Here is a 54,772-nt window from a genome sequence, read left to right as displayed (position 1 = left end):
CGCCGATATCGTGCGTGTGGTTGACTTCGACCTTCTGTTCAGTCGGTGCCTTCGCCATAGACATTTCACCGAGCCAGACAGCAGCCGCGCGACGTTCTTTGATCGGCTGTGTGTCATCGTGCATCAAATCCCACATGAATTGCGCAACGTCCTGAGACTTGCCGGCAATCCATTCCTTGGTTTCCTTCGGAGTAGCCACGCGACCACCGGTCTTTTCGCGTCCCTTCTGGAAACCTACCTTCTTCAGGTGCTCTTTCCATTCATCCGATTGCCAGCGCTCTTGCTCTTTCGGGTTTACCGCGCGCTTGCGCCGTCCGCCCTTCTTTTTCGGCGGTGCTGGTAATGGACCAATGTCAGTTTCAATCTCACTCATAGACAGCGCGACCCCCGATAACCGTCAAAAAGGCTTCCGCGTCTTCGTCCTCGACAAAATCGATAGTGAAGTGATCCGGCTGGATATCCATCCTGAATTGCTCACTGATAAGCGCGCGAACTGGACGAATGAACTTGCGGATTACCCACGCGTCAAAGTCGTTCGCATCGCGGGCGCTTTGCATCTCCGATTTGTAACCATTGGGGAATTCGAATTTGATTTTCATGCTTGCATTTCTCTGCGAATTGGTGTTCTGCATATTTAGGTTCAAATCGAATTTGAAAGGGCATGGAATGGCAAGCGGATTGGAATTGCTTAACCTCTATAACGAGCCGCCAAAGAACACGGCTGTAGAGTCATTTATCGCCGATGCGACCAAGGTTAAGACTGCGATCAGGGACGGAAAGGTATCCGGGAAAGGGCGATCACCCGTTAAGCTCGTGGGCGACACATACGAGGTTAAGCTACTCGGTCAGATGCTGTATGTCCCCAAGGTCAAAGTGAATGGTCTGCTGGACGACCTGATTAAGGCGGCAAAAGACGAAGACGACAAAAAATTCCGGGCGAAGATCGAAGAGCATTACAAACCGGATGGCGTACCGTCTCCCGAAGGTCAGGCAGCGAGCTAACGGCTAGAGCCAAGTATTCGGACAAAGGGGCTGTTCTTCGGAGCAGCCTTTTTCGTTTGGGGTCCGAATTTTCTATTTTCTATAAAAAATTTGCGGGCGACCATATAAGAAATTTAAGCGCGCAGCGGGGGTAGGGCGGGTGTGCTGCTGCTGGTTTCTGATCACCCCTTTTCTTCGCCCGGATCAGCGCCAGATTATGTATATGAGCAAGTTCGAAAAAGGTGACCATCTGCGGTTAACAGCCAAGATCGTCAAGGTTTGGGAAAGCGGACTTTTGACGCTGCATCTTCGCGGCTACGAACACCCGGTCTCGATACACGAAAAGTATCTGGACGATGTCGAGATAGTTCGACGCCCGAAGGAACCGAAGGCACGGAACAGACGTAAGCCGCTGTATGATAAACCGACGTGATCGGCAGGGCAGGGCGATATTCTATCTTAAAATGCCCTCGTGAAACGTCTGTGAAACAAGGGCTTCCGAGACCCGATTTTGCGTTAAATGTCCCGGTTGGTATCTCGATAGGTCGCGCTGAATATAAAATCGCGATTAGATTGATATTTTGCGCAGAAACCCTTGATTTGCAGGGTGTTGCGCGGTTTCCGGCTTTCGTTCAGGCGCGTTCGATCACCCGCTTGACGCTGGTAGCCGTCCACTGTCCGCCACGCGGCGATTGCTTGCCCGCATCGTTCAGTGCGTCGGCAATAGCCTGTAGTGTTTCGCCCGCATCCCGTAGCTTCTGGACCAGCGGCAGCACCGATGCAGCGAACCTATCCGCCTTAGCCTTGGCTGCTTTGTTTCGTTCGTTGGTCTTATCGCGCAAGCCACCGAGCTTCACGCCACGAGCTTTTGCCGACTGCAATGCTGCCTTGGTCCGGGCGCTGATGAAGTCGCGTTCTTGCTCTGCCAAGGCGGCATAGATGTGTAGTTGAAACTTGTCGGCATGCGGCATCGATGCAACGCGAAGGTTCACGCGCTTATCGTCCATAATGGCAGCGATGAACGACACCTTTCTTGAAAGTCGGTCCAGCTTCGCCACCAGCAGTTCAGCGCCGGTCTTACGGGCAAGGGCAAGCGCCTTGGTCAATTCCGGGCGGTTATCGTCGGCACCTGAAAGAACGTCCTGAAAGGTCGCTATGACCTCGTATGGCACTACCGAATATTGCTCTAGGTAGATGTCGATATCCCGCTGTTGGGCTTCCAAGCCAAGACCGGACTTACCTTGGTCGTCCGTGCTCACCCTTGTGTAAACGATGTATTGCTTCATCAAAATTGTGCTCCTGTTAAAACACTATTTATCATCCACAACATTTGAATGTCAAATAATGACGTCCGTTGTGCGTGATAAATGAGAACGAACAAGGCGGTCCGCTTCAGGTAGTCGGTCTTTCCGGATCGGCTGCTTTTTTGTGGGCGCTGGAATTGGAGCCAAACAGTGGACCATACGGCAAAAACGAGGAATTCGGTAGCGCTCGGTGATCCGGTAATAGTGATTGGACGCACCAGTTTTCTTGCTGGAAGGTGCGTCTATAACCAAGCCCAAAGGCCCTGCATTTTCATTTCCCGGTCTCTCTGTGGATCACTGTGTACAGCGGGTAAAGGCGACGGGCGGACGGGCGGGACACCGCCAATGATGCACAGCTACACTAGACGTGGGAGCCGATTAGCTACTTGCTTTATGCACGTTCAACAACAGCAGGAGTGCAGATTGTCCAAGCGCAATTCCCCGGAGAATGAACAACTGAAATTGAATTCCCTTGGCGCGTTCGGCGGGTCGGCAGTTGGTCGCTATGCGATAACCTGTCTCGTCGTCATTACCGTGCTGTGGCGGGTCTCTTCCGTGCTGATGTGGGCTTTACTGATTTGGAGCGGTATTGTTCAATATTGAACGGGTTTTGGGCGGATTCCGGGGCGGCTCACGCGGCGCGGGCGGAATACGTGGTCAACGGTAGAAGTATTTGTATATACAAGTTCAGAATTTGTTCATATGTAATACTGTTACATATCAAATCGAGAACGTTGCCGATGGCTATGGATTGGCTGTCTTGCCTTCGGCAAGTGCCCTTCGGGCATGTAACAGGTGTCTTGGATGACGTGTTGGGCAAGGGCTTCGCGCGAGTCTGTTATTGATAGTCTAAGAGAAGGATTACTTGACTCTTTATTGAGTCGATTTTTATATGCAACGTTTTTCTAAAGACAGACCATCTATAGAGAATCGCTGCGCTTGAAATTCGACTCAAATATACCTCTCTTAGACCGATAGTAACAGACTCCCGCCTCGTTATCCCGAATTAGCTGAACTGAACAGACCTGTTAAACTGAGCGACGAAGGAGCGAAGACGAAGCCAGTCGAAATTTAAAATCAAACGAAGTTATTTCTTCTACAGAATTTCAATTTGTGCTTGAATGTACTATAGGAACGTTATATAATTCAAAACACGGTTCAGGAGACATATTGTGTCGGGCAATCCCACCTGAGCCGAAAATAAATCAAGACATCGTCAGTTTTTTAATAACGCACGTTTCCGTGTGTCTCCGAAGGTGTCGAGATTACTATATACTACAGTTGATGCAAAGTCCGGGCAAATGACTCTGTTATCAACGGGTCATTGTTGAACGGCTTTGCATCGAGTTTCCTGATAAAATAGTACGTGAAAGAATTATTGAAAGGTCTCTGTGTTCCTGCCCGGACAGCACAGAGACCTTTTCATTTTGTACTTTAATTTTTAACGGAAACTCGATTAATGAAGCAGAAAATTTTTCTTATGGATGCCGGTGTAGCGAGAGGCAAGACACATCAGATTGTTGAGCACCTTGCCACGACAGACACCAAAGCGATTATCGGCACCCAACAGCACAAACTCTCCCTCGAAATCAAAGAACGGCTTATCGCCAATGGCGCGAGCGAAGACGAAATCTTGGTCATCTCGACCAAGACAGACAAGAAATGCCGGTCAAAGTTCCGCACGGCTGTCGCTTCCGGGAAGTACCGTATCATCTTCGCCGATCATTCGGTTGTGCTTGGTAGATATCCCGGCACCGAACAATACGACCTCTTTATTGACGAGGTTCCGACCATCGAAAAGACCGTTCGGTTTAAGAAGATGCCCAAGCGGATACAGGAAGTGATGAACATCCTGTTTGATCACCAGATCACGGCGGAAAGCAGCTACTACGAGCTTCGTTTGACACCACAAGTCGCCTTGGAAATCGAAGCGATCTTGAAGGAGTACCGCAACGAAGACGAAGACTCGGTCATTTCCTACAACAAGAAGTTTATCAATCTTTGCTACGCAATCACCAACAGTCAGGATGTTCGTGTTGAAGTCCGAGCATCGGAAATCCTTAAATGGAAGGCTGGTGAGACCCCGTACGTCACCTTCTATCAGTCGTTTAAGCCGTCGATCATTTCGGTTTACCGATCTGCCACCATCGCGGCTGCTAACATCCACAATGCTGATTTCTTTCATCAGTGGCAGGACGTGGCTGATTTTGAGGACCATCCGCTTTGCGAGAACCTTCGCAAGGATGTTTCCGAACTGAAGTCCCATCTGATCAAGATTTGGTTCCTGTCGGAAGAGCATGGCACTTGGTACAGGCTGAACCAACTCGGTTATCAATATTTCCTCGATTGTGTGGCTGATGCGGTTGCCGCCCATCCGGAACTCGGTAATGCGCCTTACATCTTCTGTACCCGCAAGGCGGACGAAAACGGCGATCCCTATCATTGGAAATATGAAGGCAAAGGTCTTCCCGGTATCCGCCTTCCTTCCAATGTGAAGGGTATCGACGGGTTTAAGCACATCAACATTGCTCTACACCTTGCCCCGGTAAACCCGCCCCCGGCTGTCTTCAATCACAAGCGTGACCGATATGGGCAGACAAGCGAAGACGTGAAGGAGTCGATCCCTTACGAAGGACATTATCAGTTTATGGCGCGCACCAGCATCCGCGACTATGCGAGTGATGCAGAGGTACATTTAATTGTCTTGGATCGTGCCGCCGCGAATGCGCTTCAGCGGAAGTTTAAATGCGCCAACCCTAAGCCGCTTGATATCGGCATTCCTGAGTTGTGGGGAGCCCAAGTCGAAGCCGCGACGTCCACCGAACGGTCAAAGAACAGCCGCGCGCGCGCGAAAGCCATTCGAGACGACCACGCGCTTACCGAGCAGTATGACGGTTTCAAAATCATTCATTGGGAGAAGAAGGAATCCAAGTTCCTTCGGCAAAACCCAATGGACTGGTGGAAGCTCACTTCGAAGTGCGAGGAAGACGCGAACAATCTGGTCCTGCCAGCGAACGCACCCCGCCCGCAATTCAGGGAAGGCGATCTAAGCGACCTCAATAACCACAAGCTCAAGGGAAACATCAAATCCACAAAGCTTGCGATCCTCGATATTGACGAAGCGAGGTTGCCGCCGAAGCCGCTATCTGATTTCCTTTACGATTGTGGTTGGTCCCATTTCATTTATGCGTCACGTTCCAACACGGCGGACCTGTACAGCTTTCGCGTTGTCATTGGACTTTCCGAAGCAGTCAATGCCGAAAATTACAGGCGCATTATCGAGTTGGTGGTTGCTGACATTGCCACCTATTTTGAACTGGATAAGCGCCCGAAAGACTATCCCATCGACCGAAGCAAATTGTCTATCAATTCCCGGTTCTTTAGCCCTACCGTTCCTGATAGCGGGCATGGCTTTTTCATCAAACGCCACATTATGGCTGGTGGTATGGCTTTCGAAGCCAAGTTTCTTGACGTGAAATGGTTCCTTAGCCGCAATCAGGTCTTCGACCCTGAAGCAGCCGCAACATTTGAGAATGCCCCGGCACCAAAAGCTACTGCCGAGCGACTGGACCCCGAAACGATTCTTGCCAAATGGGAAACGAAGCCCGGAGAAGGCAAGGGGAATGAGCATCTGTTTCGATGTGCCATCGAACTGAAGAAGAACGGCTGGACTGAATATGAGACCAACGCATTCCTATCCACGGCATGCGAGCGCAATCGTTTTGGCGAAGGCACCGACCGTGACGCTAAAACGACTGTAAGAAACGTATACGCATGGAAGGGGAACCGCTCCCCTTCGGCGGTTTAATCAGCAACCCAACTTTCATTTGAGCACGAAAGGACATGAACAACGTTATACCACTCGATCACTACCGCACCCCAACCGAAGAGCCGATTGACCTTCTCGATAGCAAGCTGGATTTGTCGGCGGAATTCCTTGCCCTGATGTTCGCAATTTTGGACGAATTCCCGGAAGATTGGGACCGCCGCGATATACTCCTGCACATCAGGAGCGCACGCGAGATCAGAGAAAAATTTGACGACAAAGAAAGGCGCACACGCGACCAGAACAACACGAGGAATTGCGACTTGCCTATGTTTGATAACCGATCCGAATTAGAATCCGCACTGATTGACGCACACATTGACTATGAACAGTGCGCCCGCGCTCTTGAGCGTGCTCGCGCCACGATGTTGGGTGATGCCGGGACACCCGAACAAAAGGCATCCCGCAAGGCATTTGAAGCAGCGCTACGGGCTGTCAATGATGCTGAACTGGCAAGAAACCGTGCCGAAACCGCTATTAGCGAGAACGCACGGGAATTGGCGCTACGGTACGTCTAAATTCGGCGGCACTTCACTGATGCCGCCCATCAATTCCAATTCCACTAAATACAAACATAAGGAATACGAAAGCCGGTCGGATGGCTGAATTCCTTAGCCATTGATCGGAGTCGTATTCCTTTACGTTAAATGTCTCTTTGATCAGGGGTTCAGATGCCATTCCGACCGGCGCATCTGAACCCTTTTTCATTTTCAAACAACAGGAGATATTTCGCATGACCAATATTATAGAAATGGACCGAATCCGCTTCCATAGAGCCGCAAACAACATCGATAGAAAGCGACCCGATAGCGATGACCTTTATGAGGCTCTAAAGATGGGAAGTGAAGCGCTAATGCGGCGCTCTGACAATGCAGAACTGAAATCTATTCTGGCGGAATATGTGCGAATGGGTGCGCTTGTGCGTGCGCAAAAGCAAGAGATAGACAGCATGGAAGAGCACGATCCGGAGTGGTCCGCCAAGTCCGATGAGTTCGAAACGACGTGCCAGCTTCGGCATGAAAAGTTCTTAGTACTGTTGCCCCTGCTTGATGAGCTTGTTGAAGCAAAGCGCGCAGCCAATCCCGCTTAATCCCCGCCGCCAAAATTGATTTTCAAAAACAGGAGATATTTCATATGACAAGAATTCCCGATCTTATCCCGGAAGACGCCGTTACCGTTGCCGCTACCCCGGCATACACCGCTTGGAAGAGCGCAGACAGCACCGAAGCTTGGATGATGATGCTCATGAACCTTCCGGGCAAATTTGTTACGGAAAGAATTCTGATCGATGTGGTTCGGCGCATTTACGAAGACGGCGGTTATGCAGAGAAGGTCACCATTCCAGATGGTCGCGCACTTGGTGTTGAGTATGGAAAACGGCTTAATGTCTACGAACCTACTGACTTCGTGGTGACGGACTACGGCACATTAGAGATTGTTGACCTGAAGCGGAACGAAATTGACGCGCTCGCGGAACCTTTCATTGCCAATCTGAAAGAAGGCATTGAATCACTTGGCAAGCTCTTCGAAGAATCCGGCTTTGACAATGACGCTGGTGAATTCCTGCTTGAACGCGCTCGTCAATGGCTCGCATGGGAAAAAGCCCGCACCGCCACTCCCGCTTAATCCCCGCCAAGCACACCAATTTTCTAAATATTTCCGTTCCGGTGCTGAGAGGGTGGACATCATCCAATGCGGCACAATACCGATGCAGCGCCGGAACACCTTCGTTTTCAAAGACAGGAGATTTAAAGCCAAAATGACAAACGAAACCCCCGCCGAACTCCATTTCCTTGCCGGGAAAACGCTTCAGGTCGTAGATGCAAGCGAAGTGCTTGCCGATCTTCAGCCGGGGAAGCGCATTACCCTTGTGCGTGGTGATAAGCTTGCTGAAGCTCTTACCGAGAAGACAGAAGCCGAAACCCCCGCCAAGCCCGCTACCGTCACCGAAGCAGAGTTGTTCAATGAAGCTCTGTCGTCTCTTCGCGGTGTCGTGCGTGGCGAATATCGTGCCGATCCTGCTTGGCTTGAAGCAATCACATTCCAGCTTCAGAATGCCGAGTATCTTGCTCATGTAACAAAGCGCGCTGAATAATCCACGCCAGACATAACCACCAACGAAAAACCCGCCGTGATTGGCGGGTTTCGTTTATTTGGCTGTCGCATTCCGCAAGTCCTCTATCGAGCGCTGAAACTCGTCATTGATCCGTTGTTGCAGTCCGTCAATATCCCCGAAGTCAATCCCATCGATCCGATAGACATCCGAGACGAATTCGGACTCGGTCGCGGCAAACCGTTCGTTCAGGAACTTGTTCGCCTTTGCGAGCGCTTCGGCATCGCGTTGCATCGTCTCGATAGTCTTGGACTGCTCGTCAACGGCAAGCTTGTACGTGGCGTTCTGTTGCTCAAGAACGGCGATTTCAGCAAGGGTGATGCGGCGGTATATCGCGAAGCCGGACGATGTCGCTACGAGCAACAGGATTAAGCAGATTATGAGATACAGGGAGAATTGGTTGAGCATCGGCTATTTATGCAAAACCCCGCCGTTGATCGCAGCGGGGTTCGGAGAAGGTTGCCGTCATGGTGGTTTTATCCACCAGCCTTCCATTTATCATGCGTTGTCCGGATCATCCGAGTATCGCGCCGCCCCATTCGTGACCCGCCAAAAAGAGCAATGCCGCCCAAACGAGCGCTTGCCAGTAGGTGAATTGAACCATGTGGTTTTCGATCTTCATTTTCCTCTCCTGTCTGTTCTCTATTGAGTGATCACCAAATCAGGCACCTCAATTCCGAATGCCTCTTTGATGTCGTCGGCAATTGCTTTTCTGTGAAGCGCCCTTGTGCGTGCCGCCTGAATATACCCGTCTCGCATTAGGTCGTTGATGATCAGGTCATAGAGCCTGAAAAATCGTTCGCGCTTCTTCGTGTTCCTGATCAAGCCTTCGTAGGTGAATTCCAGTTCCTGCAATTTTCATATCCGTCGTAGGATATGACGTGGTCATAATAAAATAGTGCATTGCTGCTTTCGCTTTCGTCATATTGTTGATGTTAAAAGGTTCGGGTTTCTCGTGCTCGTTATGCGTCTGCCGGTAGTGCGTCCTCCAATGCTTTTTTCATGTTTTTGAGCCAAACGGGACCGCCATAATGTGCCCCCATTCCTTCCGTCGCGTGCCCCATAATGGCATTCTGGAATTGGTCTTTTGCTTCGCTATTGCGTAGAAGCGTCACGAGACGATGCCTGTAACCCGCGAATGATTTGTCGGGAACAACCGGCTTAATTAAGGCGTAAGCTGCTCTGTAAACTCTTCCGGGTCCGTTCGGGTCGCGGTAGTCAGCAAATCCGGAAGGGTACTGTTTCATAGCATCCAGAGCAACGCCAATAAGGGGCAAGTCGCGTTCGCGTTCATCGGTTTTTAGGGATGCACGAAATTCATTCGGGCGAAGCTTGATGTGCGGAATCTCCGCATCAAGAACGATATCGGACGGTGCCAAGAAGCAAAGTTCGGTGACGCCAGCGCCGGTATTTTCGGCGACAAGCATCATTGCCTTGAATTGCTGATTGCCCTTGAAGGTGTCCAGTTTTACCCGAATTGCCCGCGCTTCGTCATTGGTGAAGTGCAGTCGTGCAGCGTCGTCCTTGAAGCCGGTGATCCTCTTGACCTTATCGAAGGGGTCTTTGAAATCGCCTTCGTAATCCGTTTCCATAACTTCGCGGATCATTTGGCGCAAATTCATCAGATATTTGTTTCCAGCATCGCTCTTGAATTCGCCGTTCTCGACGCAAGCGACAAGCTTTGCGCGGTACTCGACAATGTCCTTTTTTGTCAGCTTTGTTATGTCGCGGTCACCCATTTTTGCGATGAAGAATTCAGCCGTGCGTTCAAATTTCCGCCAGATGACTTGCGCCTGAACCTCGTTTTTGCCCGCCACTTTATCGGGCTGGATTTCCTTGTATCGAGCGTAGAGCTTTGATGCGGATAGGGCGGGAACATCAATCGCACCACCAAAGGCGGCGCGCTCAATAGCGTTCGGCTGAATCAGGTCACGAGCGGTTAGGAGCTTCGAAAGCATGGCAACGCTGTCTTCGACCGATGCCGCCTGAAATTGTTCAGCAGGGCGATATTCGAAGCCGAGATATCCAGCCGCTTCCTTCGTCCGCTCAAAGGTGAGTTCGCCCGTATCGGTCGCCTGACACATCGCCGTGTATTGCTCGATCAGCGGACCGAGCTTTATCAAGGCTGTCTTCCGATCCGTGACGGGTACACCGAGCGACTTCCGGATTTGAGCCTTACCGCCAAAGCGTGCCTTCTGGTCCTTCGGGACAGTGAAGAGGAAATAGAACCACCCGTTCCGTTCCTGTAGATATGTGCCGTATTGTCTTGCCATAGCGAAATATTGCCGCCCGGAGCGGTCCTTAATTCAAAACTGTTTATTATGGAATGTTGCTCATTAGAGCGAGTCCACCTACAGTGTCAAGAAGTATTCTTGCTTTCGGCAATATCTCGGAAAGTTGTTTTCAAAACATATTTTGCTGTTGCTTGGTCGGAACTGCACATTAGCAAGTCCGGAAATTCACACTGAAGTGCACAGAAATTCACACTTTCGCGCCTAAGCGTTGAAAACATTGAGTTTTTCCCTCTTTTTTCGGACCCGCAATGGGTCTATACGGTCGTGTTCGATGGGCCCGAGATCTGGGGCGAGGGGGCCGATCCTTCGCTCACCGTCTCGGTCGATGCCTGGGAGAGTTATCTTGAGCGCGTGTAAGACGTCCTCTCCGCTCGTCGCCTCTGCCGGGCTGCCGAAAACCGTCGACGGCGAACCGGTCTTCGCCGAGCCCTGGCAGGCGACAGCCTTCGCGATAACCGTGCGTCTCCACGAGCGGGGCCTGTTTTCGTGGGATTCCTGGGCCGAAGCCCTGTCCGCCGAGCTTCACAAGCCGGGACGCATGGCGGATGGCAGCGACTACTACGATTGCTGGGTGGCCGCACTTGGCGGCCTGCTGACGAAGCTTTCCGTCGCCTCCGGCCCGGAACTCGACGCACTCACCCGAAGCTGGCAGCGCGCCGCGGAGGCGACGCCGCATGGAAGGCCGATCGTCCTGGGGAACGATCCGCTGCGGCGGGCTGATGCGGCTTGGCACGATCGAGTCCACTCACGCCCGATCGGCGACGAAGCGGGCGAGCACGGGGCCGATCAGTGTGATGATCAACAGGCGCGCCGTTTGCAGTGCCATTACGAAAGGGAGATCGACATCGCTGGAGGCGGCGATGACGGCGATCGAATCGAGGCCGCCGGGGCTGGTGGCAAGATAGGCGGTCAGGGGATCGATGCCGACCGCCTTGATGAGCAGCAAGGCGAGCAATCCCGAAAAGGCCATGAGCACGAGGATGGAGACGACCGTCGGCAGGAAGGCGCGGCGCGCATGAGCCACGATCGAGCGGGTGAAACCGAGGCCGATATTCCAGCCGAGAAGAGCGAATGACAGCGCCAGCAGCCATTGCGGCAGTTCGATCGTCAAAGTGCCGCTGACATTCAGCGCTGAACCGATGGCGAAGGGGACGAGAAAGGCGCCGGCGGGCACGCGCAGCACCTTGCCGAGAAGCCCGCCGGCGACGCCGACCGCGAGTGTCGCAAGGAAGGGAAGGGCGGCGATCGGCTCGAACCAGGCGGTCGGCTGTCCGGCTTCTGCGCCGCTGACCCAGAAATGGGCGACCAGGGCCGCGGCGCTCGCCACGAAGACGACGCGCAGATATTGCATGAAGGCGACCAGTCGCACGTCCGCCCCATAGGCGTCGGCCATCAGCAACATGGTCGAGGCGGCACCGGCCGAGGATCCCCAGATCGCCGTCGTGCCCGGCAGGATGCGCATCCGCGTGATCGTCCAGCCCGAGAGCGTGCTGACGCTGATCACCGAAAGGATGACGGCGAGGAAAAGGGGCCAGTTGCCGGAAAGGGTTGCGAACAGGTCCGGCCGCATCGAGCCGGCGATCATCATCGCCAGGATGAACTGGACGCAGAAGAAGAACTGGCGCGGCAGGCGGATCGTGCCGCCGTTCATGCCGACGATGGCGCCCGCCGCCATCGGCCCCATCAGCAGGCCGGCCGGAATGCCGATCGCCTCCAAGACGGCGGCGAAGACCAGGGAGAGAGCAACGAGCACGAACCATTGAACCGCCTGGTGCAGATGCCCCATCCCGGCATTCTTTGGCGGCATCGGCGTGGCAGGCTGTTCCGGCTTCACGGTCATACTCCGGCGGGGGATCGCATGGGGCGCGTGTTGCGCATTCTGCGGTCGCCGCTTGGTTAGCAGCATTGATCGTGCCCGCTCAAGGTGGACTGCAAGATTCCACCACAGCGATCGCCGAAGAGGATGGCCCGCGGACTGCAGCGCATGAGGCCGATCGGCTGCCCTTGGCGGCAGAATATTCCGTGTGAGCGCCTATTTTCGGAATGACAGCGCCGCAGGGCGCTGTAGCACGGCCGCCTCCGGTCTTGCCGGCCGCCTGATGTCCAAATCCGGGCTTGCGCCGAGCCCCCGAATCCTGACACTGCAAGGCATGCAGTTCGCTCCGCAACAGGACGAGGCCCTGAAGGCCGTTTCGCGCTGGCTGAAGGAAGGCCGCTCACAGCTTTTCCGGCTGTTCGGCTATGCCGGCACCGGCAAGACGACTCTTGCGCGGCATTTCGCCGAGCATGTCGATGGCGACGTATTGTTTGCCGCCTTCACCGGCAAGGCCGCGCAGGTGTTGCGCTCGAAGGGCGCAAGCAATGCCAAAACCATCCACTCGCTGATCTACCGGCCGCGCGGGGAGGAGGAGGTGGCGGATGAGGAAACCGGCAAGACCTCGATCGCGCCGATGTTCGCCATCAACCGCCAGAGCCCCGTCGCAAAAGCGGCGCTGATCATCGTCGACGAATGCTCGATGGTGGACGAGGCGCTCGGCAAGGATCTGATGAGCTTCGGCACGCCCATCCTCGTGCTCGGCGATCCGGGGCAATTGCCGCCGGTGTCGGGCGGCGGGTTCTTCACCAATCAGGAGCCGGATTACCTGCTCACGGAGATCCACCGGCAGGCACGCGACAACCCGATCATCCAGCTCGCCATGCAAGTGCGCGAAGGCAGGGAGATCACGCATGGCGACTACGGCACGGCGCGGGTGATCTCCAAGGCGGAGGTGACGCAGCCCCTCGTATTGGAGGCCGACCAGGTGCTTGTCGGCACCAACCGCACGCGGCGGCGCTATAATCAGCGCCTGCGCGAGTTGAAGGGCTTTACCAGCGACTATCCGCAATCGGGCGACAAGCTCGTCTGCCTCAGGAACGATCCGGCCAAGGGCCTGCTCAACGGCTCGCTCTGGCAGGTGATGAGTTCGTCGAAGGAAACCGTGAAGCCGGGGATCAACCTGATGATCCGCCCCGAAGACGACGACATGGATCGCGGCGCCGCCAAGATCAAGCTCCTGAAGGCGGCTTTCGAGGATGTCGAGGGCGAGATTCCCTGGTCCACGCGCAAGCGCTACGACGAGTTCGACTATGGCTATGCGCTGACGGTGCACAAGGCGCAGGGCTCACAGTGGGACAATGTCGTCCTCTTCGACGAGAGCTTTGCCTTCCGCGACACGCGCGAGCGCTGGCTCTATACCGGCATCACCCGCGCGTCAGAACGGTTGACGATCGTCCGGTGATGCTTGGTTAAGGGGCCGCACGTCTTATTGGACGCTCCGAAAACCGATATTCGGGCCGATGCGCTACCCCTTCTGAAAGGCGAGATGCGCCCCCAAGCCAATAAGCGTAGCGCCGCCGGCGCGCTGAACAAGACGCTGCGCCCGCGATGAGCGCTTCAGGCTTGACACGACGGTACCGGCGAGCGCCACGCAGACGATGTCGGCCGATGAGAAGATCAGGTTGACGATCGTCCCCAGGGCGACAAACTGCACCCATACGGGAATAGTCGAAGCAACATCGATAAATTGCGGCAGGAAGGCTACGAAGAAGATTGCGGTTTTGGGATTGAGAACCTCGACTGCGATGCTTTCAAGCAATGCGCGCTGACCGGACCTTTTTTGGGCTTCCGGCACTGCGACATGGCCCTGCATCCTGGCGCGGAAGAGCGATAAGCCGAGCCAGATCAGATAGGCGGCGCCGGCCAACTTGACGCCCAAATACAAGGCGGGAACGGCGTGAAAGAGGACGGAAAGTCCTGCAGCGGCGGCAACGACGTGCACATAGCCGCCTATATGGATACCGAGTGCAGCCATCAGGCCGGACCAGCGCCCGCGCGCCATTGTCTGGGCTGCAGCGTAGAGCATGGCCGGCCCCGGAATATAGGCGAAGAAGGCTGTTGTGATGAGAAAGCTGATCAGCAATCCGGTCGACGACACGATCTCTGTCCCTCTTGCAGTGCCCAATAGCGCCCTTCGACTATAACGATAAACAATGGGGCGTCCACAAGGAAAAGTTGATCAACCTTCATCTTTCTTGTTTGCCGCTCTGTGGGCCCTTTGCGCCTGGATTGCTAATGAGCGGTTGCATGCAACCTGTCGCCGATTGACATCGGCCCGTTCGACCGTCAGCCTTTGCCTGCAATTTTGGACGCGCGGCAGCGGTCAGCTCGGTTCAGGTCACCAACAGGAAATACGGGAAAGCAATACTTTTTGCATTTGGGGCGGGCGCGCCGCAGCGAGGTGTGTCGCGGAAGGCGGGGGTGGTGCATGCTGCGCGAAAGCGGGACCAGGACACCACGGAGAGCGGCCGGGCGCGGAGGGCGCGCGGGCAGTTCCTTTGCGCAGGGAGGCGAGCGGCGCATCGTCACGGCGCTCTGCTATGATCTCGTCGGGTCGACCGATCTCCTGCATCTCATGGACATGGAGGACTATCAGGATCTGATGTCCGCCTTTCAGCATGCGACGAGGCAGTCCATCGCTGCTCAATCCGGCGTCATTCAGCACGAGGCCGGCGACGGCGGGGTTGCGCTTTTTCCGATCGAACTCGACGCAAGGGATGCCGCATCGCTTGCGATCCGGGCAGGGCTCGGGATCGTCGATGCCTGCAAACGGGTCGGTCGCGAGGGCGGGCGGGAGGATTTGGGTGTTCGCGTCGGTATCGCCACGTCCATCGCGCTCGTCCGCGACCAGTCGCAGGAAAGCGGGACGGAAGAGCCGGTGACCGGCGCCGCGCTCGCCATGGCCACCCGGCTCGAGGCCATCGCCGATCCCAACAGCGTTCTCGTTTCCGAGGACACGCGGAACCTCGCTGGGCGCTCGCATGCCTTCGTGTTCCAGGGCAGCAAGACACTCAAGGGCTTTGCCGAACCCGAAAAGGTCTGGCGTGCGCTCGGACACAAGATCGAAGTCGACCGCTTCTATGCCTATGGCAGGGTCACGGGCCCCCTTATCAATCGCGAAAGCGAATTGGCTGCCATCGGCTCCCTCTGGGACGGCGTCTTGGGTGGGCGCGGGGCGGTTGCCCTGATTGAGGGCGAGGCCGGGATGGGCAAGTCGCGGCTGCTGCGCGAACTGCGCAGGCGGACCCGCGACTGGCGCGCGAATCTCCTCTTCTTCCAGTGCCTGCCGGGTGGGTTGCGCTCGACGCTGCATCCGCTGCTGCATAGTTTTCCTGCTGAAACCGGACAGATGGGCCCCACGGCGGCGGCAGTGCAGGCCCTCTTCGAGCGCAACGGCATAGTGGACGCGGAAGTCACCGATGTCTTTACCTATCTGCTCGGAGCACAGGGGCCAGGTCAGCCCCTGCAGAACGATAGCCCCAGTACGATCCGCGAGAAGGCATATCGCGCCGTCGATCGCGCGCTTGAAGCGATCTGCCGAAACGGGCCGGTCGTCATCGCTGTCGAGGACATCCACTGGATCGATCCCACATCCCGGGATCTGCTCGGCGAGGCCGCACGCATCATTTATCGATTCCCCGCGTTCCTCGTCCTGACGTCGCGTCCCGGCCTGCCCCTGGAATGGCTCGACGCGGCAAAACCCAGGCGGCTGCCGCTACGGCCGCTCGACCGCGACGAGACAAGATTGGCGATAAAGGCCAAATGGCCGCAGCACCGGCTGGAGGCGCTTCCAGAACTCTTCGAGGTGACGGAACGGATTTCCGGCGGCGTTCCTCTCTTCATCGAGGAGATCTGCCAATGGGTGGCTGAGAATGTCGACGCCGGCAGGAAGAGCCTGTCGGAGAGCTTCAAGCCGACGCATTTGTCGGCATTCGAGGCAATCCTCGACGCTCGGCTGGAGCATCTGGGCTCGGCGCGAGAGGTGGCGCGCGCAGCGGCCGCCGCCGGCACGCATGTGACCTTGCCGCTGCTTCGCGCGTTGCTGCCCGACTTCGGCAAGAAGGCTATCGCAGCCGCGGCAGACACGCTCTGCGAGACCGGATTCCTGACGCGTATCCGGGTGCCCGGACCGATCGCCTACGGCTTTCGCCACGTGCTGATCCAGGAGACGATCTATAACGCGCTCCTGCGCAAGCAGCGGCAGGTGCTGCATCGGCGCCTCTATGCCGCCGTCGGTGAAAATCGTTCGATGGCGGCGTGGATCGATACGGGGAGACTGGCCGAGCATGCGGAACGGGCCGGGCTCCTTGAGGAGGCTATCGACCTGTACATTGCGGCCGGAAAGGAAAGCTCGAGCCGCTCGGCGATGATAGAGGCGCGGCAATATCTGGAACACGCTCTTACCCTTTGCGGCCGGTGTGGCCAGGGACGCCAGCTCGAGTCACGGCAGCTTTCGGCGCTGACGGCGCTGGGGCCGATCCTCACGGGCCTTGTGGGCCTGAATTCACCGCCCGCCCGCAAGCTTTATGAAGACGGCGTCGAGATCGCCCGCCGACGGCCGATGGAGGAGCAGGCGAACTGGTTTCCGATCTATTGGGGCTGGTGGCTCACGGGTTCCGATTTCCGCGTCATGCACGATCGCGCGCTGGAGGTGCAGTCGATGCTGGCGACGACCGAGGACCCGGAAATCCAACTCCAGGTCAACCATTGCATCTGGGCAATCGATTTCAATCTCGGGCGGCACCGCGAGACGCAGGAGGCGATCAAGGCGGGCCTGGCGCTCTACGACCTGCGACGCGCGCAGAAAAGCCGCACGGAATTCGGTGGCCATGACGCGAAGGTCTGCGGTCTCGGACAATTGGCGCTTTCCCTGTGGCTGACGGGGCGGACGAAGGCATCGGATGCTGCGCTTTCGCGGATGATCGTATTCGTCGACCGGATCGGCCACGTCCCGAGCAAGGCGCATTCGCTCGATACCGAGGCGGTCTCCGCCTTCTATCGGGACGATTTCGAGCACCTCGCCCATATCTCGGAGCGCATGGCGGAGTTTGCCGGGAAGCACGGGATGCAATCTCTGTCCGGCCTGGCGCTCTTGTTCCGAGGTTGGGCGGAGGCGCACAGGGGAGATCTTGCAAGCGGGCACAAGCGATTACGTGACGGATTGGAGCTTTTGAGAAGCCTCGGCGCGGTCGCGGATTTGCCGATCTATCTTTACATGCATGCAAGCCTGTTGGGGCGTGCCGGAAGTTTCGCGACCGCCATCGAGGTTGCGGACGAAGCGATCGCAAAGGTGAAGGAAACCGGCCATGCCTATTGGTTGGCGGAGCTGCACCGTTGCCGGGCGGTGCTCAAGTCCCGGGCCGGCGCGCAAAAAGACGCGCTTGGGGCCGACCTCGGTGCCGCCGCCGACATTGCCGAAAGCCAGGGTGCAAGGGCGCTCATCAGGCGCGCCCGGCGGTCGATCCGGGAGCTTGGTGTTGTTGTCCGGAAGTGAACGAACGAGCCAGACCGAGGTTCTCACCGGCCTCCGTGACGCGATCAATTCCGGTTTGCATCTTCCGCTCGCTCATCGCAAAGCTACCGAAGACATGGGCAGCCGCTTTCACGCGCTTTTGCATCTCTGCCGTGCTGCACGGATCACCCGGATCGGTGAACTGACAGGCCTCGACCGCGTCGGATTGCCCGTGGTGCAGGCCGTCAGGCCCGCCGCTCTCTCCGAAGTGACGGCCCTCGGGCGCGGCCTGTCGAGAGAAGAGGCGGCAGTGGGTGCAATCATGGAAGCGCTTGAGCGCTACTTCGCAGAATCCATTCCGCCGGAGCGGATCTTCGTCGCGACCGCCGACGAACTCGGAATCGCCGAAGGATTGTTCGAAAATCTCCTGGTGGAAGAGCAAGCGGTAGATTGGCGTTCGAGGCGCATTCGATGGATCTCCGGCCTCGATGTCGTGAGGGGGTCTCGACTGCCGGTGCCGCTGGAGCTCGTGCACACCTGTTATACCGATCCGCCTCCCGAATATGATGGCCTTTTCCAGAGGACGACGACGGGCCTCGCCTGTCACTGCGACGGCCACCGCGCGTTCCTGCACGGCCTTCTCGAATGTGTCGAGCGGGACGCCATCGCCCGAGCCTTTGCGACCCACGGCTTCTTCGATCGCACGCGCATCGCCATTACCGGTCTTGGCGATGGGGTCGAACACATCCTCTCGGTCGCCGGTTGCTGCGGCGTCTCCTTCGGGCTTTGGCTCGCCCCGTCGCCGACGGGCATTCCGGTCGTCTGGTGCCAGACGATCGAAACAGGCGCCGGAGAGCCGATCCTGGCGCTTCCGACCGAAGGCTATGCGGCGGGCTCCGACCTCGCGACGGCGGCTTCGAGTGCTATGCTGGAGGCGCTCGCAGCGCGGGCGGGGGCGATCTCCGGCGCGCGCGACGATCAAACGCGCAGGCACTACAGGAGAAGCCGCGACGCCGTCGTGGCGATGGCTCGCCAACTTATCGTTGAGGCGACGCCACCGACCACTGCGGCAGCGGAACCGGGCGCGGCGAGCGATCTCGCATCGCTTATCGACAGCATCACTTCCGCAGGGTTGGGCCCGATCCTGGCCGTGCCGGTCGGAAGGGATGAGGAAACCGGCGTGGAATGCGTGCGAACCGTCCTTGCCGGCGCCCGCCCGTTCTTCGAGTTGCGGTGAGGAGGAGATGGCCGACACGAAGGTCGATAGTCCGATCCTGGTCTTCCTTGGCCCGACGCTGCGTCTCACCGAGGCGCAGTTTACGCTCGACGCCGTCTACCTGCAGCCCGCCGCGCAAGGGGATATCCTGCTCGCCGCCCATGCCTTTCGTCCGCGCGCCATGGTGCTGATCGACGGCCAGTTCGAGGACCGGCCCGCTGTTCGCCACAAGGAGATCCTCTGGGCGATGGCGCAGGGCATCGTGATGATCGGCGCCGCCAGCATGGGCGCGCTCAGAGCGGCGGAGCTCAACGACTTCGGCATGATCGGCGTCGGCCTCATCTACCGGTGGTATCGGCGCTTTAGGCTTGCTCCGGACGATGCTGTGGCCGTCCATTCCGGACCGGCGGAGCTCGGCTTTCCACCGCTGACCGACTCGCTGGTCGATCTGCAGCGGACCTCTTCCGCGCTGATGCGCGAAAAGCGCATCACACCCATCGAGCGCGACGAACTCACCAAGGCCGCGCGAACCCTCAATTTCCGCGACCGCACCCTTGCGGCTGTGCTGGACAGGGCAGGCTGGCCCCCGGAGACGGCGCAAGCGCTTCGACAACAGATGGTCGGCCAGAAGAGGCTGGACGCCATTGCTGCGCTGCAGAGCGCGCCGGCGCTTGCGCATCAGGCAAGTACCACTCGGCGGTTTCCCGGGTGGGTGGCGACGAACACCTTCCTCAGGGACCTTGAAGCCGGCGGCATTGACATAAAATTAGTAAACACTTATAAATTGTAGCCGCCGGATTTTCCAATCAGGGGGCAAATGTGCGATGCGCTTGCTTCGGGACGAGGCCCTCCAGTCCGACGACGGGCGTCTAGGCACACGCTTCTGGATTTTCCCCCAACCTCCCTTCATTCCCGGTTACGAGCAGCCGGACCGTGTCTGGCTGTCGATCCCTGCGGATGAGATCGGGCCGGGCCCCAGTGACGCGACAATGTACGTCGTCGATCCGCTCTTCGAAAAGCGTCCATACGGTCTCGACCGCTTGCCGCCGTTCGACGAGCCAGGTCGCCCACCGGTCCGGCCTGGTCCGGACCGCCACTTCGACAGCATTTCGCCCGATGCACGCGAGTTTCTTCCCGTGCATGCCTATGCCTGCGTCCGGTTCGTTCTCCAGGTCTGGCAGAGCTATATCGGCCGTCCGGTCCGCTGGTTTTTCGACCAGACTTTTCCGCGACTCGAAATCGTTGCCCATGTGAACTGGGACAACGCTCAGGCGGGTTACGGCTTTCTCGAACTTGGGATTTCAGACACGGATGGAATCCGGAGGCCCTATGCGCTGAACTTCGATACGATCGCCCACGAGGTCGGGCATCTCATACTCCTCTCCGAGACCGGTGTGCCGACGTCACTTTCGCGCGGAGCCGACTTCTTCGTTTTCTCGGAGGCATTTTCCGATATCGTGTCGCTGATCTCGTTCCTGCATTTCGACACCGCCGTCGACCGGCTGCTGCGGCGAACGAGAGGCAATCTTTTGATTTACAATGAACTCAATCGCTTTGCCGAGACGAGTCCGGAGACCCAGGTCCGTCTCGCCACCAATTTTCGCCGCATGTCAGAGGTGACCGGCGAGGTACATGACCGGGCACTTCCCTTCATCGGCGCCATCTTCGATACGATCGTCGAGCTCTATCACAGTGAGTTGGTTCAGCGCGGCTGTGCGGACGGACGGCTCCTCGACGTCGATCTGCGGGAATTGGATCAGCTTGATTTCGATCGGTTCCGTGCGGCAACGGCGGAGGCCTTTCAGGCCCGGCCGTTAGCGTTCGAGCAGGCGCTGACCGCCGCCCGCGACGCAGTGGGCCAGGCGCTTGCCGCCTCGTTGAGGGGGCTCGAACCGAATACCCTCACACTCGCCGGCGCGGCGCATGCTGTCGTCGCCGCGGCTGATGTCGCGACCGCCCCTTTGCTGGAAATCAATTTCGCGTGGCGAGAGATCATAGGTCGAAGATGAAGTTGACGGAAGGAGAGGAGCATGAGTGATTGTTGCTGTAATCCCGGTGTGGGCGCGCAGGAAAATCTGCCCGAACCGGAATACGAAACCTACAACCCCAGCGAAGTGCGTCTGTATGGACGACCCGCCGTGAGCAGGCCGGCAGTCAGCGAGGAAAACGCCCGGAAAATTAAAGAGGGCCTTACAAGAGGGGGCATAAAGGATGAGGACGCCGAAAAAGCCTATGATGTTGTGTTGAACGTAATCGAAGATCTTTTTGTCAGCCATCATAGGCGGCAAATCATATTATCCGCCGTCGATTCCCAGGGCCGCCTGATAACTCTTCCTGTTGATTTGAACATACCATCCAAGAATTATGAGGCCGAGGGCGAGCATTACATCAAGAGCATTGGTGTCATATATGGCTATGCCTATGAGGGGCACTGCTACAAACTGCCGAAGCCGCAGATCATGTATCTGCCGTCGGAGCCACGGGCGATTCTCGGTAGCGATTGTGGGTGCGATTGCGGCTACGTCCCCGAACTCGGTTACGCGGTGTGGCAGTTCGACAAGCTGGAACGCGTCGTTGCTCTCGACGTCCGTTCCGATGACTTGAATACCTTGGTCCTCGACGAGAACATGCCTGGAAACCGGTCACCTATGGCCTATGCACAGACCATGGCCCTGGCGCCGCAGCGCCATCGTGACTAGCGCATCGAGCTTTCCGAAAATCGTACCCGATTTTCGGAAAGCTCGATGCGCAGCTTCAAAGTTAACTGCGACTTTGCGCGTCTAGAATGATGGGCGGCGTTGTAGCGCACCGGCCAAACCACGATGCGTGGATTCGAGGAACCGCAGTGTCCTTTGCGTCCTGCAGGGCGGGCGCAGTGCTAGGCCTTTGCAAGCCGGGTGACGCAGCGATATTATGTTACTTTTCAGCGCTATCGTCGGTAGCGCCAACGAATAAGATCGTCGAAAGATCGGCCATGATCCTGGTGACGGGAGCTTCGGGTTACGTCGGCGGCACCGTGTTGCGGCGGCTTGCGGAAAGCGGCAATGCGGTTTCCGCCATGGTGCGCAATCTCGGGCGGGCGGCGCGTGTCGAGGATGCCGGCGCGCCAATAAGGATTGCCAATTATGACGAGCCGGCGAGCCTCGTACGGGCATTTTCGGGCGTCGACCGCCTCGTCTTCGTCGCGAGCGACGGGCAGGCGCGGGCGGTGATGCGCCACCACGCAAACGTCGTCGACGCGGCGGCGACGGCCGGTGTCGGCCACGTCATCTTCACGAGCATCACGGACATCGACGCGTCGTCGGGCTTCTATTTCACGCCGGTCTATCGGGATGCCGAACGCCGGCTGCGTGCGTCCGGAATGAAATGGACCATCCTCCGATGTGGCCTTTATGCGGACCTCATCCTCTCGCATTGGATCCGGCCGGCGCTTGCGAGCGGCGAAATGGCGTTGCCGGTCGCAGATGCGCGCGTGGCACCGATTGCCCGCGCCGACGTGGCGGAGGCAATGGCTGCGGTTGCGGCCGCCGGCGGCGGCGATGGCAGGGTTCATGAGCTGACCGGACCGATTGCCTATTCGTTCGGGGAAATTGCCGCAGCGGCGGCCCGCGCTTTTAGCCGGCCAATACGATACACGCCCGCGTCACCGGCCGACTACCTCACGCGCCTCTGGGCCGAGATGGCGGATCCATGGCCACACGCCTTTGCAAGCCTGTGCAGATCCATCACGGAGCGGCGCTATGCGTGCGTCTCCGGCGACTTCGAGGCTTTGCTGGGGCGGCCCGCCGCGCACTTCGAGGACTTTCTCCGCAGAACGGAACCGACGACAGAACCCCTGCCAGCCATTCAAACTGCAGGGCGACCCTGCGCATCTGACAAGACGCGCGGCTCTGTATGACGGGCAGCCACGACGGCAAGCGGTCCGCCGGTTCACTCTCACCTACTGCAAGCTGCCGTCGCCGCTGCGATCCGCCGCTTCGAAGTCCGCCATTACGCGGTTCAGGAACTCTTCCTGGGCAACGGTGCCATCGCCATCGGCGTCCGTGGCGGCGAATTGCTGCGCATTCAGCGTCTGCGCCGCCTCTTCGCGGCTCAGCATCCCGTCCTTGTTCTTGTCCAGGTTGGCGAAGGCCGAGGTCATGAAGGCCTGGTATTCGGACCGGTCGACCGCCCCGTTGCGGTCGCGGTCGAGCCGATCCAACTGGCCCTGTTTCATGGCTTGCGCTTGAGCCGCGGCTGTGCTGAACGCCAAAATTGCCCCCAGCAGGACTGCGCTCTTCATCATCCCGACCCTTTGCATCATATGCAGGTCAAGGCGTTGCCGCCTGCAGCGCCCAGCGTAGCGCCGGAGCCAACGGCCCAGAGCTGACCGGTACCGGAACCGATGGTCGCGCCGACAAGGCCGCCGACGACCGCGCCGCCGACCGTGCCGGCTATGCAAGCGAATTCGTTTCCCGTCGTTCCCTGAGAGAACATCGCGGATTGGCAGCCAGAGAGGGCCAGGCCGCCTGCGAGAATGAAAGTTATGGTGCGCTTGTTCATATTTTCCTCCAAGTATACCCGTCCGTCTGCGACACAGATCGCCGGAGGCGCCATTGAATGGCGTCGGATGGAAATAGGCTTCCGAGTATGACCCTCGCGTTGTGGGGAGGGGGTTCGTTCCGGTCGGAAGCACCTCATTGACAAGACGTCTCGGGACCCTCGTCAAAGACGTGTGGATCCGTGTGAATGCTACTGCCGCCAAGGGGCAATGACAACTCTTCGGGAGTTTTCTGCTCGTCAATTATTGCGACAGATCGTTTCGGTCCGTGTCGCCACCGCTACGGCATGTCTCCGTAGGGACGCCGCAATTCGAAGAGCTAAAGCGACCTTTGCGCGTATGAAAAGGCGCTGCGGAACTCGGGCTGGCTCGGAGGAGAGCCTTGCCGTACCGCAACCGACGAGGCAGCAAAAGGCTGCTTTCGTATTCCCTGGGCGTCTGGTGAGATGCGCGCCGCTCCAGGTTCTGGTTCAATCGCTATTCCGGCGCAATCATGCCGGCGAGCACCGCCTTGGCCACGGCCTGAAAGCGATTATGGGCGTCGAACTTGTGGATGAGGCCGGCTTCGAGCGTGACTGCGGCTTTCAGGTCCATGTCCATGAGCGCGGCGATGCGCGCGGCCGGGTAGCCCTCGGCCATGAAGCCGAGGCACTCGGCTTCAATCGGCGAAAGATGCACGTCCAAGCTGGCGGAAACGTCACCGCATTCGCCTGCGGCGGTCTCGAGGAGTTCGGCTATCCGCTGCATCTGCCGGCGCAGGATCGACTGCTGGGCGGCGAGTTCGCGCCGACGGGCACGCAGCGCTGCCTCGAAAAGCCCATCGGCCTCCGCCTGGCTCGTTGCTCCATCGAGCCCCGTCATCAGGTCCTGGATGGCGGCGATCGGCATATCGATTTCCCGGCAGGCGTTGATCACGGCCATGCGGCGGATATGCGCCCCGTCATAGACGCGCATGGGACCGATTCGCGCGGCGTTGAGCAATCCCTTCTCCTCATAGAAATGCAGGGTCCGATGCGTCACGCCGAAGGCCTCTGCCATCTCGGCGATGGCGAGCCAGTCGCCTGACCCCTGATAGGGAACGGACAGCTTCGGCAAAAACCCGGCAGGGCCGGATGTCTCCCCGTGACCGGCATGTTTCCAAGAATCTTGCGGCATTCCCACGTCCCCGTTTGGCGTCCTACACGACCGGAGAGAGGAGGTGATGTTCCCCGCCTCCGGGCATTCGTCCGGCGTTGCCGCCGACCTGCTTGCTTCGCGAGGCACATCGTGCACGGGCACGGATACTTCAGACAAATGTGCTTGCCCTGAGGTCGGCGTCAGGCAGACGCCGAGCGTTTCCGGACTGGAGTTTTCTGCGCGTTCGGTTGAACGTGCCAAGCTCCAGCGAGCAACCTCCAGCGCCGCGCGTCTTTCCAGACGCAAAGGTCGCTGTAACTCTTGAATCTGCGCATCAAGCTTTCAGCAAATCAGGTACGATTTCGGGCCGATGCGCCAAGCACTAAACTCCAACACCGGAATTCACCGTAAGCGCGAATCAACGAAAAGAACAGGGCTGCCATCGAGATTCGTCTGGTGGTTGTATTCTTCAGAGTCAGTCCACAGTTCAACCGGGACGCGAGGCTTGCCGCCGTCGCGCGGACTCAATGGCCGTTATGTCCGAGCGGACCCTGGGCAGACAGGATGAAAAGAGGCTCGTCGCCCTTCAGAGGGCCGAGCATCTGCTGACAATCCCAAGCCCGCTGAAAACTCTCGCGCGTCAACAGTTTCTTGTAGCGCGCCGTGGCGGTCATGCATTCCATCATAGTGCTCTGGAGGCCTTCCACGGCGGCGTGGGCATAGATCTCGCCATCCAGCGCAAAAAGCTGAGCGGCCAGCGAGGTGATCTCGAAGTGAATATCGGCCTCGCTCGCAAGCTTTTGCGCTGCGACGAATTGTTCCCGGACCGGTATATCTTCGCCGTCATGTCGGAGGGTGATGCGCAGGCCGGGTTCCACCCCGTCATGCCAGGCGATGGTCACCGAAAAGGACAGTGCCTGGTTCACGGCGGCGGGCTCCAACGCCTTGCCGTCGAGATTGCCCTGCGCAAGCGTCTCGTAGCGCTCCGCGGCCGTGCGCAGTGCTGCGGCATATTGCTTGGCGATCTCGTGCCGTCGGCCGACCAGGCCGACCCTGACGGAGGGGAGCCCGCGGACGCTGGCCATCAATCCGTTTGCGAGCTTCGCCTCCGCTTCGATGCCGAGCGTCACCTCCGGCGAGGGCAGGGGCATGAACAGAAGCAACGGCAATGCCGTCAGCACTGCCCATGGCGAGGAGAGGGGGCGCGGCCGCCAACCGCGCTGGCGGGGGCGCCGCTCTGCGCCTGCCGCGGCCGGCGGCGGAGGTGCGGTGACAGCGGGGCGCCGACGCCGGTATTGCGGCACATAGGCACCCTTCGGGATGGCGATCTGCCATTCCTCACCGGCGCCTTCCGTCTCATAGAAGACCTTGAGCAGCTTGCGCAATTTGCCGGCATGCACACGCACGAGCGGGTCGCTGTCGGCGTCGAAGGTCTGGCATCGGCCGAAGACGTCGACCGCGATCGAATAGCCTTTCAACTGGGCGCCTTCGCCGACGATTTCCTTTTCGACCACATAGGCGAGGAAGGCGCGCAGCCGCTCCGACCGCTGAAAGCCGTCGCTGCCGAGAATCCGGGCGAGTGCCGACCGGATGGTCTCGTCGCAGGGCCTTTCGGCTGTCATCATCGATGGGCTCCGAAGCGTGCGGCAGGATGCCGCCAATGGATTGATTTCCAGGACAGGGCAACTTTAACCTGATTCGAAACTTAACCCCAAAGTTAGTGGTTGTCAGGTTTTGCCGACGGAAAATGTGAGCCACTTCTGAAGTGAGGGACGATTCGCACCGAGCCGCTGCACACTCTTGGGCGACATGCATGACAGCGCCGCGCGTCTTTTCAGACGCGCAAAGATCGCTGTAACTCTTTGAACTTGCGCATCGAGCCTTCCGAAAATCGGGTACGATTTTCCGGCCGATGCGTTAGCTGCCATCATAATCTAGCTTCGGATACCAGTCCGTGCCACGGCCTTGGGGCGTGGTGTCGAGCAGCGTCCAGAGGGGATCCACGTCCGGCGCGCCGCGCGGATCCTGTCCGGGATCGGCCATTTCGCCGTTGATTTCGCCGCTCCAGAAATGCCGGATCGTGCCGGCCCGGCGGGTGAAGACGGTGTAACCGGGGACATCTGCATCCTCGGCGCTCACATAATCGCGGGTAAATCTGCCATCGCTATCGGAATAGACCTTCAGTTGCGTCCAGCCGCGCGCCTTCTTGCCCTCGACCAGCCGTTCAATCGGCGAGCGGGCGACCATGGCGAGGGCTACGCGCTGCTCGATGTCCGGCACCTTGCCTTCCAACGAAGCCATGAACGAGGTGCACATCGGGCAAAGCCTTTCGCGTTGCGGCCCGAACATGTAGCTGTAGATGATGAGCGTTGTCTTGTCGCCGAAGAGGTCGGCAAGGGTTACAGGCCCGTTCTCGCCTTCGAATCGGTAGGTCTTCGTGACCTCGCCGCCCGCAGGCAATCGGCGACGCAGTTCTGCCACCCGCTCGATATGGCGTCTCAGCTCGATTTCCTCGGCAAGCAGCGCGTTGCGCGCCTGTCGGTATTCGGCAGTCTCGTTCGGGAAATGGGCGCGGTTCCTTGCGGCCAGCTCGCTTGCGGGGGTCAATGCCGTCATGATCGCTCTCCTCTATGGCAGGATTGCCTGATCGAAGTCTTCCCATGCCATTAACGTTGATATCAACGTACTTGCCTTTTGTCAAAAAGGCGAAACCCGCACTTGCGCGTCGGCCCGAAAATCGTACCCGATTTTTGGAAAGCTCGATGCGCAGATTCAAGAGTTACAGCGACCTTTGCGCGTCTGAAAAGACGCGCAAAGGTCGCTGTTGCCGCGCGGATGGCGATTCCGGTTCGGCAAAATCTGCGGTAGAAGGCTGCTATTAATCGAGTATGCCCCATTTCCGGGGTGCTTCTGCAAAGGTCGCGCCATGTCCGCCAAACTCTCCGTCAATCTCAACGCCGTCGCCATGCTGCGTAACCGGCGCGATCTTCCCTGGCCGTCTGTGACCGGGCTCGGCCGTATCGCCCTTGAGGCGGGGGCGAGCGGGCTCACCGTTCACCCGCGTCCCGATCAGCGCCATATCCGCTTCACCGATCTCCAGCCGATCCGCGACCTGATCGACGACGAGTTCCCGAAAGCAGAATTCAACATGGAGGGCTATCCGAACGAGAGCTTCCTGGAACTCGTCGAGCGGCATGAGCCGGAGCAGGTGACGCTGGTGCCCGACGACCCGGCGCAGGCGACCTCCGACCACGGCTGGGATTTCCGCAAGAACCACAATCTGCTCGGCAATGTCGTCGGCCGGCTCAAGAAGAAGGGCTTTCGCGTATCGCTCTTTGCAGATGGCGACCCGGACCCGGATGCCTTGAAGATCGCCAAGGAAACCGGCGCGGACCGGATAGAGCTCTATACCGGTCCCTATGGCGGCTGCTACGATGATCCGGAAAAGGCGGAGCGGATCGCCCGCGAACTCGGCCGCACGGCGGAGATTGCGCTCGACCTCGGCCTTGCCGTCAATGCCGGCCACGACCTGACGGTCGCAAACCTGCCGCTTCTGGTCGAGCATATCCCCGCGCTCGCCGAAGTCTCGATCGGCCATGGCCTGACCGCGGATGCGCTGGAATATGGGATGGCCGAAACCGTGCGCCGCTTCCGTCGCGCCTGCGGCGAGGCGGTTTGATCCACTTGGACAGAAATCGGCCCGCTTGCTATCATGCCGTACAGCTTTGCGCGTCTTATCAGACGCGCAAAGCTCGCTGTAGCACTTTGAATCGCTGAATGTCATTGTCCTTAAATTGAGGTCGAGGAGACATGCAGTAGAGGCGCAAATGGCGGAACTGATCTCGATTGTGACCTGTCCGGACTGCGGGCATCAATCGGCCGAAACGATGCCTGTCGATGCCTGCCTCTATTACTACGCTTGCAAGGGCTGCGGGCGATCGATCCGGCCAAAGGCGGGAGATTGCTGCGTGTTCTGTTCCTACGGCTCGGTGCCGTGCCCGCCAATCCAGGAAGAGCGGGCGTTTCCCTAAGATAGGCTCGCTACCAGCGGACGATGCGGCGCGCGCCGAGTGCGCCGATGAGCGTCAGCATGGCGATCGCGATGGTGTACCAGGTGGCGACGAACAAGGGCGAATCGTCGGTGCAATGGGCGGCATAGAGCGTCGCCGCGATGCCGCCGGCCGTCAGTCCGGCCATGGCACCCGCCAGCGTCGGATGAGACGGAGCACCGTGGCGCAGTGCAGCGAGCAGCAGTGACAACGGCCCGATGCCGATCAGCGGAATGAAAGTGAGGCAGACGAGGCCGTTCGTTCCGACGAGCCTCGCGGACCACGTCCCTGGCGGTGTGACGGCGAGCTCGACAACAATGGCCGCCACAATCAGCGCCGGCGCGATGGCGAGGCGGGGCAGCAATCCGCGTATGCCCGTTTCCGGCCGGGACTGGGCGCGCAGGAGAGAAAAGGCGCTCGCGGCAAGCGCGATCGTCACGACGAACTTGAAGAGGAAGCGAACCGTTTCCGCCGCGCTGGCGATATCCGTTCGCGGGCCGAGCAGGACGAAGAAGACGACGGCTGCCGTGGCCACGGCAGCCAAGGCAGCCAAGAACCAGGCGCGTGCCATTGTCATGCCGCTCCGCCGGGTGTCTGCCGCAAGTGCCTTGATAAGTTCCTGTGTTTCCATGTCAGTCGCGTCCAAATCTCTTGGCAATGGCGGCAAGGCCGCGATGGAGCGCGACGCGAACGGCCGTTTCCTTCATGTCGAGGCTTCTTGCCGCCTCGGCTATCGTGCGCCCTTCGAGCGAGATTGCCGTCACCACCGAGCGCTGTCCGGGCGACAGCATCTCGAGTGCCCGGTCGATCTCCCAGCCCCTCGCGGTCTCCGTTTCCTCGGCCGCAAGCTGACCTTCCAACTCGCCGATTTCGATCCATGAATGCCGGCCCATCCGCCGAAGGGCGTCGATGAGCTTGTGCCCCGCGACCGCATAGAGCCACGGCATCACCGGGCCGTCGCTCCGCCAGGTGTGGCGCTTCACATGGATCGCCAGCAAGGTTTCCTGGACGATGTCTTCCGGGTCCAGGCCGCCGAAGGTCGTTCGCCGGCGGGCCCAGGCGCGGACGAGCTCCGCAGCCTGCTGGAGGAAATCGCCATAGGCCCGCTCATCGCCGTCAAGGGCGAGGCGGAAAAGCCGGGCGAGATCCTTGTCGTCCACCTTCTTTCCTCCCAATTCGCCGGCTTTCGCCGATTGTTACATCGCCGCCCGCAATTTTCCTCGACTTGCGCGGGAACGGCAATGTTCTCGTACGGCGGCCGATCACGTTCATGGGTTGAAACAGAGTCAAGCCACGTAACGGTGATCTCTCGCGAATCCGCTCTCACAAAAGCGTGTAGACGGGCAAATGTAACATATCCCGCATGGCGACGAATGAGGCTTTGCGTGGCCCCGAAAGCGAGGTGCCACAACCATCAACATGGAGAGTCTCATGTCTGTGAAATCCTCGATCAACTCGGCGATGCTGGCCGGTGCCGTTGCGGCTGCCGTGTCGTCCTTTGCTGTCGCCGCGCCGCTGTCGGAAGCCGAAGTCAAAGCGGCAATGGATGCCGGCAAGGAGAAGTGCTACGGCGTTGCGCTGGCGGGGCAGAATGATTGCGCGGCCGGCCCGGGCACGACCTGCCAGGCCACCTCGACGGTCGATTACCAGGGCAATGCCTGGAAGTTCGTGGACGGCGGCACCTGCACGACGATGGAACTGCCGGGCGGACGCACGGGCTCGATGGAGCCGCTCTCGCGCGACATTCCGTCTTAAGCCGAAGTGGAGCCGGATAGTGGAGGCAACGATGCCCGAATTGGCAATTCACTCGGATCGCGGCGTATCGGCCAGCCTCCGCTTTCCGGCGCACCCGATCGATGGTCTGGCCGGCACCAGCTTCAAACACCAGCACCTGCCGTCCATCCTTGCGGACGACGAGCAGGATCGCGGCTTCTTCGAGGTGCATGCCGAAAACTACATGGGCGCGGGAGGCCCGCCGCACGCGGCGCTCGCGCGCATCCGCGCGGACCATCCCATCTCGCTGCACGGCGTCTCAATGTCGATCGGCGGCCCGCAACCGTTGGATAAGGCTCATCTCGACCGCTTTGCGGCGCTCGTCGAGCGATACGAGCCGCAACTCGTCTCCGAGCATCTCGCCTGGTCGACACACAGCACCACCTATTACAACGACCTCTTGCCGCTGCCCTATACGGAGGCCACCTTGCGGCGCGTTGCGGAGCATATCGACGAGGTGCAGGAGGTCATCGGACGGCGGCTTCTGCTCGAAAATCCCTCGACCTATCTCCTGTTCAAAGAATCGACGATGAGCGAGACTGCCTTCATCCGCGAGATCGTCGAGCGCACCGGCTGCGGCCTGCTGCTCGACGTGAACAATGTCTTCGTGTCGGCGACCAATCACGGCTTCTCCGCTCGCGAATATCTTTCGGACTATCCGCTCGAGCATGTCGGCGAGATCCACCTCGCGGGACATGCGGAGCAGCAGGACGACGAGGGCGACCTTCTGCTGATCGACAGTCACGACGGCCCGGTCGCCGATGCGGTGTGGAAGCTCTTCGAGATCGTCATCGGCCGCTGCGGCCCCGTCCCGACGCTCATCGAATGGGACAGCGCCATTCCCGATTGGCCGGTGCTAAAGGCCGAGGCGAAGGCGGCGCAGTCGATCCTCGACCGGCGGAGAGCCTTCGGACAGGAGAAGATGCATGCGCGCGGTTAACTCGTCGTCTTCCGGCCCTGTCGACGGATGCCGCTATCCGGAAGGCTTCACGCCCGGACTGCTCGATCCCTCCTGCGCGACGCCCGCCTTCGTCGCCGGCCCGAACGGCAAGGCGGCCGACAGACGCTTCAATGTCTATCGCAACAATGTGACCGTCAGTCTCATGAACGCGCTCGCGGACATATTTCCTGCGACCCTGCGCATTACGGGAGAGGCCTTCTTTCGCGCCATGGCGCGTTTCCACGTTCGCGAGACCCCGCCGACATCGCGGCTTCTCTTCGAATACGGCCGGGATTTTCCCAATTTCATCGCGCGTTACGAATATGCGCAATCCCTGCCGTGGCTCGCGGATGTGGCGCGGATCGAGCGGGCCTGGCTCGACTCCTATCACGCGGCGGATGCTGCCGCGCTGTCGCCGGCCGAGATTGTGGCGGTGCCGCCGGATCGGCTCGGCGATCTCGTCTTCGAGGCGCATCCGGCGACACGCATCCTGCGCTCCGACTATCCCGCGGTGACGATCTTTTCGGTGAACCGGGCGAGCGACCCGGTCGGGCGCATTGAAACCACGGCTGCGGAAAGCGCGCTGGTGACGAGGCCGGGGCTCGACGTCGAGGTGCGCCGTCTTGCGCCGGGAGTGGACCGGTTTCTAGGCGGTATCATTGCCGGGGAGACATTGGAGAGCGCGGCGGCCGCGGCGGGCGAGGGTTGCCCCGAATTCGACCTTACGGCGGCTATCCGCACGATGCTCGAGGCCGGAGCCGTAGCCGCGATCCGCCAGGGAGGCTAAGATGCTGACGTCCATACGAAATCTCCTCGACAAAGCCGAGGCCGGCGGAAGGGCGGGTTGGCTCGCCCGCATCGACGGCCTGGTCGCGAGAATTGCGCCCGCATCCCTTGCCCAGCTTGCCCTGCGCTTCGGCCTGGCCGTACCCTTCTGGCGCTCGGGCATGAGCAAATGGGACGGTTTCCTGCAATTGAACGATGTCGCCGTTCTCCTCTTCACATCGGAGTTCAAACTGCACCTGCCGGGCGGGCCCTATGATTTCCCGATGCCCGCCGCGACGGCCTTCCTGGTCGCCTGTGCGGAGGTGCTCCTGCCGACCTTCCTGATCCTCGGCTTGGCAACGCGGCTTGCCGCGCTCGGACTGCTGGCGATGACGATCGTCATCCAGTTCACGGTGCCCGACGGCTGGCCCATCCATCTGACCTGGGCGGCGATGGCTCTCGGCGTCATTGCCTGGGGCGCGGGGAGGCTGTCGGTGGATTGGTGGTTCGGTGCGAGCGCGGAAAAGACGTGAGTAGTGATCGGCAATCGAGCGCGCGCAGGAGGTAGGGCATCCGGTTGCCGGACCACCCGACTACCCCGGGTTCCCCTGGTCGAGATTGTGCTGCCATGCGATCGCGTCCTCCAGGCGATCGTGGCCCCAGAACAGTTCGCCATCGGAGACGAAGGAGGGCGAACGAAGATGCCGATCTCTCTCGCCTCGTCGGTTGCGGTGTCGAGCACTCTGACGGTGGTTTTGGAGTTTGCCTGTTTTAGCACGCGGGCAGGGTCCTGGCCTGCTTCCTTGATGCTGGCCGAAAGGTTCGGTTCGCTGCCGGCCGGCTCACGGTCGACGAACCAGCGCCGGTAGGTTGCCGTCGCATAGGCGTGGCACCAGCCTTCGCCGGCGGCGAGCGCGGCCACGCGGTTCGCCTGTTGGAATTCCGTGAGCGGATAGGTGATCGGCAAGCGGATGGTCAGCCCGAATTTCGCCGCTTGCCTTTCGATGTCGCGCCACATGTAGGCGGCCTTGAGCGGCCGGTCGGCGAAAGGGGCGTCGTTCGCCTCGGCCTGGATTGCGCAAGCGTCGAAGGGGCGCCAGCGAATCTCGACCGCTGCCCTTTCGGCGATCTGAGGTAGCCGCATGACGGCCAGAAAGGTGTAGGGGCTTCCTATCGAGAACCAGAAATCGAGTGGCGCCGACATCGTTCTTCCTCTACAGCGCCGCGCGTCTTATCAGACGCGCAAAGGTCGCTGTAGCACTTTGAATTGCTGCATGTCTTTATCCTTAAATCGAGGTCGATTTAAGGAGACATGCAGCAGGTCCGTCCCCGTAAGTCGCCGAAGAATGCAATGTGCCCACATCCCAAAATCTTCACCACTGATCTGACCGAGGATGTACATTCGTTCCAATGGAACAAGAAGGTGTGAAGAACGTTATTTGAGGTTGGAGTGCAACGATCCGGCATCCCTTCGGCCATAATGGCTGCGAGGCGCCTTGGAGCACTCACTGGAGACTCGCATGGATATCACCACGCTTCTCATAATATTGCTCATCCTTGTTCTGTTGGGGGGCGGCTGGTTCGGCCGCGGTCGCTGGTACTAACGCCTCAAGGCCCGAATATGCGGCCATATTTCTGTTTTGGTGTTCATTCGGCCAGCTGGCCAGCTAAAGGCATAGCTTCTTCCCAGTGGCGGCAGAATTCTGCGCGGTCTTTTCTGCGCGGTCTATAAAGTTGCTGACTGGCTGCTAAACCAAGACAAGGCCAAGGCATGCCTGAAATAATAATCAAGTCCCAGGGCCAAAAAGTTGCCGAGGCCGAAGTCGAGAGCTTTCGGAGAGACCTTGGGCCATTTGTCGTCGCTGCTGAATCGACACGAATGGCGATGCTGTTTACGGACGCAAAGGAACGCGGCAATCCGATAATTTTTGTCAATGACGCTTTTCTCGATCTATCCGGATATGACCGGGAAGAGGTGCTTGGTCAGAGCTTGAACTTTCTGATGGCGCGGGGCACCGATCCCGATGCGCAGGCGCGCATTGACGCCGCGTTTGCGGGCACCACCAAAGGCGGTTCGGAAATTTGCTACCGCCGCAAGGATGGCAGCGAGTTCTGGGCAGCGATCCTCATCAGTCCGGTTCGGGACAAAAGCGGTGAGATAGTCCAGCATTTCGCCTCCTTCGTGGATCTCACCGATCACAAGCAGGAGGAAGCCCAATCCAGGATGCTCATCGACGAGTTGAACCATCGCGTGAAAAACACCCTTGCCACGGTGCAGTCGATTGTCTGGCAGGCTTTGCGGAATACTTCTGATCCCAACGTGATCCGGGAATCCATCGAGTCGCGCCTCTTTGCTCTCTCCAGGTCGCACGACCTGTTGACCCGCGAGAATTGGGAAGGTGCGGGACTGCACGATCTGATCAAGGCGGCTTTGGAGCCGTTCGGTGTTGCAAATGGCGTGTCAGAGCACTTTGTCATCACGGGCAGGAACATCCGCGTCTCCCCGAAAGTCGCTCTTGCGCTCGGCATCGCGTTCCACGAACTCGCGACCAATGCCGTGAAGTACGGCGCGTTTTCCAACAAGGCCGGGTCAGTCCTGATCTCATGGATGATTGAACCGTCGTCCGCGGGCAACAGGCTTCTGCTGCGCTGGCAGGAGAAAGATGGCCCGCCCGTGACGCCACCGTCCCGGAAAGGGTTCGGGTCGCGGGTGATCGAGCGCGGTCTGCCTCACGAACTGGAAGGCACGGTGCACCTCGACTATCGGGCGGACGGCCTGATTTGCACAATCAATTTCCCTGCAAGCAAGGCTCGTGATGGATAGATTGCTTTCCGGTCGTCAAGTCCTCGTTGTCGAGGATGAAATGCTGGTCCTCATAATGATAGAAGACATGCTGGCCGACCTCGGATGTGAGTCCGTGACTGCTGCAGCTACGGTCGATCAGGCCCTCGCGGCGATTGATGCGCAAATCTTTGATGTTGCTATGCTGGACATGAATCTGAATGGCAGTAACAGCTATGCCGTGGCTGAAGCGCTCGGCACTCACGGCGTTCCGTTCGTTTTCTCAACAGGATATAGCGGTCACGATATGAGAGACGGTTACCGCGATCATCCCGTTCTGAAGAAGCCCTTCACGGAAAAGGAACTCGCCGAGGTCCTTACACGCCTACTGTCTCGCTGAACGAATAACCGCGACACTACAGCGCCGCCAGAAACGCTAGAGGCGCTGAACCCAATCGTCGACCTGACGCTCGGCCTCTTCTTTGGCGATACCGTACCTTTCCTGAACGCGGCCGGCCAACTGATCTCGCTGGCCCTCGGCACGGTCGAGATCGTCATCGGTAAGATCGCCCCACTGCTCTTTGGCCTTGCCTTTAAATTGGGTCCATTTCCCCTTGATCTGATCCCAGTTCATTTTGCGCTCTCCTTATTCTGGGTTGCGGATACTCATTGAATTCGCCCTGACGACATGCCGCTCGGGTCCACGTTCCAATCATGCGCTGCCTCGCGGTCTCGACAACTCCCGGGACGCGGTCACACGTATGGGTAAGCCGTACTAGTCGTGCGCCCGGCTCGACGTGTCCGGTCGCCCCAATCGGGTTCGTCTTCAACCGAATAACGCGGCATACCTTCGAGCTGTTCCCGGAAGCCATCTTGACGCTCGTTGTAGTCGAGTCGACCTAAGGCAACGGATAGTGGATCCTGGCCGATGTGTTCGACCTCCAGATTATAGACATTGGTTCCGGTGACGTTCGATGCCCGGACGTGTCGCGGGAAGCTCGGTCGGGCGGCGCGAAATCACAAGCAGCAAGCATTGCCGATCGCGAACTGATCGATCGCCCTCCATCTTAACTGAAGCGCCTGTATTTAGACGACAATTCATTAAGTTGCCGTCGTCATGAGCCGAACGTCGGAACTGGGTCCCGGACTGCGGCCGAATACGACTCAAGCGGCATCCGGAGGCGCCGACGTGGAGTGCCTGCGGCCCTTGACCTCGGCCGCGTGCCACTCAAGGAAGAGGCTGTAGGCGACCGCCAGCAGCGTGGGCCCGAGGAATACTCCGATGAAGCCAAAGGCGATGACGCCACCAAGGAACCCGAAAAGGCCAAGCAACACGGGCAGGCTGTTGGTCTTGCCGAGAACGTAGGGTCTGAGGACGTTGTCGATGCTGCTGACGAGGAGCAGACCCCATGCTGCGACGAATAGGCCCCACCAAACGGCTCCCTGGACAAAAAACCATAGCGCCACCGAGCCCCACACAAGCGGGGGGCCTACCGGCACGAACGCCAGGACGAACGTAAGGAAACCAAGCAATAGCGCCTGAGGCACACCGGCGATCCAGAAACCAATGCCGGCTAGGACGGCCTGGGCGAGGGCCGTGCCGATCAAGCCGTAAATGACGCCTTTGACGGTCGCGCCGACGACCGTGAGCAGTTTTTTGGACCGGGGGCCGGCGAATCTTTCGCCGACTGCGCGCACGTAGGCTGCCATCTGCCGACCGTGAAGGAAGAAGAAAAAGGCGATGAATACGCTCAGCCCGAGTTCTAAGAGCCCGGCGCCGAGCACCGCTCCGCTGGCTACTGCCAAGTTTGTGGCGGGGCCGATCAGCTTCTTGAGTTCAATGATGAACGCGGGCGCATCGTGGGCCAAGCTCGCCCAATAGGCAGTCACGTTTTCGCCAATTACCGGGAGTCCTGCGACCCAACGCGGTGGCGCGGGGGGGCCCTGCTCGAGAACTTGGTTCACGGCCGTGAGCAGGTCGCTTACGCTGTCTGTCAACGTCGGCACCATCACGGCGAACGGTGCGACGAGAACGAGGGCGACCAGCAACGTCATCATGGCGGCCGCCAGGCTTTTATTGCCACCGACTGCCCGCTCGCACCTCTGGTAGACCGGCCATGTTGAGAAAGATATGACCGCCGCCCACAGGATCGCTGAGAGGAAAGGCTGAAGGACGAGAGCGCAACCGAGGGCAAGCAGAAGTAGGGCGCCGACTCCCATAATTTGTTCGATTGGCTTACCAAGGAATATCATGACCAATCAGTCTAGCTGCGGCCTGGCATCTGTCCGCACATAGTCCATACTCGGTATAGCGGTTACAAGTTCACTCGGTCCGACAAGGTGTTCAAGCGAATGAGGGTTCCGCACCCAGTCAACAGGGAAGACCACGATGTTAAAAATCACCGTTTGTTCTCCTAGCGTTGTTTGGCGTACTTTCAACGCGATGCCCAGCATAGCACTGCGCTGAGGCGATAGGGTAGGTGTGGGCTCTTTACAGCGCCGCGCCTCTTTTCAGACGCGCAAAGGTCGCTGTAACTCTTTAGAATCTGCGCATCGAGCTTTCCGAAAATCGGTTCCGATTTAGGCCGATGCGCTAGCGCCGCAGTCGGACAATGACGACAGGCCCGGCATATTCCGCCGGGCCTGTCGTCGTTGCAAGATTGTGTCATTGCGCCAGCGCGGCCTTGTTCGCCTCGAGGAAGGCGGATAGGCCGAGCGGAGCCTTGCCGGTGAGGGTCGCGACATCGTCGGTGACGACGTCGAAATGGCCCTCGCGCGTGTTGGTGTCGAAGGAGACGAGAATGGGGATCAGGAAGTCCGGCAGGCCGGCACCCTTCAGGCCGCCGGCGAGCGCTTCGTCGGAAATCTGCACGACATCCAGCTTCTTGCCCGTCGCCGCGGCGGCCAGAGCGGCGATCTCTTCGGTGCTACGGGCCTCGGAGCCGGTCAGCGTATAGGTGCGGCTTTCGCTCGATCCCGCTTCCAGTGCGGCGGCTGCGGCCTTGGCGAGGTCCGCGCGGGCGACATGCGAAATGCGGCCGTTTCCGGCGGACGAGAACCATTGCCCGCTTGCGAGCGCATGCGGCAGCGCCAGAAACAGGTTTTCCATGTACCAGGCGTTGCGCAGGATCGTGTAAGGAATGCCGGTTGCCTTGACGGCGTTCTCGGTGCCGAGGTGATCAGCGGCAAAGGGGATGACCGACTGTTCCGGGGCCGGCATGGACGTATAGAGGATGTGCTTGACGCCCGCCGTCTTCGCGGCTGCGACGGCGGCGAGATGCTGCTTCAGCCGCTTGCCCGGCCGGTCAAGCACGTCGGTCGAGACGATGAGGATGCGGTCGGCGCCGGCAAAGGCCTCGTCCAACGAGGCCGGATCATCGAAGTCGGCGGTGCGCGTCTTTACGCCCTTCTGGGCGTAATCGTCGAGCTTGGCCACGTCGCGGCTGGTGGCGATGATATTGGCGGGGTTCGTCTTGCCGGAGGCGAGAAGCGCATCGAGCACGAGCCTGCCGAACTGACCTGCGGCGCCGGTCACGAGCAATGTTTCAGCCATGGTATTCCTTTCCGTTTCCTGTCCAGCTTCGTATGATTGGGCTCATGTTGAATGCTGGTCTCTTTTTGAGAGTTGCTCTTATCCCGTAATCTGCTAAGAGCTGTAAAGGAGGCAGTTTTTTCTGCTGTGGTTACGGAAAGGGAACCGTCATGAACAAGGCGACGGGCAAGGTGAAGGGCAGGCGGGCCATCCTCATTGGCGGGGTGCCGATGGACATGGACAATTGCCCGGTGCGCGACGTGATGGATCACATCGGCGGCAAATGGAATTCGCTGATGATCCTGATGCTCGCCGATGGTCCCTTGCGCTTCTCCGAACTTCGGCGGCTCATCCCGGATATTTCGCAGCGCATGCTGACCCAGACGCTGCGTGACCTGCAGCGCGACGGCTATTTGAGCCGCACCGTTTACCCGACGCAGCCGCCGAGCGTGGAATATGGCCTGACCCATCTCGGGCGCTCGTTCCTGGCGGTGCTGAGGCTATTCGTCGACTGGTCGGTGGAAAATCACGAAGCGATCCGCAAGGCGCGTGCGGAGTTCGACGCGCCCGTGTGAGCAGACCTGCGTCCGGCTCTGGCGGGCCCGTCATCCCAACACGCTCAATCCTGTGACGCACAGGGTTGGGGGAGGGTGCGTTCTCAGGCGGCGCGGCTCACGCTCTGCCCGCCGAGGGCAAATTCGACGGCGGCCTCGGCGTGGATCGCGGTGGAATCGAAGCCCGGCAAAGGCAGGCGGGCGGGGTCGAGGATCAGGCAGATTTCAGTGCAGCCGAGGATCACGGCATCGGCGCCGGCCGACTTTGCCTGTTCGACCAATGCGGTGAGCGCCTCGCGCGAGGCGTCCAGCACCTGGCCGGCGCAGAGCTCGTCGAATATGACATTATGGGTGAGGGTGCGTCCCTCGGCGTCCGGTACCATCACCTCGATACCGTGCGCGCGCATGCGCTCGGCGTAGAAGCCGTGTTCCATCGTATAGCGCGTGGCGAGCAGCAGCGGCCTGCGGCAACCGGCGGCCTTCAGCCGAAGCGCGGTCTCGTCGATGATGTTGACCAGGGGCACGCCGATTGCCGCCTGAACGGCGTCCGCGATCAGGTGCATGGTGTTGGTGCAGATCAGCACGCATTCGGCGCCGGCAGCCTCCAGCGTTCGGGCGACATCGGAGAGGCGCCGGGCGGCCTCATCCCAGCGGCCCGCCTTCTGCAGGTCGACGATCCGCTGGAAATCGACCGAATGAAGGAGCACTTCGGCAGAGTGCAACGCGCCGAGCCGCCCGCGCACGGACTCGTTGATCATCCGATAGTAGATTGCCGAGCTTTCAAAGCTCATGCCGCCGATCAAGCCGATTTTGCGCAATTCCCCGATTTCCCGCTTTCCCATCTCTCGTCCCCTTGTTTTCGATTGGAGCGTCGGAACCGAATGTCGGAGTGAGCGTTGCCACTGCAACCCGGTTTGATGAACGGATTATCGCGCGCTACGGCCGGAATTTGTTTGCGTTTGGAGGCGGATTTTGTTTGGCGCGCGCAATACGGTTGCGCAGCCTGAATACTTTGTGCAAATTGTCAGCGCGTTTTGGCGGAACGTGAGGAGTGGTAAGCGTGCTGGACGACAGGGACCGAAAGCTGCTCATGCTTCTGCAGGAGGATGCGAGCGTCGCCATGGGCGATCTCGCCGACCGGGTGAATCTTTCGCTTTCCGCCTGTTCACGCCGCATACAGCGGCTGGAGGAAGCGGGCTATGTCGCGCGGCGCATTGTCGTGCTCGATCGGGAAAAGATGGGCGTACCGACGACGCTTTTCGCGCTCATCAAGACCGCGCACCATTCCGACGATTGGATAGAGAAGTTCCGGCGGGTGATCAGCGACATACCCGAGATCGTCGAAGTGCATCGGCTGACCGGCAATTATGATTATATCGTCAAGGTCGTGCTGCCGCGCGTCGAGCATTACGACGTCGTCTACAAACAGATCGTCCGGAAGGTGGAGCTTTTCGACGTATCCGCCTCGATCTCGATGGAAGTGTTGAAAAGCGGCACGGCCGTCCCGGTCGACTACGCGGAATGAGCTGTGCCTTTTCGACATGGAACGCTTGCCGAACTGGCGGTTGTGCGACCGCCTTCAAACCGGCAGGCTGACCCCGCGAAACGAGGCAGAAGGCCGCAAAACTAGGCAGAAGCCCGCAACACGAGGCAGAAGCTATGTCGGAAGGACATCACGTCGTCGTCGTCGGTGGCGGCTTTGGCGGCTTGCAGCTTGTCAACGATCTCAAGGGGGCGGCGGTTCGGATCACCCTGATCGACCGGCGCAATCACCATCTGTTTCAGCCGTTGCTCTATCAGGTGGCGACGACGGTGCTGGCGACATCCGAGATCGCCTGGCCGATCCGCCACCTTTACCGGGATCGGCCGGAGGTGACGACGCTTCTGGGCGAAGTGACCGGTGCCGATCCAATTGCCCGGACCATCTCGCTCGATGGCGGTCAGACAATTGCCTATGACACGCTGGTACTGGCGACCGGCGCGACACATGCCTATTTCGGTCACGACGAATGGGCGGCCGTGGCGCCGGGGCTGAAGACGCTCGAGGATGCAACCACCATTCGTCGCCGCGTTCTCCTGGCTTTCGAGCGGGCGGAACTCGAGCAGGATCCGGAAAGGCGCGATGCGCTGCTGACCTTCACCATCATCGGTGCTGGACCGACCGGGGTCGAGCTTGCGGGCATCATCGCCGAAATGGCGCACAGGATCTTGCCCGCCGAATTTCGCCGGATCGATACGCGTCGGGCGCGGGTCGTGCTCGTCGAGGCGGGGCCGCGCATTCTCCCCGCGTTCAGCGAAGAGCTTTCCGGCTATGCCGGTCGCGAGTTGAAGAAGCTCGGCGTCGAGGTGTGGACCGGAACGCCGGTGACCGATTGCAGTGCTGCCGGCGTGGTGATCGGCGATCGCTTCCTGCCTAGCTGCACTCTCGTCTGGGCGGCCGGCGTTCAGGCCTCGCCCGCGGCGAGCTGGCTCGGCATTCCCGCCGACCGCGCCGGTCGCGCCCTGGTTGGGGACGACCTGACGGCGCCGGGCCATCCGGAGGTCTTCGTCATCGGCGATACCGCGTCCGTCAGCCAGGCCGACGGCAAGCCGGTGCCCGGCATCGCGCCCGCCGCCAAGCAGCAGGGCGCTTTCGTCGCCAGAACGATCCGGGCAAGGCTCGAAGGAAGGCCGGCGCCCGGTCCGTTCCGCTATCGCCATCAGGGGAGCCTCGCCACCATCGGCAGGCGCGCTGCGATCATCGATTTCGGCCGCATCAAGCTCAAAGGCGCGCTCGCCTGGTGGATCTGGGGCGTCGCCCACATCTATTTCCTGATTGGCACCCGCAGCCGCTTCGCGGTCGCCTGGAGCTGGCTGTGGACCTTTCTGAGCGGCCAACACAGCGCCCGCCTGATCACGCAGAAGGAAACAGAGGACGTGGAGGCCGTAGAGTTGCGGGATTGACGCTTGCCGTGCAAGATCGGCGCTGGTTTTCAGCGACAGATTGTCTGGTTGGCATGTCCTCCTCCTGCCGCAGAGATCGTGATCGATGTGTCGCTGGCCCGCCGCCCGGCGGTCCGCTGCCCGTCTATGGTCATGAAACGCGCTAGGCCCGCGAGCTCTACTCCTCCTGAAACGCTTCCTCTCTTTTTCTGCGGACGACGGGCAGAACCACCAGCAGGAGCAATATTGCCGCGATTGCGAGCAGGACAGCGCTCAGCGGCCGCGTCAGAAAGACGCTGGGATCCCCCTTCGAGAACAGCAACGTGCGGCGCAGGAATTCCTCCATCATCGGCCCCAGGATGAAGGCGAGCAGCATGGGCGCCGGTTCGGCATCGAGCTTGCGGAAAAGGTATCCCACCACGCCGAACAGGGCCATGGCATAGACGTCGAAGAGGCTGTTGTTGACACTGAAGACGCCGATGGCGCAGAGCGCGATGATCGACGGAAAGAGGAAGTGATAAGGGATCGCGATCATTCGCACCCACAGACCGATCATCGGCAGGTTCAGAACGAGTAGCATCAGGTTGCCGATCCACATCGAGGCGATCAGACCCCAGAACAGCGTAGGCTGCTCCGTCATTACCGACGGGCCGGGCTGGATGCCCTGGATCAGCATGGCGCCGATCATCAGTGCCATGACCGAATTGGACGGCAGGCCCAGCGTGAGCATCGGAATGAACGAGGTCTGCGCCCCAGCATTGTTGGCCGATTCCGGTCCGGCCACGCCCTCTATCGCGCCCCTGCCGAACCGATGAGGCTCCTGCGACAGGCGCTTCTCGAGCGAATAGGAGCCGAAGGCGGCGAGCGCCGCGCCGCCGCCCGGCAGAATACCGAGCACCGAGCCGAGGGCGGTGCCTCGCGCGATCGGACCGAGAATGCGTTTCCAGTCGTCGCGTGTGGGCATCAGGTTCGTGACCTTGCGGGTCAGAAGCGTGCGTTCCGCCTCGTTTTCGAGGTTCGCCGCGATTTCGCCGAGTCCGAAAATGCCCATGGCGAGCACGACGAAATTGATGCCGTCGGCGAGCATTGGTACGTCGAAGGTGTAGCGCGGCATGGCGGAATTGACGTCGGTGCCGACCATCCCGAGCAAGAGGCCGACCAAGATCATGCCGAGCGCATGCAGGAGCGATCCCGAGGCCATGACGACCGAGGCGATCAGGCCGAGTACCATCAGGGTGAAATATTCGGCCGGGCCGAATTGCAACGCGACCTCCGCGAGTACCGGCGCAAAAAGCGCGATCAGAACGGTGGCGACCGTGCCGGCGATGAAGGAGCCTATGGCGGCGGTCGAGAGCGCGCGACCCGCCTGTCCTTGGCGGGCAAGTTGGTGACCGTCAAGCGCAGTGACCACCGATGACGGCTCCCCCGGCAGATTGACGAGGATTGCGGTGGTTGAGCCCCCGTACTGAGCGCCGTAATAGATGCCGGCCAGCATGATCAATGCGGTTTCGGGCGGCAGGCCGAAGGTCAGCGGCAGGAGCATGGCGATGGTCGCGACTGGACCAAGGCCCGGCAGCACACCTATGGCCGTGCCGAGGAAGACGCCGAGCAGGCAATAGCCGAGATTGGTGATAGAGGAGGCGATGGTGAGGCCGAGCCAGAGATTGGAGAACATGTCCATTGTGTCGCCCTCAAGAAGCAATGATGCCGGAGAACCACGAGCCGAGCAGCGGCATCGGCACACCGAGCCCCTTCACGAACACGAGTGAACAGAAGAGGACGAGGCCGATCATTGCCGCGATCGCCTTGGGACTGATCGCGAATTTCTCGCTGGCCATGGCCGAAACCAGAATCAGCACGGTAAGTGCCGCCGGCAGTCCGGCGCCCAACAGGAGCGCACCGAACAGGCAGACAGATAAAGTGACAAGGGCGAGGCCTTTCCAATTCACCGCGTCGATCGCCGGTCCCTCGGCGAGGATGCTCCGGACCAGGGTCGCGACGCCGAAAAGGAGGAGGAGCGCGGAGATCAGGGTGGGGAAGTAACCGGGTCCCATCCTGCCAGCGGTGCCAAGGCCATAATCCCATGCGATGGCAAGGCCTGCGCCGCCGAGCAGGAGATAAAGCAGGCCGCTGCCGAAGTCCTTTTCCGACCTAATCTTCAATCCCATCGGTACCTCCCTTGTCGAGCTCGGAACCCGGCATTCAAACGGGTTCGTCCGTGTTCATGGCGTCGCGGTCGAGACCGACGGCCCTTCGACCTCATGCATCTGCGTGAAGGTCAGCCCATAGGGCGCTTGCGGATTTTCCCAGCGGCTCTTCATGCGCGCATAGAGCGCTTCCGCCTGGTCGAGCGCGCTGTAGCCGACGAGATGGAAGAAGCCGTCACGTTCCGACTCGATATCGCTGCGCCCCAGCAGGACGATGGAGATATCTTCCGGAACCTTGACGTCGCGGGCAAAGAGGCCGGCGCGCAGGCGCTGGCCGCTCTCGACACCCCAGAGCAGGACGGCTTTCCGGCCGCGGCTCGAACCGCGCACGATCGCTGCGATGCGCTCCAGGGTGGCGAGTTCGAACTCCTTCGATGGCAGGGCCGGGATTAGGGTCGGCTCGCGCAGGAAAGCAGCCGTTTCCGCCTCTTCGCGGAGCTGGCGATAGCGATGTAGGCCGAGCTCGTTGGCGAGGAAGGGGCGAGCCGTCGTCAGGAAATGGATTTCGTCATGGCCCCTCGACAACAGCAGGCGTGTCGCATGCTCCACGGGGCGGCCCCATTCGAAGCCGATCGCATCGATGTCGGTTCCGACCAGCCAGGCACCGTCGACGATGATGTTGTCCGTCTTGCGGCGGAGCGCCGCGAGCATCTCGACCGGCATCTGTTCGAATGAATTCTGGATGATGCAGGCATTGAAGCGTGGCAGCGACTGCAGCACATGGCGCGCATGACTGGCATCCGAATACCCGACTTCCAGCGTCAGGTCGCCGCCCGCCGTCACCATTGCTTGCAGCCGATCCATGACGAGACGGGCACGCTGCGTGGCGGTCGGGCGCCGGAGCAGAATGACGCTGCGTCCATGTTTGGGCGCGACCCGACCACCCGGCGCCGGCTGCAGGGCCATGCCGCCGGTAAAGAAGGTCCCCCGTCCGATCTGAGCGTCGATCAGGCCCTCTTCCTTCAAGGCCTTGAGCGCGCTCTGGACCCCCGGCTGGGACAGCTTGAAGTCGCGCATCAGACTTCGCACCGTCGGCAAGCGATCCCCCGGCTGCGCATTGGTAGCAACCGATTTCAGGTAGTCCTGCAGCTTTTCAATCTTGCTCATCGTCACCTCCGTAACACAATACAATTTGTATCATCAAGAATGTATTTTTGAAAAGGATGAAGTTTTGTATTGATGCAGAACACGAGTAGAACTAATGCAATTGCGAGTGAGAGTGATACTTTTCACGCAGATACATATTGTATCAGTTCGGTAGAGGAGGAATGATCAATGTCTCGTTCAATCTGGAAAACATTCGCAGCGCTGGCGCTTTCGGCGCTGCTTGCTTCGCCTGCGGCGCAAGCGCAATCGACGGCCCCAATCACGCTACTCGTCGGCTACTCGGCCGGCGGCAGCGCCGATCTGGCCGCTCGCATTATCGCCCCGGAAATCGCCACCCGCCTTGGGCGCACCGTCGTCGTCGAGAACGCCACGGGCGCGAGCGGCATGATCGCGCTGCAAAGGCTCATTAACAGCGCCGCGGACACGAACACGATCTATTACGGCGGCTTCGACACGGTGGCAGTGCCGATGACCAATGCCAAGGTCACGGTCAACTGGGAAACCGACACGGTGGCGGCCGCACGCACGACGACCACGTCGATGGCGGTCGTCGTTCCAGCACAGTCGCCCCATCAGGACCTCGCGGCGCTGGTGGCGGCCGCACAGACGGCGCCTGAAACGGTCAGTTACGGCTCGCCGGGCATCGGTTCGGCGCAGCATCTGCTCGGCGAACTCATCTCCCAGCGTGCCGGCGTCAAGTTCCTGCACGCGCCCTATCGCGGTGGCGCTCAGGTAACTAACGACTTGCTGGCAGGCGTGCTGGACTCGGCCGTGCTGACCCTGTCGACGGCCTTGCCGCTCGCCAAGGAAGGCAAGATTCGCGTCCTCGCCCTCTCGGGCCAGGAGCGTGCCGGGCAGTTGCCGGACGTTCCCACCCTTGCCGAATTGCCGGGCTTCGACGGCCTGACCTTCCCGCTCTGGCAGGGCGTCTTCGCCAAGGCTGGCTCGCCGGACGACTTCGTTGCAGCCCTCGACAAGGCGATCTCCGAAGCGCTTGCCAACCCCGATGTCGTGAAGCGCTATGCCGACGCCGGCTTCGCGGCGTCGCCGCTTTCCGCCGGCGAGTTCAAGACCTTCATCACGACACAGGCCGGGACCTACAAGGGCATTATCGACAGCGCGAAGATCGCCGCCGAGTGAGTTCCCACGAGTGGCGTCGGCAGCCGGCCTCCGGCGCCACCGCTTTTCCTTGCGTCGTCAGCGTTCGAAGAGGAGTCCGGAATGACCATCGGCATGTTCAGTTCGTTCATCACCCGGCACTGGTTCAGCAAAGTGGCGGTCGACATCTGGTCGGATGAGGCAACACTGCAGGCGTGGCTGAAGGTCGAGGCCGCGTTGGCCCTTGCCCAGGCAAAGGTCGGCCTCATCCCCTTCGAGGCCGCAGACAGGATAGCGACGTGCTGCAACGCCAACGAGTTCGACTTCGAGCGCCTCAGCAAGGAAATCGCCTTCGCCCAGCATCCCTTCGTGCCGGTCCTCAAGCAGCTCGAGGAACTGTGTGGAGAACCGGCTGCCGGCTTCATCCACTGGGGCGCGACCACCCAGAACATCTTCGACACGGCGATTGCCCTGCAGCTCAAGAAGACTCATCAGCATCTGATCTCCGTGCTCGAAAGGACGGAAGAACGGCTGAAAAGCCTGGCCTTCCAACACCGATGCACCTTGCAAGCCGGACGGACGCACGGCCAGCACGCCCTGCCGATGACCTTCGGCTTCAAGGTTGCCGGATGGCACGAGGAAATCCGCCGCAGCCGTGAAAGACTGGCGGAGCGCGCAGGAGAATCGTTCCTGACCTATTTCGGCGGCGCCATCGGAACATTCGCCGCGATGGGAGGACAGGGGCGGGCGGTGGAGGACGAGGTTGCCCTGTTCCTTGGCCTCAAACCGGCGCAGCTGCCGCTTCGATCTTCATTCGACCGCGTCGCCGACTATCTGTCCGCGCTTGCGGTGCTTGCCGGCTCGATCCACAAGATCGCGCAGGACATCGTGTTCATGCAAAGGTCGGAAATCGGCGAGGTCGAGGAAGCCTTCCATATGGGCAAGGTCGGGAGTTCGACCATGGCACAGAAGCGCAATCCCTCGACTGCCCTGGTTCTTGTCAGCCTCTGCGGCATGTTGGAAGCCCGGCTGCCGATGATCTTGGCCGCCATGGTCCGCATGGACGAGGGCGATTCCTCGGCCACGAACATCTCCGACGTCGTCGTCGGCGAAATCGCCATCCTGGCGGCATCGATCGCAGAGGCCGCCGAGCGCGTCCTTTCTGGCCTCCATGTCAATGCCGAGAATATGCGGCGCAATCTCGAGCTCACGCAGGGGCTCATCCTGTCGGAGTCGGCGATGATGCAGCTTTCGCCGCGCATCGGTCGACACAAGGCGCATCATCTGCTCTACGAAGCCGCACAAAGGACGGCAATCGAGGGCAAGGTCTTCTCGCAGACGCTATCCGAAGCGCTAAAGCGCGTCGGGATTTCCGATATGGCACTCGATCTCAAACCGGAAAATTACCTCGGCGAGATTGACGAGATCATAGAGGATCTGGGCAGTCCGCGGTGAGACGTGAGACCATGGCCAGGATGAGATGGTCAAATGGAACCGCGGACAAATTGTACGGCTGTTGGCGGCAACGCAGCGCCCAACCACCGCTGACTCAAGGGCTTTCGCGCCGGATATCTTCGACTTATCTCGCGAGAAGGCATAGGACACCGTCCAAACTCCGTGCCGTTCGCGCGTTCATGACATCCTCGTCAGCTACGCAAAAGGAAAGCTTCGCTGACTATCCGACAAAAAGGTGTTTGCAGTAATAATCAACCCGAGATGCGGACCGTCGTCGGGCCACACCAGGCGGTCGGCCGGCTGGCCCGTTTCCTGACCAGACCTTCGGCAATGAGAACGGCGCCGAGCGATTTTCCGTTTCTCATCACCAGCCGCCGCTTGCCGGCTTCTCCGTCCACGAAGTCCGCTGCAGCGTCAATCACAGTAAACTGGCCGGCATTCAGCAACTCTCTAAGCCGCGCCTTGGCGTGCGCGCCGCGCGAGCGCTCCTCGTCGCATTTCGCAAGCTTCGTCTCCGGCGCGTCGATATCGGCGATCAGGATTCTCTCGCCATTGAAGAGGAAGGAATCGCCGTCGATCACGCAATTGTCGTGACGAATGCCGCAGAAATAGAAGGTGGCGCTGTCGGCTGAGCGGGCCGGCAACGGCGCCGCTTGTTCCACGGGCCTTTCCATCGGCGGCGGCACGGCCAATGCGGGCTTCGGCGCAATGGAGCCGGTATGCTCCCGCGGCCGGACGATGCGGGGTTGGGCGGGCTTTGGCTTCGACTCGACTTCGGAGAGCAGAGCGGCCACCTCCCGTCCGCCCGGCCACCGGGTGAATTTTTCCCAATGGTCGTGGGCGACGATGCCGCCGACGAGAACGATCGCGGCAAGGTACCACGGCGCCATGCTGCCCCGGCTGCTTTTCCGCTTCGTGCTGCGCCTGCGCTTCCTGGTATTTGCCTTGGCCATCCGATTCGGTCCTCGATTGCGCGGGCATTATCGAGGCGAGGAGTTGCTGAAAGGTTGCGCGACCATTGCTTCCCGATTCCCCCGGTCGCGTCGAGCTTTTCACCGCCAAACCCTGCAAGTGGCCGGCGAGGCTGAGAGCTGGTCGGGCGCCCCTCGTTTGCCGCTCCAGGACGGCCGGCGCGCTTCGCGCTTGCAGCGTGCGGATGGCTGGCTGGTCGCGCGCGGCAGCACACAGTTCGAGGCGGGTTCGCCTGTGTACGTCACACTCAACGCAGTTATGTATGCCGAGACCGACGGCTTGCTGCAAACTCATCTCGAAACCGATCTCGACAGCTGATTCCAGAGCCGACTGACAGCAACCGGTCCTACTCAGCGCCCCAGGCTGTCAGCGGCCGCGAGGATCTGCGCCGCGGTCGGGAAAATGCAGAGGCTGTTCGGTCCATCGGGCGCCTCAATTTGCGCCCAGCCGACAATGCCAGCTGCGTCAACCAGGAAGTGCCCGACGAGCTGAGTACCGTGGTTCGTCAGGGTCGCATTATCAGCCTCGTCGAACTCGAAGCCGTCCCTGGCGTTGAGCACAACATTGGCTTCCATAGGATGCAGAGGTTCCGGAAACTCGCCGGCAGGGTTGATGCGGGCGGCTTCGAACTGCGCCATGGCTGCGCGGTAGGGCCATTCGGGACGTTCGCTGCTGCCATCGGGTAGAAACTCCCCACGCGGCACGCCGAAGGCCCGATGCGTGCTGCAATCCGGGTCGCACAGAAGCACTACCGGCGTTGGACGGTGACGAAAATAAAGACGGGCGCGTTCCACCGGCGTGTTGATAACGGCCAGGGTCTCTATCCCGGCGGTGAGCAGGGCAGGCTGTACGCCGGCAAGCTGTTCCACCTGACGCCGGCAAAACGGGCAGTGCAGCCCGCGAAAAAAGCCGATCAGGAACGGGCGACCGCGCAAATCGGCGAGAGAGACCATTCCTTCGAGATTGGCCGTGGGAAGCACGAACGAGGGCGCCGGTTCTCCGGTTTGCAGCGGACGCTTTCGGTCTCCCATGGAATCTTCCTTTATGGTGTTCAGGTGAGCAACGGAAATTCACCACCCGTGGTGGCAGCGTGGCGCGCGGCGTTGAGGCCGCGCAGATGGTTCGGTACGCCATTCGTCCGTCCAAGCTAGGATTCCTGTCCTTTTAACCCGCCTCTGTCGACTTGAACGCATCACCGGCGTTTCCCAAACTCTGCACTATACCGGAAATGATGTTTTCACTCTATCTGGCAAGGCGCTGATCGGCGCTGATTGCCGCAACCATTTTACAAGGCGCCGAGCGAGTTGCCGAGCGTCCGCAATCGGCCCAGCGCGAGACGTTCTGGCCGTATCGGCGGGCGGGGCCTTGGTGGAATCCGGTATTTCGATACCGCTAACAAGCGTTATATTTTCATCATTGGAGGCGCCGCGGAGTAGGGAGAAAGTCCTAAAGGTCGGCCAGAAAAAACTTTCCATGCTTTACTGCAACCGCGGCGTAACATGAAGCCATAACCAGAAGACGTACTTAGGGTTGATCTGGGAATTCTTGCGAAATTGCCACATCATTGCCCAATTCGGCACTATTAACCTCGAGCCAATCTTTTCAATTTATATCTCCACGCCGGGCTGGGGATATTCCTGCCCGTCTGGAGACGACCTCATGAAACGCTTCATCGCGCCGACCGCTTTCCTGTTGCTTATTTTGGCTCCGGGGGGAGCCAGTGCGGGGACGATTATGAAGACCGCCGGCAGGGCTTTCGCTCCTCCTGCTTTCAAGCCGTTCTGTGCGCGCCAGCCGGGACTGTGCGAAACCGGCGGCGGAACCGCCATGGTCGTGCTGAACGAGGCGAGATCAACGGAGCTGAAGCAGGTCAACGGCGCCGTCAATGCGCGCATCGAGGAACGCAGCGATATATCTACCTCCGGCAGGGACGACGATTGGCGCCTTCCGACGCACTATGGAGATTGCGAGGATTTCGCCATCCTCAAGAAGCACGAGCTGCTCAGGCGCGGCTGGCCGGCTTCGGCCCTGTTGTTGACGGTTGCCCGTTATCGCGGACAGGGTCACACGGTGCTCACGGTTCGCACCAGCGAGGGCGACCTCGTGCTCGACAATCTGACCAACTCGATCAGGGACTGGTCGCGCACGCCCTATAACTATTTCGCCCGCCAGTCGCAGTCGGATGGTCGCACCTGGGAATTGATCGCGGGGCCGGAGCGGGTGGCGCAGGGGCGGCGTCGGCCGGACGCGTGATATGCAGCAACTCTGCAGCGATCCCTGCCGCGTCTTGACGCGCGGCGCTGTAGAGGGCTCGCGATTGCTCTCCCGCAAAGGGGGGTTCAAGCGGCCAAGCATTGGGCGACCCTCAGTCCGCGCTGAGGGCCATTGCCGGTTGCAGGCGTGAGGCGTTGCGGGCGGGCAAGTAGCCGAAAATGAGGCCCGTCGCGAAGGAGCAGGCGAAGGCAAGCGCCAGGGGGCCTGCGGTGAAGGCCACCGGCATCCCGAAATATTGCGCGACATAACCCGTTGCGAGGCCCGCAACGAGGCCGATCACGCCGCCGATTGCGGAAACCACCAGCGCCTCGATGATGAACTGCACGAGGATGTCGCGCCGGCGCGCGCCGGTCGCCATGCGCACGCCGATCTCCCGGGTGCGTTCGCTGACGCTGACCAGCATGATGTTCATCACGCCGATGCCGCCGACGATGAGCGAAATCGCCGCGACGGAGCCGAGGAAAAGCTTCATCGTGTTGGACGTCTCGGTGAAGGCCTCGCGCACCGACGACATATTGGTGATCCGGGTATCCTCTCGCTTGTGCCGCTCGTTGAGCAGCGACTGGATCCGCTCCTGCGTGAGATCGATGGCGGCCGCATCCTGCACCTTGACGGTGATGGTACGAATATTGCGCTGGCCGAAGATGCGCATGCTGCCGGTGGTGAGCGGCACGAGGACGACGTCGTCCCGATCGTTGCCGCCGGCGCTTGCGCCCATCTCGTTCATGACGCCGATCACCTGGAAGGGGATCTTGTTGACGAGCACATATTGGCCGATCGGGTCCGTGCCGTCCGCGAAGAGCGTGTTGACGACGGTCTGGCCGAGCACCGCGACCGGCGCGTAGGTTTCCATGTCGTTTCGGTTGATGAATTCGCCGCGGCCGACGGCCCAGGACTTCGCTTCCGTGAATTGCGGCACCGTGCCGTTCGCGGTCGTCTGGTAGTCGATATTGCCGCGTCGGAGCGTCACCGTGCTCGTCATTTCCGGCACGGCGAAGGCGACGTTGGGGAGGTCCTGGATCGCGTCCGCATCGGGCGGCACGAGGGTGACATTGCTGCCGCCGGGGCTGCCGCGGAAATTCGCCATGCTCGGGCGCACCAGAAGCAGATCGGAGCCCATGGAGGAGATGCGGCTCAGCACCGAATCCTGAGCGCCGGTGCCGATCGCCAGCATGGCGACGACGGAGCCGACGCCGATGACGATGCCGAGCAGCGTCAGAATGGTGCGGAAGAGGTTGGCGCGAAGCGCCCGCATCGCCATCCTGATCGCCTCCGACATGTCGGCGATGGCCGCAAATCCTTCACGCGTGCGCTGGGCCAGGCCGATGGCGGCGTCCGGATTGGCGCGCCGCTTTCTGCTCCTGTCGGCGATGATGCGACCGTCGCGAATTTCGATGAGCCTGTCGGCCTCGTTGGCGACCTCGCGTTCATGGGTGATGACGATGATCGTATGGCCGTTGTCGTTCATCTGGCGCAGGAGCGCCATCACCTCCTCGCCACTCTGGCTGTCGAGCGCGCCGGTCGGCTCGTCGGCAAGGATGACGCGGCCGCCGTTCATCAGCGCGCGGGCAATCGAGACGCGCTGCTGCTGGCCGCCGGAAAGCTGGCTTGGCCGATGGTGGAGCCGGTCGCCGAGTTTCAGCGATTGCAGGATCGCCTCGGCGCGCTCGTGCCGGTCGCTCGCGGGAACGCCCGCATAGATCGCCGGCACCTCTACGTTTTCCTGCGCGGTCGCGGTCGGGATGAGGTTATAGGCCTGGAAAATGAAGCCGAATGTGCGGCGGCGCAATGCCGCGAGCTCGTCCCCGTCGAAGCTGGCAACGTTTTCGCCTTCGATCAGGTAGTCGCCGGAGGTCGGCTGGTCGAGGCAGCCGAGGATGTTCATCAAGGTCGATTTGCCGGAGCCCGACTGACCCATGATGGCGACGAATTCGCCGGCTTCGATGTCGAGCGAGATGTCGTGCAGGACCTCGACGGCGAGATCGCCGTTGAAGTAGGTCTTGCTGACATTGTCGAGCGCGAGGAGAGGGGTCATCGGAGCGCTCAGAACAGTCGCAGCATGCGCATGCCGCGCCGGGACCCCGTGGCACCGTTGCCGCGGTTGCCGGCGGAGCCGGTGTCGACCACCACCTTTTCACCCTCCTCGAGGCCGCTGACGATTTCGGCGCTGACGCGGTTGCGGATGCCGACACCGACGTCACGCGCTTCGGCCGCGCCGGATGGCGTGACGACGGTCACCTGTGCCTGAGCCGGCTTGCCGTCCGCGCCGCCATTCACTCGGACCGCGGCGCTCGGCACGATCAGCACGTCCTTGGCAGCGGCCTCGACGAAGAAGACCTGCGCGCTCATCGACATCATCAGTTCGCCGGTGGGGTTCGGCACGTCGAAGAGCGCGTAATAGAGGACCACGTTGTTTTCCGTGTCCGGTTTCGGCTCGATCTGGCGCAGCTTGCCGGTGAAGCGTTTTCCCGGCTGGCCGAGCAGGGTGAAATAGGCATCCATGCCGATCTTCAGTTTGCCGACGTCGGCCTCGGAGACCTGGGCCTTGACCGTCATGGTCGAAAGATCGGCGATGGTGACGATCGTCGGCGCGGTCTGGTTGGCGTTGAGCGTCTGGCCCTCCTTGGCCGGGTTGTCGACGATCGTTCCGGCCATCGGCGCATAGATCTTGGTGTAGCCGAGATCGACCTGGTCGCCGGCGAGCGTCGCCTTCTGCTTGCGGATCTGCGCCTCGACCGCCTGCACATCGGCTTCCGCGGCGACGTGATCCGCGACGGCCTGGTCGAGCGTCGCCTGCGACGCGCTGCTGGTGGCAACGAGGTTGCGCTGGCGTTCGATATTGGCGCCCTTCAAAACGAGCTGGGCTTTCTTCGACACGAGTTGCGCCTCGAGATAGGCGAGCTCCGCCTGGTCGATTTCGATCCGGTTCTCGATCGAAGCGGGGTCGATTTCCGCAATGAGCTGGTTCTCTGCGACCCGCTCGCCGACCGCGACATGCAGCGATTTCAACTGGCCCGACACCTGCGCGCCGGCATCGACGGATTTGATCGCATCGAGCGTGCCGACGGCAGTCACGCTGTTTTCGATGTCGCCTCGCGCCACCGCCTGGGTGATGATCGCCGTCGCCGGCTGCGCCCCGTACTGGCTCCAGGCGTAATAGCCCGCGCCGAGGATGGCGACGAGAATGGGGACGGCAATCCACAGCCGCGACCGGCGCTTCCGGCGTTGCGGTGACGGCGTTGCCGGGATCACGGTGACCCTCGCCGTCGGACTGGGGGCGGCCGCATCCTGCTGCGCCGCGTCGGCCATCTTGCTCATGGGCGTAACCCTATCGGGCGCAACTCTATCGGGGCGAACTTCGAAGCAGGATAGAGACGAAGGCGGCGGGCGAAAAGATTGAGTTCATTATATTTTCGTAATGTTGGGGAGTGCCTCAAGCGGGAAGAGCGATCTCGACCGCCGTATCGGCTCCGAACCAATGCTCCCGAGCTGGTCGGACATGGCATCCTCCCCGCAAGCCGCCTCAAAAATCACGCCCCTGCCACAACCGGTCTTGACGTCCCTTCCGCTTGCCCATAGAAGAATGCGAACCGTACCGTACGGTACTCATGGAGCGATCGCGAA

Annotated in this window: 57 protein-coding genes and 3 pseudogenes (1 of these 60 cut by a window edge); 34 read left to right on the top strand and 26 right to left on the bottom strand. The window is 60.3% G+C overall.

What is annotated here, in order from left to right; translation table 11 throughout:
- Both SJ05684_RS10310 and SJ05684_RS10305 read right to left on the bottom strand, forming a co-directional pair.
- Positions 1–373 carry the 5' portion of a hypothetical protein gene (locus tag SJ05684_RS10310; RefSeq protein ID WP_050979904.1) on the bottom strand. It extends 92 nt beyond the left edge of the window, so only the first 373 of its 465 coding nucleotides appear in the window; its start codon is at positions 371–373; its stop codon lies beyond the left edge, outside the window.
- A complete protein-coding gene (locus SJ05684_RS10305; protein ID WP_034851024.1) occupies positions 366–599 on the bottom strand; it encodes a hypothetical protein in 234 nt (77 codons plus the stop codon). Before SJ05684_RS10305 ends, SJ05684_RS10310 begins: the two co-directional genes overlap by 8 nt.
- On the opposite strand from SJ05684_RS10305, the gene SJ05684_RS10300 reads away from it, so the two are divergent.
- Complete coding sequence (locus SJ05684_RS10300) at positions 598–1,002, top strand: hypothetical protein (protein WP_050979903.1); 405 nt, start codon at positions 598–600, stop codon at positions 1,000–1,002. The two genes, SJ05684_RS10305 and SJ05684_RS10300, sit on opposite strands and share 2 nt — an antisense overlap.
- A 202-nt stretch (positions 1,003–1,204) precedes the next feature.
- Positions 1,205–1,414: a hypothetical protein gene (locus tag SJ05684_RS10295; protein ID WP_034851023.1), complete on the top strand. Its 210-nt coding sequence runs from the start codon at positions 1,205–1,207 to the stop codon at positions 1,412–1,414.
- A gap of 199 nt (positions 1,415–1,613) precedes the next feature.
- On the opposite strand, the gene SJ05684_RS10290 is transcribed toward SJ05684_RS10295, so the two are convergent.
- Positions 1,614–2,267 (bottom strand): recombinase family protein, encoded by a 654-nt coding sequence (locus SJ05684_RS10290; RefSeq protein WP_034851021.1) that lies wholly within the window; start codon positions 2,265–2,267, stop codon positions 1,614–1,616.
- Between the two features lie 441 nt (positions 2,268–2,708).
- Here SJ05684_RS10290 and SJ05684_RS29610 point away from each other — a divergent pair, with 441 nt between their 5' ends.
- From SJ05684_RS29610 to SJ05684_RS29600, 8 genes are all read left to right on the top strand, one after another.
- The gene (locus SJ05684_RS29610; protein ID WP_157211941.1) at positions 2,709–2,888 is read left to right on the top strand and encodes a hypothetical protein; all 180 of its coding nucleotides are present in this window, start codon (positions 2,709–2,711) and stop codon (positions 2,886–2,888) included.
- Between the two features lie 856 nt (positions 2,889–3,744).
- Complete coding sequence (locus SJ05684_RS10285) at positions 3,745–6,093, top strand: hypothetical protein (RefSeq protein WP_034851019.1); 2,349 nt, start codon at positions 3,745–3,747, stop codon at positions 6,091–6,093.
- A 35-nt stretch (positions 6,094–6,128) separates the two neighbouring features.
- The gene (locus SJ05684_RS10280; protein ID WP_034851018.1) at positions 6,129–6,629 is read left to right on the top strand and encodes a hypothetical protein; all 501 of its coding nucleotides are present in this window, start codon (positions 6,129–6,131) and stop codon (positions 6,627–6,629) included.
- Positions 6,630–6,844: 215 nt separating this feature from the next.
- Positions 6,845–7,201 (top strand): hypothetical protein, encoded by a 357-nt coding sequence (locus SJ05684_RS10275; RefSeq protein WP_034851016.1) that lies wholly within the window; start codon positions 6,845–6,847, stop codon positions 7,199–7,201.
- A gap of 44 nt (positions 7,202–7,245) precedes the next feature.
- A complete protein-coding gene (locus SJ05684_RS10270) occupies positions 7,246–7,737 on the top strand; it encodes a hypothetical protein (RefSeq protein ID WP_034851015.1) in 492 nt (163 codons plus the stop codon).
- On the top strand, positions 7,679–8,206 hold the full coding sequence (locus SJ05684_RS29990; protein ID WP_162098795.1) for a hypothetical protein: 528 nt from the start codon (positions 7,679–7,681) through the stop codon (positions 8,204–8,206). The genes SJ05684_RS10270 and SJ05684_RS29990 overlap by 59 nt, the downstream gene beginning before the upstream one ends.
- A 36-nt stretch (positions 8,207–8,242) precedes the next feature.
- The gene (locus SJ05684_RS29605; RefSeq protein ID WP_157211940.1) at positions 8,243–8,596 is read left to right on the top strand and encodes a hypothetical protein; all 354 of its coding nucleotides are present in this window, start codon (positions 8,243–8,245) and stop codon (positions 8,594–8,596) included.
- A gap of 28 nt (positions 8,597–8,624) precedes the next feature.
- Positions 8,625–8,873 carry a hypothetical protein gene (locus SJ05684_RS29600; protein ID WP_157211939.1) on the top strand — a complete coding sequence of 83 codons (249 nt, stop codon included), beginning with the start codon at positions 8,625–8,627 and terminating at the stop codon, positions 8,871–8,873.
- Here the strand turns inward: SJ05684_RS29600 and SJ05684_RS10255 are convergent.
- A complete protein-coding gene (locus tag SJ05684_RS10255; protein ID WP_034851003.1) occupies positions 8,867–9,079 on the bottom strand; it encodes a hypothetical protein in 213 nt (70 codons plus the stop codon). The genes SJ05684_RS29600 and SJ05684_RS10255 overlap by 7 nt on opposite strands.
- Before the next feature lie 107 nt (positions 9,080–9,186).
- Positions 9,187–10,347: a site-specific integrase gene (locus SJ05684_RS10250; RefSeq protein WP_157747891.1), complete on the bottom strand. Its 1,161-nt coding sequence runs from the start codon at positions 10,345–10,347 to the stop codon at positions 9,187–9,189.
- A 411-nt stretch (positions 10,348–10,758) separates the two neighbouring features.
- Between SJ05684_RS10250 and SJ05684_RS10245 the strand changes: the two are divergent.
- Both SJ05684_RS10245 and SJ05684_RS10240 read left to right on the top strand, forming a co-directional pair.
- A pseudogene (locus SJ05684_RS10245) lies at positions 10,759–10,875 on the top strand (SH3-like domain-containing protein); the annotation flags it as partial.
- Positions 10,844–11,230, top strand: a pseudogene (locus SJ05684_RS10240) (nitrile hydratase accessory protein); the annotation flags it as partial. The pseudogenes SJ05684_RS10245 and SJ05684_RS10240, both read left to right, overlap by 32 nt.
- Positions 11,231–11,263: 33 nt before the next feature.
- Here SJ05684_RS10240 and SJ05684_RS10235 read toward each other — a convergent pair.
- On the bottom strand, positions 11,264–12,352 hold the full coding sequence (locus SJ05684_RS10235) for an AbrB family transcriptional regulator (protein ID WP_034851166.1): 1,089 nt from the start codon (positions 12,350–12,352) through the stop codon (positions 11,264–11,266).
- A 316-nt stretch (positions 12,353–12,668) separates the two neighbouring features.
- Between SJ05684_RS10235 and SJ05684_RS10230 the strand changes: the two genes are divergently transcribed.
- Positions 12,669–13,796: an ATP-dependent DNA helicase gene (locus SJ05684_RS10230; RefSeq protein WP_034851164.1), complete on the top strand. Its 1,128-nt coding sequence runs from the start codon at positions 12,669–12,671 to the stop codon at positions 13,794–13,796.
- Positions 13,797–13,859: 63 nt separating this feature from the next.
- Here the strand turns inward: SJ05684_RS10230 and SJ05684_RS10225 are convergent, their stop codons facing one another.
- Positions 13,860–14,492: a LysE family translocator gene (locus SJ05684_RS10225; RefSeq protein ID WP_034850999.1), complete on the bottom strand. Its 633-nt coding sequence runs from the start codon at positions 14,490–14,492 to the stop codon at positions 13,860–13,862.
- Positions 14,493–14,822: 330 nt separating this feature from the next.
- On the opposite strand from SJ05684_RS10225, the gene SJ05684_RS30380 reads away from it, so the two are divergent.
- The 6 genes from SJ05684_RS30380 to SJ05684_RS10195 all read left to right on the top strand — a co-directional run bounded on the left by SJ05684_RS30380 (position 14,823) and on the right by SJ05684_RS10195 (position 22,960).
- The gene (locus SJ05684_RS30380; RefSeq protein ID WP_034850998.1) at positions 14,823–17,888 is read left to right on the top strand and encodes an ATP-binding protein; all 3,066 of its coding nucleotides are present in this window, start codon (positions 14,823–14,825) and stop codon (positions 17,886–17,888) included.
- Positions 17,889–17,943: 55 nt separating this feature from the next.
- Entirely contained in the window at positions 17,944–19,083 is a 1,140-nt protein-coding gene (locus tag SJ05684_RS10215; RefSeq protein ID WP_374188699.1) for a YcaO-like family protein, read from the top strand.
- A 7-nt stretch (positions 19,084–19,090) separates the two neighbouring features.
- A complete protein-coding gene (locus SJ05684_RS10210) occupies positions 19,091–19,852 on the top strand; it encodes a TfuA-like protein (protein ID WP_034850996.1) in 762 nt (253 codons plus the stop codon).
- Positions 19,853–19,886: 34 nt separating this feature from the next.
- The gene (locus SJ05684_RS10205) at positions 19,887–21,071 is read left to right on the top strand and encodes a gluzincin family metallopeptidase (RefSeq protein WP_034850994.1); all 1,185 of its coding nucleotides are present in this window, start codon (positions 19,887–19,889) and stop codon (positions 21,069–21,071) included.
- 21 nt (positions 21,072–21,092) lie between these two features.
- A complete protein-coding gene (locus SJ05684_RS10200; RefSeq protein WP_034850993.1) occupies positions 21,093–21,761 on the top strand; it encodes a hypothetical protein in 669 nt (222 codons plus the stop codon).
- Positions 21,762–22,036: 275 nt separating this feature from the next.
- On the top strand, positions 22,037–22,960 hold the full coding sequence (locus SJ05684_RS10195; RefSeq protein WP_050979902.1) for an NAD(P)H-binding protein: 924 nt from the start codon (positions 22,037–22,039) through the stop codon (positions 22,958–22,960).
- A gap of 42 nt (positions 22,961–23,002) precedes the next feature.
- Here SJ05684_RS10195 and SJ05684_RS10190 read toward each other — a convergent pair whose 3' ends face one another.
- The 5 genes from SJ05684_RS10190 to SJ05684_RS10170 form a co-directional block, all read right to left on the bottom strand.
- Positions 23,003–23,344: an EF-hand domain-containing protein gene (locus SJ05684_RS10190; RefSeq protein WP_034851158.1), complete on the bottom strand. Its 342-nt coding sequence runs from the start codon at positions 23,342–23,344 to the stop codon at positions 23,003–23,005.
- Between the two features lie 17 nt (positions 23,345–23,361).
- Positions 23,362–23,604, bottom strand: a complete 243-nt coding sequence (locus tag SJ05684_RS10185; RefSeq protein ID WP_034850991.1) for a hypothetical protein — start codon at positions 23,602–23,604, stop codon at positions 23,362–23,364.
- A 475-nt stretch (positions 23,605–24,079) separates the two neighbouring features.
- Positions 24,080–24,757: a MerR family transcriptional regulator gene (locus SJ05684_RS10180; RefSeq protein WP_034850990.1), complete on the bottom strand. Its 678-nt coding sequence runs from the start codon at positions 24,755–24,757 to the stop codon at positions 24,080–24,082.
- Positions 24,758–25,242: 485 nt separating this feature from the next.
- A complete protein-coding gene (locus SJ05684_RS10175; RefSeq protein ID WP_034850988.1) occupies positions 25,243–26,343 on the bottom strand; it encodes a hypothetical protein in 1,101 nt (366 codons plus the stop codon).
- Between the two features lie 292 nt (positions 26,344–26,635).
- Positions 26,636–27,334: a DUF899 family protein gene (locus tag SJ05684_RS10170; RefSeq protein WP_034850987.1), complete on the bottom strand. Its 699-nt coding sequence runs from the start codon at positions 27,332–27,334 to the stop codon at positions 26,636–26,638.
- A gap of 310 nt (positions 27,335–27,644) precedes the next feature.
- Here SJ05684_RS10170 and SJ05684_RS10165 point away from each other — a divergent pair, with 310 nt between their 5' ends.
- Complete coding sequence (locus SJ05684_RS10165; protein WP_034850985.1) at positions 27,645–28,397, top strand: pyridoxine 5'-phosphate synthase; 753 nt, start codon at positions 27,645–27,647, stop codon at positions 28,395–28,397.
- A 148-nt stretch (positions 28,398–28,545) separates the two neighbouring features.
- Positions 28,546–28,749 (top strand): GDCCVxC domain-containing (seleno)protein, encoded by a 204-nt coding sequence (locus SJ05684_RS10160; protein WP_034850984.1) that lies wholly within the window; start codon positions 28,546–28,548, stop codon positions 28,747–28,749.
- Positions 28,750–28,759: 10 nt separating this feature from the next.
- Here the strand turns inward: SJ05684_RS10160 and SJ05684_RS10155 are convergent, their stop codons facing one another.
- Positions 28,760–29,398 (bottom strand): NrsF family protein, encoded by a 639-nt coding sequence (locus SJ05684_RS10155; protein ID WP_095694249.1) that lies wholly within the window; start codon positions 29,396–29,398, stop codon positions 28,760–28,762.
- A gap of 1 nt (position 29,399) precedes the next feature.
- Positions 29,400–29,927 carry a sigma-70 family RNA polymerase sigma factor gene (locus SJ05684_RS10150; RefSeq protein ID WP_244426581.1) on the bottom strand — a complete coding sequence of 176 codons (528 nt, stop codon included), beginning with the start codon at positions 29,925–29,927 and terminating at the stop codon, positions 29,400–29,402.
- Positions 29,928–30,198: 271 nt separating this feature from the next.
- Between SJ05684_RS10150 and SJ05684_RS10145 the strand changes: the two genes are divergently transcribed.
- The 4 genes from SJ05684_RS10145 to SJ05684_RS10130 are packed head-to-tail and all read left to right on the top strand — an operon-like array spanning position 30,199 to position 32,778.
- On the top strand, positions 30,199–30,522 hold the full coding sequence (locus SJ05684_RS10145) for a BufA1 family periplasmic bufferin-type metallophore (RefSeq protein ID WP_034850978.1): 324 nt from the start codon (positions 30,199–30,201) through the stop codon (positions 30,520–30,522).
- Positions 30,523–30,553: 31 nt separating this feature from the next.
- A complete protein-coding gene (gene bufB / locus SJ05684_RS10140; RefSeq protein WP_050979901.1) occupies positions 30,554–31,480 on the top strand; it encodes an MNIO family bufferin maturase in 927 nt (308 codons plus the stop codon).
- Positions 31,467–32,267, top strand: a complete 801-nt coding sequence (locus tag SJ05684_RS10135) for an HvfC/BufC N-terminal domain-containing protein (protein ID WP_034850977.1) — start codon at positions 31,467–31,469, stop codon at positions 32,265–32,267. The genes bufB and SJ05684_RS10135 overlap by 14 nt, the downstream gene beginning before the upstream one ends.
- A gap of 1 nt (position 32,268) precedes the next feature.
- Positions 32,269–32,778: a DoxX family protein gene (locus SJ05684_RS10130; RefSeq protein ID WP_083846049.1), complete on the top strand. Its 510-nt coding sequence runs from the start codon at positions 32,269–32,271 to the stop codon at positions 32,776–32,778.
- 224 nt (positions 32,779–33,002) lie between these two features.
- On the opposite strand, the pseudogene SJ05684_RS30375 reads toward SJ05684_RS10130, so the two are convergent.
- A pseudogene (locus SJ05684_RS30375) lies at positions 33,003–33,389 on the bottom strand (DsbA family protein); the annotation flags it as partial.
- A 627-nt stretch (positions 33,390–34,016) separates the two neighbouring features.
- On the opposite strand from SJ05684_RS30375, the gene SJ05684_RS10120 reads away from it, so the two are divergent.
- Positions 34,017–35,069, top strand: coding sequence for an HWE histidine kinase domain-containing protein (locus SJ05684_RS10120; protein ID WP_034850974.1), 1,053 nt, complete (start codon positions 34,017–34,019; stop codon positions 35,067–35,069).
- On the top strand, positions 35,062–35,427 hold the full coding sequence (locus tag SJ05684_RS10115) for a response regulator (RefSeq protein WP_034850973.1): 366 nt from the start codon (positions 35,062–35,064) through the stop codon (positions 35,425–35,427). The genes SJ05684_RS10120 and SJ05684_RS10115 overlap by 8 nt, the downstream gene beginning before the upstream one ends.
- Positions 35,428–35,463: 36 nt before the next feature.
- On the opposite strand, the gene SJ05684_RS10110 is transcribed toward SJ05684_RS10115, so the two are convergent.
- The 3 genes from SJ05684_RS10110 to SJ05684_RS10100 all read right to left on the bottom strand — a co-directional run bounded on the left by SJ05684_RS10110 (position 35,464) and on the right by SJ05684_RS10100 (position 38,580).
- Positions 35,464–35,661: a CsbD family protein gene (locus SJ05684_RS10110; RefSeq protein ID WP_034850972.1), complete on the bottom strand. Its 198-nt coding sequence runs from the start codon at positions 35,659–35,661 to the stop codon at positions 35,464–35,466.
- A gap of 530 nt (positions 35,662–36,191) precedes the next feature.
- Entirely contained in the window at positions 36,192–37,280 is a 1,089-nt protein-coding gene (locus SJ05684_RS10105; protein ID WP_034850971.1) for an AI-2E family transporter, read from the bottom strand.
- Positions 37,281–37,692: 412 nt separating this feature from the next.
- Positions 37,693–38,580, bottom strand: coding sequence for an SDR family oxidoreductase (locus SJ05684_RS10100; protein WP_095694248.1), 888 nt, complete (start codon positions 38,578–38,580; stop codon positions 37,693–37,695).
- Positions 38,581–38,729: 149 nt separating this feature from the next.
- Between SJ05684_RS10100 and SJ05684_RS10095 the strand changes: the two genes are divergently transcribed.
- Complete coding sequence (locus SJ05684_RS10095) at positions 38,730–39,134, top strand: winged helix-turn-helix transcriptional regulator (protein ID WP_034850919.1); 405 nt, start codon at positions 38,730–38,732, stop codon at positions 39,132–39,134.
- Between the two features lie 83 nt (positions 39,135–39,217).
- Here the strand turns inward: SJ05684_RS10095 and SJ05684_RS10090 are convergent, their stop codons facing one another.
- Complete coding sequence (locus SJ05684_RS10090) at positions 39,218–39,955, bottom strand: aspartate/glutamate racemase family protein (protein WP_034850918.1); 738 nt, start codon at positions 39,953–39,955, stop codon at positions 39,218–39,220.
- A 218-nt stretch (positions 39,956–40,173) separates the two neighbouring features.
- On the opposite strand from SJ05684_RS10090, the gene SJ05684_RS10085 reads away from it, so the two are divergent.
- Together SJ05684_RS10085 and SJ05684_RS10080 are read left to right on the top strand one after the other, a co-directional pair.
- On the top strand, positions 40,174–40,638 hold the full coding sequence (locus SJ05684_RS10085) for an Lrp/AsnC family transcriptional regulator (protein ID WP_034850916.1): 465 nt from the start codon (positions 40,174–40,176) through the stop codon (positions 40,636–40,638).
- A gap of 134 nt (positions 40,639–40,772) precedes the next feature.
- A complete protein-coding gene (locus SJ05684_RS10080) occupies positions 40,773–42,056 on the top strand; it encodes an NAD(P)/FAD-dependent oxidoreductase (protein ID WP_034850913.1) in 1,284 nt (427 codons plus the stop codon).
- A gap of 157 nt (positions 42,057–42,213) precedes the next feature.
- Here SJ05684_RS10080 and SJ05684_RS10075 read toward each other — a convergent pair whose 3' ends face one another.
- From SJ05684_RS10075 to SJ05684_RS10065, 3 genes are read right to left on the bottom strand one after another with little or no spacing between them, the layout of a single operon-like run.
- Complete coding sequence (locus SJ05684_RS10075; RefSeq protein WP_034850911.1) at positions 42,214–43,716, bottom strand: tripartite tricarboxylate transporter permease; 1,503 nt, start codon at positions 43,714–43,716, stop codon at positions 42,214–42,216.
- Positions 43,717–43,726: 10 nt separating this feature from the next.
- Positions 43,727–44,203, bottom strand: coding sequence for a tripartite tricarboxylate transporter TctB family protein (locus tag SJ05684_RS10070; RefSeq protein WP_050979900.1), 477 nt, complete (start codon positions 44,201–44,203; stop codon positions 43,727–43,729).
- Positions 44,204–44,257: 54 nt separating this feature from the next.
- Complete coding sequence (locus SJ05684_RS10065) at positions 44,258–45,349, bottom strand: GntR family transcriptional regulator (RefSeq protein ID WP_050979899.1); 1,092 nt, start codon at positions 45,347–45,349, stop codon at positions 44,258–44,260.
- 168 nt (positions 45,350–45,517) lie between these two features.
- Here SJ05684_RS10065 and SJ05684_RS10060 point away from each other — a divergent pair, with 168 nt between their 5' ends.
- A complete protein-coding gene (locus tag SJ05684_RS10060) occupies positions 45,518–46,489 on the top strand; it encodes a Bug family tripartite tricarboxylate transporter substrate binding protein (protein WP_034850908.1) in 972 nt (323 codons plus the stop codon).
- A gap of 81 nt (positions 46,490–46,570) precedes the next feature.
- Entirely contained in the window at positions 46,571–47,902 is a 1,332-nt protein-coding gene (locus SJ05684_RS10055) for a class-II fumarase/aspartase family protein (protein ID WP_034850905.1), read from the top strand.
- A gap of 251 nt (positions 47,903–48,153) precedes the next feature.
- On the opposite strand, the gene SJ05684_RS10050 is transcribed toward SJ05684_RS10055, so the two are convergent.
- The gene (locus SJ05684_RS10050) at positions 48,154–48,855 is read right to left on the bottom strand and encodes a thermonuclease family protein (protein ID WP_034850902.1); all 702 of its coding nucleotides are present in this window, start codon (positions 48,853–48,855) and stop codon (positions 48,154–48,156) included.
- Here SJ05684_RS10050 and SJ05684_RS29595 point away from each other — a divergent pair.
- Complete coding sequence (locus SJ05684_RS29595) at positions 48,791–49,192, top strand: hypothetical protein (protein ID WP_162098794.1); 402 nt, start codon at positions 48,791–48,793, stop codon at positions 49,190–49,192. The two genes, SJ05684_RS10050 and SJ05684_RS29595, sit on opposite strands and share 65 nt — an antisense overlap.
- Before the next feature lie 32 nt (positions 49,193–49,224).
- Here SJ05684_RS29595 and SJ05684_RS10040 read toward each other — a convergent pair whose 3' ends face one another.
- Positions 49,225–49,905, bottom strand: coding sequence for a redoxin domain-containing protein (locus tag SJ05684_RS10040; protein WP_034850899.1), 681 nt, complete (start codon positions 49,903–49,905; stop codon positions 49,225–49,227).
- Positions 49,906–50,533: 628 nt separating this feature from the next.
- Here SJ05684_RS10040 and SJ05684_RS10035 point away from each other — a divergent pair.
- The gene (locus tag SJ05684_RS10035) at positions 50,534–51,127 is read left to right on the top strand and encodes a transglutaminase-like cysteine peptidase (protein WP_034850897.1); all 594 of its coding nucleotides are present in this window, start codon (positions 50,534–50,536) and stop codon (positions 51,125–51,127) included.
- A gap of 112 nt (positions 51,128–51,239) precedes the next feature.
- Here the strand turns inward: SJ05684_RS10035 and SJ05684_RS10030 are convergent, their stop codons facing one another.
- Positions 51,240–53,183: a MacB family efflux pump subunit gene (locus tag SJ05684_RS10030; protein ID WP_034850895.1), complete on the bottom strand. Its 1,944-nt coding sequence runs from the start codon at positions 53,181–53,183 to the stop codon at positions 51,240–51,242.
- A gap of 8 nt (positions 53,184–53,191) precedes the next feature.
- Positions 53,192–54,466: an efflux RND transporter periplasmic adaptor subunit gene (locus tag SJ05684_RS10025; protein WP_034850894.1), complete on the bottom strand. Its 1,275-nt coding sequence runs from the start codon at positions 54,464–54,466 to the stop codon at positions 53,192–53,194.
- Positions 54,467–54,772 lie beyond the last annotated feature (306 nt).

Origin of the sequence: Sinorhizobium sojae CCBAU 05684 (assembly GCF_002288525.1) — a bacterium.
Lineage (GTDB): Bacteria > Pseudomonadota > Alphaproteobacteria > Rhizobiales > Rhizobiaceae > Sinorhizobium > Sinorhizobium sojae.
Note: the sequence above shows the minus strand (reverse complement) of the source record. Positions and strands in the feature narration are given on the sequence as shown.

Bases quoted from the DNA above. Each gene is read 5' to 3' on its own strand.
- SJ05684_RS10300 (WP_050979903.1), top strand. From the start codon at position 598: ATGCTTGCATTTCTCTGCGAATTGGTGTTCTGCATATTTAGGTTCAAA.
- SJ05684_RS10305 (WP_034851024.1), bottom strand. From the start codon at position 599: ATGAAAATCAAATTCGAATTCCCCAATGGTTACAAATCGGAGATGCAA.
- SJ05684_RS10295 (WP_034851023.1), top strand. From the start codon at position 1,205: ATGAGCAAGTTCGAAAAAGGTGACCATCTGCGGTTAACAGCCAAGATC.
- SJ05684_RS10290 (WP_034851021.1), bottom strand. From the start codon at position 2,267: ATGAAGCAATACATCGTTTACACAAGGGTGAGCACGGACGACCAAGGT.
- SJ05684_RS10285 (WP_034851019.1), top strand. From the start codon at position 3,745: ATGAAGCAGAAAATTTTTCTTATGGATGCCGGTGTAGCGAGAGGCAAG.
- SJ05684_RS10280 (WP_034851018.1), top strand. From the start codon at position 6,129: ATGAACAACGTTATACCACTCGATCACTACCGCACCCCAACCGAAGAG.
- SJ05684_RS10275 (WP_034851016.1), top strand. From the start codon at position 6,845: ATGACCAATATTATAGAAATGGACCGAATCCGCTTCCATAGAGCCGCA.
- SJ05684_RS10270 (WP_034851015.1), top strand. From the start codon at position 7,246: ATGACAAGAATTCCCGATCTTATCCCGGAAGACGCCGTTACCGTTGCC.
- SJ05684_RS10230 (WP_034851164.1), top strand. From the start codon at position 12,669: ATGCAGTTCGCTCCGCAACAGGACGAGGCCCTGAAGGCCGTTTCGCGC.
- SJ05684_RS30380 (WP_034850998.1), top strand. From the start codon at position 14,823: ATGCTGCGCGAAAGCGGGACCAGGACACCACGGAGAGCGGCCGGGCGC.
- SJ05684_RS10210 (WP_034850996.1), top strand. From the start codon at position 19,091: ATGGCCGACACGAAGGTCGATAGTCCGATCCTGGTCTTCCTTGGCCCG.
- SJ05684_RS10205 (WP_034850994.1), top strand. From the start codon at position 19,887: ATGCGCTTGCTTCGGGACGAGGCCCTCCAGTCCGACGACGGGCGTCTA.
- SJ05684_RS10200 (WP_034850993.1), top strand. From the start codon at position 21,093: ATGAGTGATTGTTGCTGTAATCCCGGTGTGGGCGCGCAGGAAAATCTG.
- SJ05684_RS10195 (WP_050979902.1), top strand. From the start codon at position 22,037: ATGATCCTGGTGACGGGAGCTTCGGGTTACGTCGGCGGCACCGTGTTG.
- SJ05684_RS10190 (WP_034851158.1), bottom strand. From the start codon at position 23,344: ATGAAGAGCGCAGTCCTGCTGGGGGCAATTTTGGCGTTCAGCACAGCC.
- SJ05684_RS10185 (WP_034850991.1), bottom strand. From the start codon at position 23,604: ATGAACAAGCGCACCATAACTTTCATTCTCGCAGGCGGCCTGGCCCTC.
- SJ05684_RS10180 (WP_034850990.1), bottom strand. From the start codon at position 24,757: ATGCCGCAAGATTCTTGGAAACATGCCGGTCACGGGGAGACATCCGGC.
- SJ05684_RS10175 (WP_034850988.1), bottom strand. From the start codon at position 26,343: ATGATGACAGCCGAAAGGCCCTGCGACGAGACCATCCGGTCGGCACTC.
- SJ05684_RS10170 (WP_034850987.1), bottom strand. From the start codon at position 27,334: ATGACGGCATTGACCCCCGCAAGCGAGCTGGCCGCAAGGAACCGCGCC.
- SJ05684_RS10165 (WP_034850985.1), top strand. From the start codon at position 27,645: ATGTCCGCCAAACTCTCCGTCAATCTCAACGCCGTCGCCATGCTGCGT.
- SJ05684_RS10160 (WP_034850984.1), top strand. From the start codon at position 28,546: ATGGCGGAACTGATCTCGATTGTGACCTGTCCGGACTGCGGGCATCAA.
- SJ05684_RS10155 (WP_095694249.1), bottom strand. From the start codon at position 29,398: ATGGAAACACAGGAACTTATCAAGGCACTTGCGGCAGACACCCGGCGG.
- SJ05684_RS10145 (WP_034850978.1), top strand. From the start codon at position 30,199: ATGTCTGTGAAATCCTCGATCAACTCGGCGATGCTGGCCGGTGCCGTT.
- bufB (WP_050979901.1), top strand. From the start codon at position 30,554: ATGCCCGAATTGGCAATTCACTCGGATCGCGGCGTATCGGCCAGCCTC.
- SJ05684_RS10135 (WP_034850977.1), top strand. From the start codon at position 31,467: ATGCGCGCGGTTAACTCGTCGTCTTCCGGCCCTGTCGACGGATGCCGC.
- SJ05684_RS10130 (WP_083846049.1), top strand. From the start codon at position 32,269: ATGCTGACGTCCATACGAAATCTCCTCGACAAAGCCGAGGCCGGCGGA.
- SJ05684_RS10120 (WP_034850974.1), top strand. From the start codon at position 34,017: ATGCCTGAAATAATAATCAAGTCCCAGGGCCAAAAAGTTGCCGAGGCC.
- SJ05684_RS10115 (WP_034850973.1), top strand. From the start codon at position 35,062: ATGGATAGATTGCTTTCCGGTCGTCAAGTCCTCGTTGTCGAGGATGAA.
- SJ05684_RS10110 (WP_034850972.1), bottom strand. From the start codon at position 35,661: ATGAACTGGGATCAGATCAAGGGGAAATGGACCCAATTTAAAGGCAAG.
- SJ05684_RS10105 (WP_034850971.1), bottom strand. From the start codon at position 37,280: ATGATATTCCTTGGTAAGCCAATCGAACAAATTATGGGAGTCGGCGCC.
- SJ05684_RS10100 (WP_095694248.1), bottom strand. From the start codon at position 38,580: ATGGCTGAAACATTGCTCGTGACCGGCGCCGCAGGTCAGTTCGGCAGG.
- SJ05684_RS10095 (WP_034850919.1), top strand. From the start codon at position 38,730: ATGAACAAGGCGACGGGCAAGGTGAAGGGCAGGCGGGCCATCCTCATT.
- SJ05684_RS10090 (WP_034850918.1), bottom strand. From the start codon at position 39,955: ATGGGAAAGCGGGAAATCGGGGAATTGCGCAAAATCGGCTTGATCGGC.
- SJ05684_RS10080 (WP_034850913.1), top strand. From the start codon at position 40,773: ATGTCGGAAGGACATCACGTCGTCGTCGTCGGTGGCGGCTTTGGCGGC.
- SJ05684_RS10075 (WP_034850911.1), bottom strand. From the start codon at position 43,716: ATGGACATGTTCTCCAATCTCTGGCTCGGCCTCACCATCGCCTCCTCT.
- SJ05684_RS10070 (WP_050979900.1), bottom strand. From the start codon at position 44,203: ATGGGATTGAAGATTAGGTCGGAAAAGGACTTCGGCAGCGGCCTGCTT.
- SJ05684_RS10065 (WP_050979899.1), bottom strand. From the start codon at position 45,349: ATGAGCAAGATTGAAAAGCTGCAGGACTACCTGAAATCGGTTGCTACC.
- SJ05684_RS10060 (WP_034850908.1), top strand. From the start codon at position 45,518: ATGTCTCGTTCAATCTGGAAAACATTCGCAGCGCTGGCGCTTTCGGCG.
- SJ05684_RS10055 (WP_034850905.1), top strand. From the start codon at position 46,571: ATGACCATCGGCATGTTCAGTTCGTTCATCACCCGGCACTGGTTCAGC.
- SJ05684_RS29595 (WP_162098794.1), top strand. From the start codon at position 48,791: ATGCTGCCCCGGCTGCTTTTCCGCTTCGTGCTGCGCCTGCGCTTCCTG.
- SJ05684_RS10050 (WP_034850902.1), bottom strand. From the start codon at position 48,855: ATGGCCAAGGCAAATACCAGGAAGCGCAGGCGCAGCACGAAGCGGAAA.
- SJ05684_RS10040 (WP_034850899.1), bottom strand. From the start codon at position 49,905: ATGGGAGACCGAAAGCGTCCGCTGCAAACCGGAGAACCGGCGCCCTCG.
- SJ05684_RS10035 (WP_034850897.1), top strand. From the start codon at position 50,534: ATGAAACGCTTCATCGCGCCGACCGCTTTCCTGTTGCTTATTTTGGCT.
- SJ05684_RS10030 (WP_034850895.1), bottom strand. From the start codon at position 53,183: ATGACCCCTCTCCTCGCGCTCGACAATGTCAGCAAGACCTACTTCAAC.
- SJ05684_RS10025 (WP_034850894.1), bottom strand. From the start codon at position 54,466: ATGAGCAAGATGGCCGACGCGGCGCAGCAGGATGCGGCCGCCCCCAGT.